At 74.7% G+C, this 43,999-nt stretch carries 31 protein-coding genes; 13 read left to right on the top strand and 18 right to left on the bottom strand.

The window, feature by feature from the left end:
• Window positions 1-191: 191 nt before the first annotated feature.
• Entirely contained in the window at window positions 192-1,436 is a 1,245-nt protein-coding gene (locus ACFXGA_RS11075; RefSeq protein WP_378086572.1) for a hypothetical protein, read from the bottom strand.
• 62 nt (window positions 1,437-1,498) lie between these two features.
• Between ACFXGA_RS11075 and ACFXGA_RS11070 the strand changes: the two genes are divergently transcribed.
• Window positions 1,499-4,540: a BTAD domain-containing putative transcriptional regulator gene (locus ACFXGA_RS11070; RefSeq protein ID WP_378086570.1), complete on the top strand. Its 3,042-nt coding sequence runs from the start codon at window positions 1,499-1,501 to the stop codon at window positions 4,538-4,540.
• 166 nt (window positions 4,541-4,706) lie between these two features.
• Here the strand turns inward: ACFXGA_RS11070 and ACFXGA_RS11065 are convergent, their stop codons facing one another.
• Both ACFXGA_RS11065 and ACFXGA_RS11060 read right to left on the bottom strand, forming a co-directional pair.
• Window positions 4,707-5,468, bottom strand: a complete 762-nt coding sequence (locus tag ACFXGA_RS11065) for a Calx-beta domain-containing protein (RefSeq protein WP_378086568.1) — start codon at window positions 5,466-5,468, stop codon at window positions 4,707-4,709.
• 85 nt (window positions 5,469-5,553) lie between these two features.
• On the bottom strand, window positions 5,554-6,114 hold the full coding sequence (locus ACFXGA_RS11060) for an EF-hand domain-containing protein (protein ID WP_378086566.1): 561 nt from the start codon (window positions 6,112-6,114) through the stop codon (window positions 5,554-5,556).
• A 520-nt stretch (window positions 6,115-6,634) separates the two neighbouring features.
• On the opposite strand from ACFXGA_RS11060, the gene ACFXGA_RS11055 reads away from it, so the two are divergent.
• Window positions 6,635-9,820 carry a S8 family serine peptidase gene (locus tag ACFXGA_RS11055; protein WP_378086564.1) on the top strand — a complete coding sequence of 1,062 codons (3,186 nt, stop codon included), beginning with the start codon at window positions 6,635-6,637 and terminating at the stop codon, window positions 9,818-9,820.
• 102 nt (window positions 9,821-9,922) lie between these two features.
• Here the strand turns inward: ACFXGA_RS11055 and ACFXGA_RS11050 are convergent, their stop codons facing one another.
• On the bottom strand, window positions 9,923-12,619 hold the full coding sequence (locus ACFXGA_RS11050) for a hypothetical protein (protein ID WP_378086562.1): 2,697 nt from the start codon (window positions 12,617-12,619) through the stop codon (window positions 9,923-9,925).
• A gap of 369 nt (window positions 12,620-12,988) precedes the next feature.
• Between ACFXGA_RS11050 and ACFXGA_RS11045 the strand changes: the two genes are divergently transcribed.
• Window positions 12,989-13,909 (top strand): sulfite exporter TauE/SafE family protein, encoded by a 921-nt coding sequence (locus ACFXGA_RS11045; protein WP_378086560.1) that lies wholly within the window; start codon window positions 12,989-12,991, stop codon window positions 13,907-13,909.
• Between the two features lie 363 nt (window positions 13,910-14,272).
• On the opposite strand, the gene ACFXGA_RS11040 is transcribed toward ACFXGA_RS11045, so the two are convergent.
• Window positions 14,273-15,727, bottom strand: coding sequence for a glutamate decarboxylase (locus ACFXGA_RS11040; protein WP_378086557.1), 1,455 nt, complete (start codon window positions 15,725-15,727; stop codon window positions 14,273-14,275).
• Window positions 15,728-15,749: 22 nt separating this feature from the next.
• Window positions 15,750-16,619, bottom strand: coding sequence for a class II glutamine amidotransferase (locus ACFXGA_RS11035; RefSeq protein ID WP_378086555.1), 870 nt, complete (start codon window positions 16,617-16,619; stop codon window positions 15,750-15,752).
• A gap of 402 nt (window positions 16,620-17,021) precedes the next feature.
• Here ACFXGA_RS11035 and ACFXGA_RS11030 point away from each other — a divergent pair, with 402 nt between their 5' ends.
• Window positions 17,022-17,420, top strand: a complete 399-nt coding sequence (locus tag ACFXGA_RS11030; protein WP_378086553.1) for an STAS domain-containing protein — start codon at window positions 17,022-17,024, stop codon at window positions 17,418-17,420.
• A 151-nt stretch (window positions 17,421-17,571) separates the two neighbouring features.
• Window positions 17,572-18,291, top strand: coding sequence for a GAF and ANTAR domain-containing protein (locus ACFXGA_RS11025; RefSeq protein WP_378086551.1), 720 nt, complete (start codon window positions 17,572-17,574; stop codon window positions 18,289-18,291).
• A gap of 12 nt (window positions 18,292-18,303) precedes the next feature.
• Here the strand turns inward: ACFXGA_RS11025 and ACFXGA_RS11020 are convergent, their stop codons facing one another.
• Together ACFXGA_RS11020 and ACFXGA_RS11015 are read right to left on the bottom strand one after the other, a co-directional pair.
• Window positions 18,304-19,059, bottom strand: coding sequence for an ANTAR domain-containing protein (locus ACFXGA_RS11020; protein WP_378086549.1), 756 nt, complete (start codon window positions 19,057-19,059; stop codon window positions 18,304-18,306).
• A 185-nt stretch (window positions 19,060-19,244) separates the two neighbouring features.
• The gene (locus tag ACFXGA_RS11015; RefSeq protein ID WP_378086547.1) at window positions 19,245-20,009 is read right to left on the bottom strand and encodes a class I SAM-dependent methyltransferase; all 765 of its coding nucleotides are present in this window, start codon (window positions 20,007-20,009) and stop codon (window positions 19,245-19,247) included.
• A gap of 109 nt (window positions 20,010-20,118) precedes the next feature.
• Between ACFXGA_RS11015 and ACFXGA_RS11010 the strand changes: the two genes are divergently transcribed.
• The gene (locus ACFXGA_RS11010; RefSeq protein ID WP_378086545.1) at window positions 20,119-22,479 is read left to right on the top strand and encodes an MMPL family transporter; all 2,361 of its coding nucleotides are present in this window, start codon (window positions 20,119-20,121) and stop codon (window positions 22,477-22,479) included.
• 378 nt (window positions 22,480-22,857) lie between these two features.
• Window positions 22,858-25,089, top strand: coding sequence for a cellulose binding domain-containing protein (locus tag ACFXGA_RS11005; protein ID WP_378086543.1), 2,232 nt, complete (start codon window positions 22,858-22,860; stop codon window positions 25,087-25,089).
• A gap of 61 nt (window positions 25,090-25,150) precedes the next feature.
• On the opposite strand, the gene ACFXGA_RS11000 is transcribed toward ACFXGA_RS11005, so the two are convergent.
• From ACFXGA_RS11000 to ACFXGA_RS10985, 4 genes are all read right to left on the bottom strand, one after another.
• The gene (locus ACFXGA_RS11000) at window positions 25,151-25,429 is read right to left on the bottom strand and encodes a hypothetical protein (protein ID WP_378086540.1); all 279 of its coding nucleotides are present in this window, start codon (window positions 25,427-25,429) and stop codon (window positions 25,151-25,153) included.
• 74 nt (window positions 25,430-25,503) lie between these two features.
• Window positions 25,504-25,725, bottom strand: a complete 222-nt coding sequence (locus tag ACFXGA_RS10995; RefSeq protein WP_378086538.1) for a heavy-metal-associated domain-containing protein — start codon at window positions 25,723-25,725, stop codon at window positions 25,504-25,506.
• Between the two features lie 163 nt (window positions 25,726-25,888).
• Window positions 25,889-27,865 carry a hypothetical protein gene (locus ACFXGA_RS10990; RefSeq protein ID WP_378086535.1) on the bottom strand — a complete coding sequence of 659 codons (1,977 nt, stop codon included), beginning with the start codon at window positions 27,863-27,865 and terminating at the stop codon, window positions 25,889-25,891.
• Between the two features lie 66 nt (window positions 27,866-27,931).
• On the bottom strand, window positions 27,932-29,155 hold the full coding sequence (locus tag ACFXGA_RS10985) for a hypothetical protein (protein WP_378086533.1): 1,224 nt from the start codon (window positions 29,153-29,155) through the stop codon (window positions 27,932-27,934).
• A 231-nt stretch (window positions 29,156-29,386) separates the two neighbouring features.
• Here ACFXGA_RS10985 and ACFXGA_RS10980 point away from each other — a divergent pair, with 231 nt between their 5' ends.
• Complete coding sequence (locus tag ACFXGA_RS10980) at window positions 29,387-29,857, top strand: (2Fe-2S)-binding protein (RefSeq protein ID WP_378086531.1); 471 nt, start codon at window positions 29,387-29,389, stop codon at window positions 29,855-29,857.
• On the top strand, window positions 29,854-31,869 hold the full coding sequence (locus ACFXGA_RS10975) for a molybdopterin cofactor-binding domain-containing protein (protein WP_378086528.1): 2,016 nt from the start codon (window positions 29,854-29,856) through the stop codon (window positions 31,867-31,869). The genes ACFXGA_RS10980 and ACFXGA_RS10975 overlap by 4 nt, the downstream gene beginning before the upstream one ends.
• A 23-nt stretch (window positions 31,870-31,892) precedes the next feature.
• Here ACFXGA_RS10975 and ACFXGA_RS10970 read toward each other — a convergent pair whose 3' ends face one another.
• The 3 genes from ACFXGA_RS10970 to ACFXGA_RS10960 form a co-directional block, all read right to left on the bottom strand.
• Entirely contained in the window at window positions 31,893-33,506 is a 1,614-nt protein-coding gene (locus tag ACFXGA_RS10970) for a RecQ family ATP-dependent DNA helicase (RefSeq protein ID WP_378086526.1), read from the bottom strand.
• Window positions 33,503-33,925 carry a DUF2243 domain-containing protein gene (locus ACFXGA_RS10965; protein WP_378086524.1) on the bottom strand — a complete coding sequence of 141 codons (423 nt, stop codon included), beginning with the start codon at window positions 33,923-33,925 and terminating at the stop codon, window positions 33,503-33,505. The genes ACFXGA_RS10970 and ACFXGA_RS10965 overlap by 4 nt, the downstream gene beginning before the upstream one ends.
• Before the next feature lie 104 nt (window positions 33,926-34,029).
• Window positions 34,030-34,884 (bottom strand): LysR family transcriptional regulator, encoded by an 855-nt coding sequence (locus tag ACFXGA_RS10960; RefSeq protein WP_378086522.1) that lies wholly within the window; start codon window positions 34,882-34,884, stop codon window positions 34,030-34,032.
• A 71-nt stretch (window positions 34,885-34,955) separates the two neighbouring features.
• Between ACFXGA_RS10960 and ACFXGA_RS10955 the strand changes: the two genes are divergently transcribed.
• From ACFXGA_RS10955 to ACFXGA_RS10945, 3 genes are all read left to right on the top strand, one after another.
• On the top strand, window positions 34,956-35,840 hold the full coding sequence (locus tag ACFXGA_RS10955; protein WP_378086520.1) for a DMT family transporter: 885 nt from the start codon (window positions 34,956-34,958) through the stop codon (window positions 35,838-35,840).
• Between the two features lie 148 nt (window positions 35,841-35,988).
• Window positions 35,989-37,653: a discoidin domain-containing protein gene (locus tag ACFXGA_RS10950; RefSeq protein ID WP_378086518.1), complete on the top strand. Its 1,665-nt coding sequence runs from the start codon at window positions 35,989-35,991 to the stop codon at window positions 37,651-37,653.
• A 37-nt stretch (window positions 37,654-37,690) separates the two neighbouring features.
• A complete protein-coding gene (locus tag ACFXGA_RS10945; RefSeq protein ID WP_378086516.1) occupies window positions 37,691-38,452 on the top strand; it encodes an SDR family NAD(P)-dependent oxidoreductase in 762 nt (253 codons plus the stop codon).
• Here the strand turns inward: ACFXGA_RS10945 and ACFXGA_RS10940 are convergent.
• The 3 genes from ACFXGA_RS10940 to ACFXGA_RS10930 all read right to left on the bottom strand — a co-directional run bounded on the left by ACFXGA_RS10940 (window position 38,439) and on the right by ACFXGA_RS10930 (window position 41,794).
• Window positions 38,439-38,819: a hypothetical protein gene (locus tag ACFXGA_RS10940; RefSeq protein ID WP_378086514.1), complete on the bottom strand. Its 381-nt coding sequence runs from the start codon at window positions 38,817-38,819 to the stop codon at window positions 38,439-38,441. The two genes, ACFXGA_RS10945 and ACFXGA_RS10940, sit on opposite strands and share 14 nt — an antisense overlap.
• Before the next feature lie 59 nt (window positions 38,820-38,878).
• Complete coding sequence (locus ACFXGA_RS10935; RefSeq protein ID WP_378086512.1) at window positions 38,879-40,327, bottom strand: flavin-containing monooxygenase; 1,449 nt, start codon at window positions 40,325-40,327, stop codon at window positions 38,879-38,881.
• Window positions 40,328-40,906: 579 nt separating this feature from the next.
• On the bottom strand, window positions 40,907-41,794 hold the full coding sequence (locus ACFXGA_RS10930; RefSeq protein ID WP_378086511.1) for a transglutaminase-like domain-containing protein: 888 nt from the start codon (window positions 41,792-41,794) through the stop codon (window positions 40,907-40,909).
• 457 nt (window positions 41,795-42,251) lie between these two features.
• On the opposite strand from ACFXGA_RS10930, the gene ACFXGA_RS10925 reads away from it, so the two are divergent.
• A complete protein-coding gene (locus ACFXGA_RS10925; RefSeq protein ID WP_378086509.1) occupies window positions 42,252-43,916 on the top strand; it encodes a heme peroxidase family protein in 1,665 nt (554 codons plus the stop codon).
• Window positions 43,917-43,999: the final 83 nt, after the last annotated feature.

Below are 43,999 nucleotides of genomic sequence, written 5' to 3'. Positions count from 1 at the left end.
GGTCGCGGATCGTCGTCGGCTGCGGCCCCTCCTCGTCGGAAGCCGCGCACCGGACCGTCCCCGCCCCTGCGCCGAAACCCGCCCGGCCGGCCGCGCGTCGGCGTTGGCCGCGTAGTCCAGCCCGCCCACCGCCCGCGGCACCCTCGCCCTGGTCGGCCGGCCCCGTGCGGAGCCCGGCCCGTGGTCGTCGGTCAGGGGATGACTTCCAGGTGCGCGTTGACCCGGTAGTTGCCGCCGCCGTGCCCCTTGTACCAGGCGGACATGGCCGGCGAGCGGTAGTCCGTCCACCCCAGGTGGACCGGGTTCTCGTAGAAGAACGCGGCGTTGGAGGGCAGCTTGACGTTCACGTGCTGCGGCGCGAAGACGTCGTCCTTGATGAGCTTGAGCAGCCAGCCGATGAAGACGGTCACCAGCCACGCGACGGCCTTGCCGAGCGCGGCGGCGATGGCGGGGCCCAGGTAGGGCGAGAGCACCCCGCCGACCAGCACCGCGATCGCGGCCTGGACGTACTCCTTGACCTGCGCCCACGCCTTGGTGAGCGCGTCGGAGAACCCGCCGAACGGGTCCCGCTCGGCGAGGAACACGCTGTGCCCGTAGACCCGCGGCCACACGCCGGGCTGGGTCATGTCCAGCGTGGAGAACCGCCGGCCGCCGTTGTCGTAGACGACGATGTCGCCGGTGTCCATGTCGTCGTGCACCTTGAACGGCCCGATCTTGGTGGTCACCCCGTCCGACCCGACGGTGACGCCGCCCATCGAGATCTCGTCGTCGGCCGACCCGTCCCACGTCTCGTGGACGCACTTCACCGACGAGATGTCCAGGGCGAGCGCCTTGACCCGCTTGATGCCCGCCGGGTCCACGCCCAGGCGGCGCGCCTCCTCGGCGACCTTGCCCTCGGCCTCCCGCCCCTCGGCCGCCAACCGGTCGGCCTGCTCGGTCAGCCGGGCGGTCAGGGCCGCCCGGTCCACCGGCACGGTCTCGGCCCGGAACACGCCCGCGAACCCCAGTCGGGCGTGCGTCGTCCAGTCGTTGCGCCCGTACTGGCCGAACTCGGCCACCCTGGTCACGACGTCGGCGGTCACCAGCGCCTGCGCCGACCGGGTCGCCTCGCGCAGCGCCTCCGGCGGCAGGGTCAGCAGCCCGGCCCGCAGCGTGGCCTCGACCGTGCCCTCCGGGTACGCCCTGGTCGGGTCGGCCGCCACGACGGCGGTGGAGTACTCCAGGGCGTCCGCCGCGGCGGCGGTGACGGCCAGCACCTCCGGGTCGGTGCGGGTCGGGTCCACCGCGGTGACCGGCGCGAAGTCCTGGTCCTCCTCGACCGTCGCGGCCGCGGCCTGGCCCGGCACGAGCGTCGCGGCCACGGCGGCGGTCACCAGGACGGCGGGCAGCGCGTAGCGCCATGTCCGGTTCGGACGACTACGCAGGTGTGCACTCATCACAGCTCTCCCCTCGGTTGCCGGGCGATCCCTGTCCGCCCGTCGCCGACAGGTCTACGGAGGTGTCGTTGTCCTGCGGTTGTGGCGCGGTTGTGACGCCGGCCCGGTCCGACCTCCGGGTACTGGGCCCGGTCTGCGCGCACGGTTCCGGGGGCGCCGCGGCACTGGCCGGCGGCCGGCAGCGGGTGGTGCTGGGGGTGCTCGCCCTGCACGCCGGCGAAGTGCTGTCCGCGTCACGGCTGGTGGACGTGCTGTGGGGCGAGGACCCGCCGCGCACCGCGTTGCGCACCCTGCACAGCCACGTCGCGCGCATCCGCCAGGCGCTGGCCGCGTGCGGCGTGCCCGAGGCGCTGGCCACGCGCAACCCCGGCTATGCCCTGGAGGTGCCGCGCGAGCACGTGGACGCGCACCGGTTCGAGCGGCTGGCGTCGACCGGCCGGGCGGCGCTGGCGGGCGGCGCGGTGGACCGGGCGGTGGCGGCGCTGCGCGAGGCGGTCGGCCTGTGGCGGGGTGACGCGTTCGCGGGCACCGACCTGAACGCGTGGGGCGAGCACGAGGTCGAGCGCCTGCACGCGTTGCGGCTGTCCGCCGTGGCGGACCTGTGGGAGGCCGAGATCCGCGCGGGCGGCCACGAGGCCGCCGTGCTGGAGCTGCCACGCCTGCTCGCCCGCCACCCCACGACCGAACGCCTGGTCCGGCTGCACATGCTCGCGCTGCACCGCTGCGGGCGGCACACCGACGCGCTGGACGCGTTCGCCCGCCTGCGCCGCACCTTGGCCGACGAGTTCGGCGTCGACCCCGGGCCGGAGCTGGTCGCCCTGCACACCGCCATCCTGCGCCGCGAACCCGTGCTGGACGCGCCCCCGCCCCCACCCGTGGCCGCCGTGCCGCCGCGCCAGCTGCCCGCGCGGGTCGGCCACTTCACCGGCCGCGACGCGGAGCTGGCCGAGCTGGACCGGGTGCTCGCGCCGCCCGACGCGCGCGACGGCTTCCCGGTCGCGGTCGTCTCCGGGACCGCGGGCATGGGCAAGACGTCGCTGGCCGTCGAGTGGGCGCACCGCGTCGCCGACCGGTTCCCCGACGGGCAGCTCCACCTGGACCTGCGCGGGCACGACCCGAAGCTGCGCCTGCCCGAGCGCGACGTGTTCACGCACCTGCTGCGGGCGCTGGACGTGCCCGACGACCGGATCCCCGGCGAGCCCGACGAGCAGGCCGCGCTGTACCGGTCGCTGCTGCACGGCAAGCGGTACCTGGTGCTGCTGGACGACGTGGCCGGTGTGGACGACGTGCTGCGGTTCGTGCCGCCCGGACCCGGCAGCCTGCTGCTGCTCACCAGCAGGCAGGACCTGGCCGCGCTGGCCACCCGGCACGCCGCCCGGTTCGTCGGCGTGCCGGCGTTGCGCGAGGACCACGCGGTCGGCCTGCTCGGCAGCGTGATCGGGCACGACCGGGTGGCCCGCGAGCCCGCCGCCGCGGCCGAGCTGGCCCGGTTGTGCGGCGGGATGCCGCTGGCCCTGCGCATCGCCGCCGCCCGGTTGGTCGGCCGGCCCGCCGGCGCGGTGGCCGCGTTCGCCGCCGAGCTGACCGACTCGGCACGGCTGGACGGGCTGGCGGTCGTGGGCGACTCCCGCACCGTGCGGACCGTGCTGGGCAGCGCCTACCGGCCGTTGCCCGCGGCGGTGGCGCGGGTGTTCCGCGGGCTCGGCCTGCACCCCGGGCCGACGTTCGGCGGCGACCTCGCGGCGGCCGTGTGCGGCCTGCCCGGCGCGGCCGGTCGGCGGGCCGTGGCCGAGCTGGCCGCCTCGCACCTGGTCCTGCCCGCGGCCCACGGCCGCCACCGGTTCCACGACCTGGTCCGGGAGTACGCCCGCGACCGGGTGCGCGCCGACGAACCCGGCCACGACGGCGCGGAGCGGCTGGTGGACTGGTACCTCGCGGCGGCGTTCCGGGCGAGCCGGCTGATCGACCCCGACCGCAGCCAGGTCACCCCGACGCTGCGGCACGTCCCGGCCGAGCCCGCGTTCGCGTCGGACAGGCGGGCGGCGCTGGCGTTCCTGGAGGCCGAGCGGCCCAACCTGGTCCCGGTCGTGGCGCACGCCCGCGACCGCGGCGACCTCGCCGCGGCCTGGCAGCTCACCGCGCTGCTGACCGCGTTCTACGACGCCACCGGCCACTGGCACGACCGCGTCGAGCTGTGCCGGCACGGCGCGGCGGCCGCGGGCGAACTCGGCGACCGGGCGGCCGAGGCGGAGATGCTGCGGGCGCTCGGCGTCGCCCACTTCATGACCCGCAGGCTCCCCGAGGCGCTGGCCGCCGGCGCCCGCGCGCTGGCGGTCGCCCAAGACCTCGGCGACCTGGAAGCGCAGGGGCACATCTACAACAACATCGCCAACGTGCACGCCGAGCTGCGCCGGTTCGACCGGGCCGTGGCCGCGCACCACCTGGCCGTGGAGCACACCACGGCGGCCGGGCACGACCTGGGGCGGGCGCTGGCCCAGCGCAACCTCGGCCACACCTACGTGCGGATGGGCCGGCCCGAGCTGGCGTTCACGCCGCTGCACGAGGCGTTGGGCCGGCTGCGCGAGCTGGGCCACGCCCGGCTGGAGGCCGGCACGCTCGACACCCTCGGCGAGGCGTACCTGGGGATCGGGGACCGGCAGCGGGCGTTGGCGCACTTCGAACGCGCGCTGGCGATCAGCCGCGACATCGGCGACCGCTGGCTGGAGTGGGAGACGCTGCTCGACACCGGCCTCGCGCACCTCGACGGCGGGCGCCACGCCACCGCGCCGGCCCTGTTCGAGCAGGCCCTGGCCATCAGCCGCGAGGTGGGCGACCGGCACGGCGAGTCCTCGGCGCTGCGCCACCTCGGCCGCGCGCGGCTGCTCGCGGGCGACCTCGACGCCGCCCGTGAGCACCTGCGCGCCGCGCTGGCCGTGCGGGAACGCGTGCCGGACCACCACGAGGAGGCCGACGTCCACCGCGACCTCGCCGACCTGGCGGACCGGTCGGGCGACCCGGCCGCCGCCGCGCACCACCGGCGGATCGCGGCACGGCTGGACGAACAGGCCACCGCCGTCCCGGACGCCCCGGCGCTCACCGCGTGACGACCGGGAGGCGGTGACCACCGGCGGCCCGGCGCGCAGCGGGCGACGACCCGCCGGCCGGCGCGCAGCACCCTGGAAGGTCCAGGCCCGGCGGCGGGTTCGTGCGTTCCGCCGCCGGGCCGCCGGTCGTCGGGGCCGGCGCCACCGATCAGGCCGTGACCACCGCTCAGGCCGGGGGCCGCACCGTCACCGCCGCCCGGCCGACCCCGATCGTCCCCGCCGACGGGTTCGACAGCTGCACCAGGAAGTACCGGTCCGGCTCGCGGTCCGCGCCCGGCAGCAGCGGCACCCGGATCACGCCGCCCGGCGCGCCCGCGGGAATCGTCAGCGTCCCCCGGACCGGCGCGTAGTGCACCCCGGCGACCGCCGTGCCGCCGAACACCTCGAAGTCGACCGTCACCGGCGCCTCGGGCGCGGCCGTGATGTCCACCGGGATGTCCACGGCCTCCGGCTCCCAGCAGATCTTGCCGCCGTCGAGCGACATCCCCATGGAGTCGTCGTCCAGCACGGTGCCGTAGGCGATCCCGGCCCCGGCGATGGCGACGCCCTGCGGGTCGTGCAGCTCGACCACGACCACCTCGTCGCCTTCCGCGTCCGGGTCGGACACCAGCGGCACCGCCACGGCGAGCGGCCCCTGCCCCACCTGGAGCACGCCTTGCACGGCCGTGTAGTCGCCCGGCGGAGCGGCCCAGCCCTTCCCCTCGGCGACGACCTTGGTCCGGTACGCCACCGTGCCCGGATCGCCGCACCCCGGCGCCACGTCCACGGTGAACACCAGCGCGTTGGCCGCGTTCAGGCTGCCCTCGTACTGCCCCGTGTCGTGGATGGCCACCTCCGGCGTGCACGCGGCCCGCGCGGTCGCGGTGGTCACCGCCACCGGCATCAGCGCCGTCGCGGCGGCGACCACCCCTGGTAGAACCCTGCGCATCTTCCCGTTCCCCCTCGTGCCGTCCTCCTGGGAACAGGGATACGCGAGCCCTGTTGCGGCACTGTTGTGGTCCGGCTGCGCGGGGTCACGCCGTGGGGCGGCCCATCCACCAGTTGCCCGGCGCGTCCGGGTCGGTGCTGGACCAGAACTCCACGCAGGCGTTGACGAACTCCTCGGGGGTGAGGTGGCCGTCGCCGTCCGTGTCCAGGTGCTCGAACGCCTCGGCGGCCTCCTCCTCGGTCAGGTCGGGGAAGTGGCCGCGCTGGAACGCCAGGAACTCGGCGGGGCTCACGCGGCCGTCCACGTCGGTGTCGGCGATGGCGAGGAACGCCTCGGCGAGCGCGCCGACGCTGTCGCGGGCGGCCTCGGGGTCGTCGGCGAGCGCGCCGGTGGAGGCCAGGAACTGCTCGCGCGAGATGGACGTGCCGCCGCCGGGGATGCGGGGCAGGTGCAGCTCGTGCCAGATCCGCAGGTAGGCGTCGCGGATGCGCCGCTCCTCGGGCGAGTCGGGCGCGTGCCCGAGCGCCTTGGCGGCCCGCGCGCCCATCAGCACGTGGTCCTGCTCGGTGAGCAGTCCGTCGCCGTCGACGTCCAGGTGGTCGAACCCGTGGTTGATCTTCGCCTTGAGCAGGTCGTTGGCCGGCACGAAACCTCCGCGCGTCGTCGGGTCAGCAGGTCGGGCAGCACACAGGATGGGGGCGTTCGGCGGAGCGGGACAACGCCCGAACAGGTGGGTGAACTGCTCGATCGGGTGGCACGTCACGGCTGCGGCGGCGTGACGGCGACCACGCCGCTCCACGACGCCGGAAAGCGCCTTCCATGTGCCGCCGCACCACGGCAGGAACCGCCACCCGGATCCCGCCACCGCCCCCATCCCGCCGCCCGCCCGAACTCCGCCGCCCGCCCGAACTCCGCCGCCCGCCCGAACTCCGCCGCCCGCCCGAACTCCGCCGCCCGCCCGAACTCCGCTGCCCGCCCGGATTCCACCGCCCGCCCGAACTCCGCCACGCGGCGCGTTCCCGCAGGTCGGTGTTCACAACACGTTGTTCAGCCCGCCCGGCCCGAACCTGAACACCCGCTGCGCCGCTTGACTCGCCACCGAACGACGAACCCGGGCCGCGTCCACCGCCGGCGGCCCGGGTTCTCCCCCACCACCAGGAGGTCCAGTGGCGCGAAGAGCAGTGGCGCTGGCGCTGACCGCCGTGCTGGCGACCGCGCCGGCACCCGCCCACGCCGCACCGGGCGGAACACCAGACCCGACGACGACACCGGCCACGACGACACCGCGCACGACAGCAGCGGGCACGACAGCAGCAGCGACGACGACAACGCACGAGCGGAAAACCGTCACGCTCGTGACCGGGGACCGCGTCGTCCTCGACCGCGACCGCGTCGCCTCGATCACCCCGGGCCCGCACCGCGAGCACATCTCGTTCCAGGTCACCAGGCACGCCGGACGGGTCCGGGTCGTCCCCGCGGACGTGACCGCCGCGCTGGCCGAGGGCCGCGTGGACCGGCGGCTGTTCGACGTCACCGGGCTGGTCGAGGCCGGGTACGACGACGCGCGGCGCGACACCGTGCCGGTGATCGTCTCCGGACGCCGCCCGCCGTCGGGCGCGCGGGTGGCCGACGCGCTGCCCGCCGTGGACGCGGTGGCCGCCGAGGTGCCGAAGGCGACCGGGTGGCCGGACCTGCCCGGGGGCGACGGCAAGGTCTGGCTGGACGGGGTGGCGCGCCCGCTGCTGGACCGCAGCACGGCCCAGGTCGGCGCACCGACGGCGTGGGCGGCGGGGCTGACCGGCGCGGGCGTGACGGTCGCCGTGGTCGACACGGGCGTGGACGGCGACCACCCCGACCTGGCCGGGCGGGAGGTCGCGGGCCGCGACTTCACCCACGAGCAGGACGGGATCGACCACTACGGCCACGGCACGCACGTCGCCGCCACGATCGCGAGCCACCGCGCGCCCTACCGGGGAGTCGCGCCGGACGCCCGGCTGCTCGACGCGAAGGTGTGCGACAGCCTCGGCTCCTGCCCGGAGTCCGCGATCATCGAGGGGATGCGCTGGGCCGCGGAGCAGGGCGCGAAGGTGGTGAACATCAGCCTCGGCCTCCCGGCCGGCGACGAGGTGGACCCGGTGGAGGCGGCCGTGGACGCGCTGTCCGCGAGCCACGGCACGCTGTTCGTCGTCTCCGCGGGCAACACCGGCGAAGAGCCGGCCGGCACCGTCCTCTCCCCCGGCACGGCCGACGCCGCGCTGACCGTCGGCGCGGTGGACCGCGACGACTCGCTCGCGGTGTTCTCCGCCCGCGGCCCGCGGGTCGCCGACGGCGCGATCAAGCCCGACCTCACCGCCCCGGGCGTGGACATCGTCGCGGCCAGGGCCGCCGGCGGCGCGCCCCTCGGCATGCCGGTCGGTGAGCAGCACATGGCGCTGTCCGGCACGTCGATGGCCTCGCCGCACGTCGCGGGCGCGGCGGCCCTGCTGGCGCAGCGGCACCCCGACTGGAGCGGCACGCGGCTCAAGGCGGCGCTGACCGCCTCGGCCCGGCCGAACCCGGCGCTGGGCGTCCACGAGCAGGGCTCGGGCCGCCTGGACATCGCCGCCGCGCTGTCCGCCACCCTCACCAGCGAGCCGACGTCCGTGGTCCTCGGCCGGCACGAGTGGCCGCACGACGACGACGTGCCCGCCACGAAACCCCTGCGCTACCGCAACGACGGCGCGGAGCCGGTCACGCTCGACGTGCGGGTCACGGGGCCGGTGTTCTCGGTCTCCCCGGCGAGGGTCACCGTCCCGGCGGGCGGCGTCGCCGAGGTCGCGGTCACCGGCGACCCCCGGCAGACGACCGCGGACGGACCGCAGTCGGCCACCGTCGTGGCCACCGCGGCCGGCACGGAGGTGCTGCGGACGCCGGTCGGGCTGAACCGCGAGGTCGAGAGTCACCCGGTCACCCTCGACCACCCCGGCGCGAACGGGGACCGGCGGTTCACCACCCTGGTGAACCTGGCCACCGGCGCGCACACCTATGTGCGGGGCGGGTCCGTGCGGCTGCCCAAGGGCGACTACCTGGCGCAGGCCCTGCTGGGGCCGGAGGGCGGGCCGCACACCATCGTCACGCGGCCCGACCTGCGGGTCGAGGGCCCGACGCACGTCGTCTTCGACGCCCGCTCGGCCGGGCCGCTGGAGGTCGCCGCGCCCGACCCGGCGGCGGTGCCCGGCCCGCACCGGCTGGTGGTCGAGCGCCGGCTCGGCGACGACGCCGTGAGCGTGGACGTGTACCACCCCGGGCGCTTCCCGGCGGGGACGCGGGTCGGCCACGCGGGGCCGGCGCTGCCCGACGGGCTGGACGTGTTCGTGACCGCCGAGTACGCGAGCCCGTCCGGGCCCTACTGGCTCGGCTGGACCGAGCAGGGCCGGGTGCCCGACGGGTTCGTCCGGAAGCCGCGCCCGGCCGACCTCGCGGTGGTGCGGACCACGATCGGACCCGCGCTGAAGCAGCAGGGCGGACCCCGGTTGCTGTTCGGCGACGTCGTCGCGCCGTCGGGCGCGCTGAGCCCCGGGTTCCTGACCGAGGTCACCTCGTCGCCCACGACCAGGTTCACGACACCGGACACCACCTGGGAGACGGCCTACATCGACGACGGAGGTCTGATGAGCGGCAACGAGGAGCGGTACGGCGCGGGCCGGACCTACGACCGGTCCTTCGGCGCTCCCGTGATCGGCCCGGTCATGTACACCCGCGGCTACCCGAACCTGACCCGCGCCGGGAACGAGGTGGCGCTGTCGCTGTCGCTGTTCGGCGACCGGGAGGGCAACGAGGGGTACTCGCTGACCACGTCCGCGCGGACCGCGCTGTACCGCGACGGGCAGCTGGTGGGCGAGAACGACAACAACGGGCACGGGGTGTTCGCGGTGCCGCCGGGGCCGGGGGTGTTCCGGGTGCGCACCGAGGTGACGCGGGCCCCGGAGGTCTCGGACTTCAGCACGCGCATCGAGGTGGACTGGACGTTCCGCTCGACCACGACCACCCGGGAACGGCGGCTGCCGATGTCGGTCGTGCGGTTCACCCCGGAGCTGGACGCCACGGGCAGCGCGCCCGCGAACCGGCCCCTGCTCGTGCCGCTCGTGGTGGACCGGCAGCGCGGGGTGGACAACCCGCCGTTGCGCCACTTCCGGGTGGAGGTCTCCTACGACGACGGGGCGAGCTGGGCCGACCTCCCGGTGCTGGGTCGCACGGCGCTGGTGGGCAACCGGGCGTTGCCGGGCGCCTTCGCGTCGCTGCGCGTGCACGCCGGCGACGACCGGGGCGGCTCGCTGAGCCAGACCGTGATCCGGGCGTACCGGATCGGCTGACGGCCCGCGGACGGCGTCGGGTGTCCACCCCGCCCGACGCCGTCACGGGTTGAGCAGCCCGCGGAAGCCACGGGCACGGCGGACAGCCCGGAAGACACACGGTCAGGGGCACAGCGGCTGTCGCGGCACGTCGGGGAAGTGCGCCGCCCAGTCGACGTCGGCCGGGTCGGCGCACACGTCGCCGATCACCCGGTCGACGTCCGGCGAGAGCCGCCACAAGGCGCCGTCGCGCGAGGTCAGCAGCAGCAGTTCGGCACTGGCCGGGTCGTAGCGCGTCCCGGAGAACTCCACCCCCGGCACGCGCAGCGACAACGGCTCGCGGCCGCCGGTCAGGTCCCACAACCACAGCGCGTCGTCGTGCGCCGCGCTGACGGCCCGGCCGTCGCCGGAGAACTCCACCAGCGCGTCCCGCGACACGCCGTCCGCCTCCAGCAGCGCCCGGGACCCGTCCGCCACGTCGACCACCGTCAGGTGGTCCCGGTCGACGTCGGTGACGGCGAGCAGGCCGCCCGGCCCCGGCACGAGCAGCACCCGGCCGGGCCGGTCCAGGACCGGGGTGGTGCGCCCGTCCAACGACCGCACCTCCACCACGCGCCGGTCGCCGTCGCGGCGCGCCACCACCACGCCGGCGCCGTCCGCCAGCGGCACGGCCTCCTCGACGCCCTCGCCGGGCAGGCGGGTGCGGGTGGGGTCGCCGGGCCGCCAGTGGACCGCGACGCCGTCCTCCACCGCGGTGAGGAGGGTGCCCGCCGCGTCGATGCCGCGCGGGAACGGCCACTGCGCCATGCTCGCGGTCCGCCGCGGGGCGTGCACGTCGCCCAGGTCCCAGACCTCGAACGCGTCGCGGCCGACGACCGCGAGCGCGGTGCGCTCGTCCGCGCTGAACGCGGCGAGGAAGCCCTCGCGTCCCAGCCCGATCTGCGCCGCCGGCCGGCCGTCGTCCCAGAGGCGGTAGACCGTCTGCTCGGAATCGGCGTCGAACACCTGGGTCACGGTGCGGGCTCCGGGCACCTTCGCGTATCGCTCGCCCGGCGTGGTGGCGGTGCGCGCCGCACGGGCCAGCAGCAGCGCGTCACGTGCCTGGGCGGTCGGGGCGACGCGGTAGGCGGCCAACGCGAGCGCCGCCGCGTCACGCGGTCGGGCCAGCAGGTCCAGGGCGGCGTCGGCGGCCCGCAGCGACAGCGCCTGGTTGCGCTCGCGGGTGGCGGCGCGCTGGGCCGTGACCGCGTAGGCGGCGGTGGCGGCCAGCAGCACGGCGAACGCGGCGAGGCAGGCGACGAGCCGCCGCAGCCGGCGCACGCCCCGTCTGCGCAACGCCTCGCGTTCGCGTTCGGCGGCCAGTCCCGCCTCGACGAACTCCCGTTCGGCCTCGTTGAGGCGCGGCGCCAGGCGGCGGGCCTGGTCGAGGTGGACGCCCCGCAGCAGGGCGTCGGGGTCGCGGTCGTGGGCGTGCCAGGCGTCGGCCGCCAGGGTAAGCCTGCGGTGGGCGCGCAGCGCGTCGCGGTCCTCGGCGAGCCAGTCCACCAGCCTCGGCCACGCGCGCAGCAGCGCCTCGTGGGTCAGCTCGACGGTGTCTCGGTCGACGGTGACCAGCCTGGCCGCGGCGAGCCGGTCGAGCAGCGCGTCGCCGGCGTCGAGTTCGGCGCGGGCGACGCGGCGGCGGGTGTCCTCGGTGCCGTCGCCGGGGGCGACCAGGCGCAGGAACACGTGCCGCGCCGCCGCCCGGTCCGGCTCGGCGAGCGCGTCGTAGACCTGTTCGGCGGTGCGGGCCAGGGCGTGCTCGACGCCGCCCGCGTCCTCGTACCCCGCCAGCGTGAGCACCGCGCCACGCCGTCGCCGCCACGTCTCGACCAGCACGTGCGACACCAGCGGCAACACGCCCGGCTGGGCGGCGACGTCCGCGATCAGCCGCGCGACCAGGGCGTGCTCCAGCGAGGCGCCGCGCCGGGACGCGGGTTCGACGACCGCGCGGCGGAGCTGTTCGGCGCTCATCGGCCCGACGAGCGCCTGCGAGCGGTGCAGCGCGTCCAGCAGCTCGGGGTGGCGGGCGCAGTGCCCGTAGAAGTCGGCCCGCACGCCGATGACGACGCGGGCCGCGCCGGCGGCGCGGGTGAGCGCGCGGACGAGCCACCGGCGGTCGGTCTCCTCGCAGAGCGTGAAGACCTCCTCGAACTGGTCGACCACGAGCAGCAGGTCGTCGCCCGCCTGGCGCAGCAGCACCCGCAGGTGCTCGGGGTCGGCGGCCAGCTCGGCCCGCACGTCGACCGCGGACCGCCCGCCGGCCAGCGCCGCGGCCAGCTCGGTGATCGGGTCCGGGCCGGGCGTGACGACGATGTGCTCACCCCACCGGGCGGCCAACCCCGCCCGCAGCAACGACGACTTGCCCGCGCCGGACGGGCCGAACACCCCGACGAACGGCCGTTCCCGCACCAGCGCCAGCAGCCGGCCCACCTCGGCCTCGCGGCCGAAGAACCGGTCGGCGTCGGCCACCTGGTACGCGGCCAGCCCGACGTAGGGCGCGTCGCCGGCGTGCGGCTCCTCGGTCGACAGCTCGCGCCAGCGGGCGGTCCACTCCTCCACGTCCCCGCCGCACGCGCGGACGAACGCCCTGGTCACGGCCAGGCTCGGCAGCCTGCGCCCGGCCGCCGCCTCGGACAGCGCGGCGGGCGAGTAGTTCGCCAGGCGGCCCAGCTCCCGGTAGGACGGCGACCCGGCCTCGCGCCGCAGCCGCCGCAGGTCGCCGGCGAACCTCAGCACCGGCGTGTCCTCCACGACCAGCGGCCGTTCCGTGCGCGGCACCCCGTCCCCCTTCCGACACCCCGATTCTCCCGGTGGCGATCACCGGCCGACGGCCGCCGTCCGGACCAGGCCGGTGCGGCACGTGGCCGCCACCCGCCGGACGCCGGCGTCGTCATGTCGGTCCCCGAGCCTTTTTCCGTGAATTGAGTCGGTCTCCGACAGAAATTGTTCGGTCCGCAAACGACATGTCACCTCGAACGGCGCATTCGACGTGGCCGCGGGACCGCAGGAGGTGTTCAAGAGTCCGGCCGGTTCCGCGGATTCCTTTCCTTCGTCCCGATATTTGGACGCTGTTGGAGAAGACGTGTCCGACCCGGATGATTCGGGAATCCCCCACCCCGGAGATCGGACAGCGAGATGCGACAACTGGTGTTGCTTGCCCTTGTGGGCCTGGGCGCCCAACTGGTGGATGGCAGCCTGGGCATGGCCTACGGCGTCACCTCGACGACACTCCTGCTGGCGATCGGCACCAGCCCGGCTGCCGCGTCCGCGACCGTGCACCTCGCCGAGATCGGCACCACCCTGGTCTCCGGCCTGGCCCACTGGCGCTTCGGCAACGTCGACTGGAAGGTCGTCGCCAAGATCGGCGTGCCGGGCGCGGTCGGCGCCTTCGCGGGCGCCACGTTCCTGTCGAGCCTGTCGACCGAGGTCGCCGCGCCGATCATGTCGCTGGTCCTGCTGGCGCTCGGCGTCTACATCCTGGTCCGCTTCACCACGTTCGGCCTGCCCAAGCAGAACCTCGGCAAGCCGCTGCGCAAGCGGTTCCTCGGCCCGCTCGGCCTGGTCGCGGGCTTCGTGGACTCGACCGGCGGCGGTGGCTGGGGTCCGGTCGGCACCCCGGCGATCCTCGCCAGCGGCCGCCTGGAGCCCCGCAAGACCATCGGCTCGATCGACACCAGCGAGTTCCTGGTCGCCGTCGCCGCGAGCCTCGGCTTCCTGTTCGGCCTCGGTTCCCAGGGCGTGGACTTCGCCTGGGTGCTCGCCCTGCTGCTGGGCGGCGTGATCGCCGCGCCGATCGCCGCCTGGCTCGTCCGCCACATCCCGCCGCGCGTCCTCGGCTCGGCCGTGGGTGGTCTGATCATCCTCACCAACACCCGGACCCTGCTCAAGAGCGACTGGATCGACGCCCCCGACAGCGTCCGCACGCCGATCTACATCGCCATCTACGCCCTGTGGGCGGCGGCGCTCGCCTACTCCATCCGCCAGTACCTCGCCAACCGCGAAGCGGAACGCGAACTGGCCGCGGCCGCCGACAAGAAGCAGGACGAGAGCGAACCCGCCGGCACGTGACGGGACGGCCCGCCGCCCATTCGCGGAAATGTCCGGACAAAAGGTCCGGACATTCCGCCCACGAAATGCCGGAACCGCCGCGACCCCGGAAGGGGCGTTCCCCGGGAACGCCCCGCCGAGTCGTCCCGGCCCCTATCGCGCGCCACACCCGCCCGACTCCCCCGCTGCGGCTCCGATCGCGCGACACCCACCCGGTCCGAGCCGCCGCACCCCGGCACGAACCACGCCACGCCGCCACGATCCGGCACGAGCCACCGGGTCACCTCGAATCCCGGCACGCGTCGCGGTGGTGGTTCCCGTCGCGGCCCCGATCGCGCTCCACGCCCCGGCCCCTGCCACGCCGGTCGCACCCCCGAGTCGTCCTCACCCCCGGCCCCGGTCGGGAGCGGCGGCGCGGTGGCGGGCCCGGCGGTGGTGGGTCCGGGCCGTGTCGGCCCCGTGGGAGAAGGACGCCGACTCCTCGCCGCGCTGCGGCCCGTCCTGGCGGCGCAGCCGCGGCAGCGCCCGGCCCAGGGCGTCCACCAGGAGGTCGGCGAGGTCGTGGCTGAAGCCGTTGCGCACGACCACCCGGAGCACCGCCAGGTCCTCCCGGTCGGCGGGGAAGGTGTAGGCGGGCACGAGCCAGCCCTGTTCGCGCAGGGCGGCGGAGACGTCGAACACCGAGTAGCCGCGTTCACCCGCGGCGAGGGTGAACGCGAACACCGGCAACTGCCTGCCGTCCGTGACCAGCCGGAACGGCCCCAGCGCGGCGACGCGGTCGGCGAGGCCGGACGCGACGTCGCGGCAGTAGAGCTGGATGCGGCGGTACCCCTCCCGGCCGAGCCGCAGGAAGTTGTAGTACTGGGCCACGACCTGCGCCCCGGGCCGGGAGAAGTTCAGCGCGAACGTCGGCATCTCGCCGCCCAGGTAGTTGACCTTGAACACCAGGTCCTCGGGCAGGGCCTCGACGTCGCGCCACACCACCCAGCCCACACCGGGGTAGACCAGGCCGTACTTGTGCCCGGAGGTGTTGATCGAGGCCACCCGCGGCAGCCGGAAGTCCCACTCCAGGTCCGGGTCGCAGAACGGGGCGACCATCGCGCCGGAGGCGCCATCGACGTGCACGGGGACGTCCCACCCGCGTTCCTCCAGCAGCCGGTCGAGCGCGGCGCAGATGTCGGCGACGGGTTCGTAGCTGCCGTCGAACGTGGACCCGAGCACGGCCACGACCCCGATCGTGTTCTCGTCGCAGTGCTCGACGGCCCGCTCGGCGGTCAGGTGGAACCGGTCGCCCTCCATCGGCACGAGCCGGGCCTCGACGTCCCAGTAGTTGGCGAACTTCTCCCAGCAGACCTGCACGTTGACGCCCATCACGAGGTTGGGCCGGTCCGCCGGCAGGCCCGCGGCGCGGCGGCGGTGCTGCCAGCGCCGCTTGAGGGCCAGCCCGGCGAGCATGCACGCCTCGCTGGAGCCGGTGGTGGAGCACCCGGTGGCCCGGTCGGGGTCGGCGGCGTGCCACAGGTCGGCCAGCATCCGCACGCACCGCTGCTCCAGCTCGGCGGTGCGCGGGTACTCGTCCTTGTCGATCATGTTCTTGTCGGCGCACTCCGCCATCAGGTCCCGGGCCTTCGGCTCCATCCACGTGGTGACGAAGGTGGCCAGGTTGAGCCGGGCGTTGCCGTCGAGCATCAGCTCGTCGTGCACGACCTGGTAGGCGGTCTCGGCGTCCAACTGCCCGTCGGGCATCCGGTCGCGCGGTATCGACACCGGTTCGCGGGTGAACACCGGGTTGACGGCGACGTCGCGCCGCGGCCGGTCCGCCGGGTTCGCCAGGGACATGGCAGGGCCTTTCGGTAGCGGTTCAGCCGCCGGACTGCGAGGCGGCGGCGTGCGCGCCGAGGTCGTCCAGGGTGAGCCGGTGGCGGGGCGGGTGGTCGAGCACGACGCGCCGGGTGGACCGCTGCCGCGCGTCCACGTGCAGCAGCTCGCCGGGGCGCAGCTCGTGCCAGCCGGGGTCCTCGTCCATGCGCTCGCTGGCCACGACCACCGCCGGGTGCTCGGCCAGCGCGCCGGACCGGGCCCGGATGCGGCCGGCGGTGCTCGCGTGCTCCAGGTGCCTGCCGCCGTGCGGGCCGCCCGCGCCGCGGCGCAGCACGAACAGGTCGTGCGTGTCCGGGTAGCGCAGCGCGTACAGCTCGGACGGCGTGGTGAGCACGAGGTTGACCGCGTAGACCGGCAGGTGCTCGGCGGCCCACCGGACGGCGGTCGTGATCGCGCCGGCGAGGTCGCCGCCGTTGGCGTCGGTGTGCTTGGTGATCAGCGCGAACAGCCGCTCCGAGTCGGTGTCCCCCGCCACCAGGTCGCGGTGCTCGCCCAGCTCGGCCTCCAGTGCCGGGAGGTCGCCGAGGACGCCGTTGTGGGCGAACAGCCGGCCGCGCTGCTCGAACGGGTGCGTGTTGCGCGGGTCGAGGCCGCCGGTGGAGGCGTAGCGGATGTGCGCGAGGAACGTGGTCGACTCGCGCTCCTTGGCCTCCCGGGCGAACTCGCCGTCCCGGTAGGCCGCCAGCGGCCGCTTGTCCACCCTCGGCGCGCCGTCGGCGTCGAACACGCCCAGGCCCGTGCCGTCCGGCTCGCGCCTGCTCTGCGCCGCCAGGCTGTCCGGGGCCTCCAGCAGCCAGAACGTCGCCCGCACCCGCCGGGGTGCGGCGGAAAGCCCGAACAACCGGCACACCGTGCGCTCCCTCGGCCACGTCCACGTCCCGCCGATCCTCCCCCCGTCGCCCCGCGCCCGCAGGGCCGCCACGCGATCCGGTGACGCGGCCGCCGGGGACCCTCGGGGTGGCCGAACACACACTCACCCTTCCGGGTGGCGGTCCGTCGCCCCCTGATTCCCGTGGAGAACCCCTGGAAGACGAGCGGTGACCACGCAGTGACACGGATCGATGCGCCCCCCAAGGGAAACCCACGCGTTTCGGTGAAAGCGGGTCGGGCACTCGCGTGGGGTTGTTGTGGTTCCCCGCTCGACGCCGTACCGTCGGTGTGGTCTGCCCGCCACATACGCAGTGCGGATCGACGAATCGGGTTGAGCAGAAGCTCGGTTGTTGGTTTCGTGCCAGACCGAGGAGTGTGCCCCATGGGCGACACCTGCACCGAAAGCACGACACTGACCGTCACGACCACCTCCGACCACGACGGCACGGCCGTGGTCCGGGTGACCGGCGAGATCGACCTGGCCTGCGAGGAGTCGGTGCGCGCGGCCATCGTCGCGCAGCTCGGCCGGCGGCCGGCCGCGCTCGTGCTCGATTTCACCGAAGTCGAGTTCTTCGGCTCCACCGGCCTCCAACTCGTGGTCGACGCGTACGGGAGCGCGACGCGACTCGGCCTCGGGTTCGCCGTGGCGACCGACCGCCGCGCCGTCCTGCGCCCCCTGGAGATCACGCTCGTGCGCGAGACCGTGGACGTCCACCCGACCGTGCGGGACGCGCTCAGCGCGGTGCGAACGGCCGGCGGCATGTCCGCCGCGCACCGGTGACCGCACCCAAAACACCGATATCCGACGCTCCGGACCGCCTCGCCGAAATGCGAACCGCGCTGATTCCCGGTTAGCTACGTGACGGGGCAGTACCCGTGACCGGTTCGAGCGGATTCGCGGGCGGTCGAGCGCTGCCCGCGGTGCGTTCACGGTGACGACGGGGACGGTGTTGGACGGGCGGCGTCGAGAATCGCTGGCGCGGATGATCGCGGAGTGCGCGGTGGAACCGGCACGCGCGGACTGGGCGCGTGCCGTGTGCGGGGTGTGCGTCGACGCCGTCACCGGCGTGGACGGCGCGGCGTTGACGTTGCGCAGCGGCGCGCGCACCCAGGAGGTGCTCGGCGCGAGCGGGCCGTGGGCGGCCGTGTTGGAGGAGCTCCAGTACACGCTCGGCGAAGGACCGGGGGTCGAGGCGTTCGCCACCGGCGACCCGGTGCTCGTCGCGGACGTGCGGACGAGCCAGGCGCGGTGGCCGGGGTTCGCGGGGTCGGGGACGACGGCGGGCGTGGGCGCGGTGTTCGCGTTCCCGCTGCGGGCCGGCGGCATCGGGGTGGGCACCCTGGACCTCTACCGGCGGCGGCCGGGCGGCCTGTCCGCCGACGCGCTCGCCGACGCCGCGGTGCTGGCGGACCTGACCACGATCGCCCTGCTCCAGCACACCGAGCGCTCGGGCGAGAACGGCCTGCGCGGCGTCATCTCGTACGAGGACGTCAACATGGCGACCGGGATGCTGGCGGCGCAGCTGCGGATCGACCTGGAGGACGCGTCCGCGAGGCTGCGGGCGCACGCGTTCGCCACCGACCGCTCCGTGCTCGACGTCGCCGGTGACGTGCTGGCGCGCCGCATCCCGCTGGACCGGCTCACGGGGTGACCGCGACGCCCGTCACGCCCCGCCGCCCAGGACCTCCTCGATGAAGCGCTCGGCGTAGTCGCGGAGCTTGACGTTTTCCCGCTGCGACCGGTCGACCAGCATCGAGAACGCCTCGTCGGCCGACACCCGGTGCACGGCCATGACGATGCCCTTGGCCTGGTCGATCACCGCCCGCGAGGTCAGCGCCAGCCCGAGCTGCGCCGCCTGGTCGCGGGCGTGCAGGTGGCGGCGGGCGTTGCGCATCGCCGCGCCCGCCGCGGTGCTGAACAGCTCGACCAGGGCCGCGTCCAGCGGGCGGAAGTCACCCGGTTCGGCGCGGTAGAGGTTGAGCGAGCCCGGTTGCTCGTCGTCCACGTGCAGCGGGGCCGACAGGTACGACGTCACGCCGCGGTGTGCGACCGCCGCGCCGAAGGCCGGCCACCGGTCCGGCACCTCGGCGGCCGCCGCGCGCACGAGCCGCCGCGTCCGGGCGGCCTGGAGGCACGGCCCCTCGCCGGTGCGGTACTGGGCGAGGTCCATCTCCACCGCGTCCCGACCGGACGCCGCGCCGGTCGTCGGCCCCTCCTCCGACAGCAGCGTCACGCTCACCGAGCCCACGTCCGGGATCGCGCGGACCACCTGCTCGCACACCCGGTCGAGCAGGACCGCCAGGTCCTCTTCCCGGTCCAGGTCCTCGCACAGTTCCGACAACGCGCCCGTCACGCCGCCCAGCCGACGAACCAGCACCTCGGTGACGTGATCTTCCACCGGACCGCGCCGCCCGCCCATCGCCACCCTCCTCCTCGGTCGGTACCGCCGCGCCGCCGCACGCGACCCCAGTACCGTGCCCATTTCGCCACGCCGTCACACTTCCGCGGCCCGATCGGAGGCGGTCCCGGGGTGTCGTGGGTGCTCGTGACGGGTTCGCCCGCCGGAACCGTCCAGGCCGCCATGGCGCCGCGCCGACCTGCGGTTCACCGGCGTCGGGCGCGCAGCACGCCGGTCGCCATCGGGAGGGTGAACCCACCCGACGCGGTCTCCGGGCGGTGTGCCAGGTACGCCCGGATGCGGTCGAGCACCGCCTCCCGTTCCGGTTCCGGCAGGACCAGCACCCCCGCGCGCGTCGCCAGGGTGGCGACGAGGGACTCGGCGGTGCGGCGCTGCCCGTGCGGGAACTCCGCCCGTTCCGGCTCGCCGAACGGGGAGCCCGGACCGGTCGGCAGCAGGCCCGCCGTCGCGGCGCGCCACTCGCCGACGGTGTCACGTGGACCGATGGCGGCGCTCCCGGCGACGCGTGCGAGCCCGGCGACCCAGTCCACCCGGTCGTCCACGACGTTCCACAGGCCGCTCAGCACACCTCCGGGCACGAGCACCCGGGCTATCTCGGGGCCCGCGAGCGCCATGTCGAACCAGTGCAGGGCGTTCCCCGCCGGCACGGCGTCGACGGACGCGTCGGGCAGGGGGATCGCCTCGGCGCCGCCGGACAGGGCGCGGGCGGTCGGCAGGGCACGGCGCAGTTCCGCCAACATCGCCGGGTCGGGCTCGACCGCGACGACGTCGACGCCCAGCGCGACCAGCGTGCCGGTGAGCTTGCCGGTGCCGGCCCCCAGGTCGAGCACGCGTGCGCCGGGAGCGCGCTCCAACGCCCAACGCACCGCGGCCTCGGCGTAGTCCGGGCGGTGCTCGGCATAGGCCGCCGCCGCCGTGCCGAACGACGAAGCAAGACCCGGCCGTTCCACGTCGCAGTCCTCCGGGAGGCGTCCGGCCGCGCCGTCCTCATCGGACCGGGGAGCCGGGTTGGACGGTGAATCCCCGTGGCTATGCTACCGCGATGATCACGGGGGGCCGATGACTTCCGCGTTACCCGGGGGTCGGGCGGCGCGGGCGGTCGCGGCGGTGGCCCGGGTGTGCGTCCGCCACCGGTTCACCGTCATCGGGGCGTGGGTGGTGCTGGCGCTGGCCCTCGTGGCCGCCGCACGGGTGTTCGGCACGCCGACCGACAACGACGTGAGCCTGCCGGGCACCGACGCGCAGCTCGTGCGGGACCTGACCGCGTCGCCGGAGGCCCCGCCCACCTCGGGGACCGTGATCCTGGTGGCCCCGGACGGGCGGCTGGACGACCAGGCCCGCGCCGGCGTGCTGGCGGCGACGGCGGAGTCCCTGCGCCGGGCCGGGCACGTGACGACGGTGGACCCGCCCGCGACGCGGGACGGCTCGCTGTCCGCGGACGGGCGCACCGGCTGGTTCGCGGTGGGGCTCGACGTGCGCCGGGCCGAGCTGACCGAGCCCGTGGCGCGGGCCGTCGTCGAGGCCGCCCGGCCCGCCGCCGACGCCGGGCTGCGGGTGCTGCCCGGTGGCGCGTTCGCCCAGGTGGTCGACGGGGCGGGCAGCACCGGCGACGAGTCGTTCGGCCTGGTCCTGGCCGCACTCGTGCTCTTCCTCGCCCTCGGGGGCCTGGTCGGCGCGGTGCTGCCGCTGCTGGCGTCCGGCCTGGCGGTGCTCGCGACGCTGGAGACCGTGGGCCTCGCCGGGAACCTGACCCCGATGCCGGCGCAGGCGGCCACCCTGGCGCTCATGGTCGGGCTCGGCGTCGGCATCGACTACTCGCTGTTCCTGCTGAGCCGGTTCCGCACGCTGGCGCGGTCCGGGCTGGGGGTGCCGGACGCGGTCGAACGCGCGGCCGCCGACTCCGGCACGGCGGTTCTCTTCGCGGGTGTGACGGTCGCGGTCTCCCTCGCGGGGCTGGGGCTGACCGGGGTGCCGCTGCTGCGGACGCTCGCCTGTACGTGCGGGGTCGCGGTGCTGTTCGCCGTGCTCGCGGCGCTCACCCTGTTGCCCGCGCTGACCTCCCTGGCCGGGCGGCGACTCGCCCGCGGCGGCGCGCTGCACGCCCGACTGACCCGCCGCGCCCGTTCCGCCGGCCGCTCGGCCGTCCACCACCCCGCCGATCCCAGCCGCCACCCCGCCGGTCACCCGGCCGATCCCGTCGGCCGGCCCGCCGGCCACCCGGCCATCGAGCGCCCCACCGATCACCCGGCAGACCTCCTCGACCGCCCTGCCGAGGACCGGCGGGCGCGCACCGCCGAGCACGCCGATCGCTCGGCTTATCCCGTCAGCCCCGGTCGGTGGGCGCGCTTCGCCGATCGGGTGACCGGCCGACCCGGACCGGCGGGCGCGGTCGCGGTCGCGGTGCTGGCCCTGCTCGCGGCCCCGGCGGTAGACCTGAGCCTCGGCCAGTTGGACGCCGGGTCCTCGCCGCCGGCCACCGCGGTCCGCCAGGCGGACGACGCCATCGCCGCGGCGTTCGGGCCGGGCGCGGGCACGCCGCTCGTCGTGCTCGGCCGGCCTGCCACACCGGTCACCGATCCGCGGGACCCCCGCCTGCCCGCGCTCGTGGCGGCGGTCCGGGCCCAGCCGGGGGTGGCCGTCGCCGGGCCGCCCACGCCGTCCCCGGACGGGCGCTTCGTCACGGTCCGGGTGATCCCCTCGACGTCGGGCGGCGACCCGGCGACGGCGGACCTCGTCCACCGCCTGCGCGACCGGTCCGTGCCCGGCATGACCGTGCACGTCGGTGGCTCCGCCGCCGCCCGGGTGGACCTCGCCGACCGCGTCACCGACAAGCTCCCCCTCGTCATCGGGGCCGTGCTGCTGCTGTCGGTCGCGGTCCTGCTGGTGGCCTTCCGCGCGCCGCTGCTCGCCGTCAAGGCGGCCGTCATGGACCTGATCTCCATCGGCGCGGCCTACGGCGTCCTGACGGCGGTGTTCACGTGGGGCTGGGGCGTGACGTGGATCGGGCTGTCCGGTCCGGTGCCGATCCCCAGCTTCGTGCCGCTCATGCTGTTCGCCCTGCTGTTCGGCCTGTCGATGGACTACGAGGTGTTCCTGCTCGGCGACGTCCGCCGGCGTCGGCACGAGACGGGTGACAACCTGCGCGCGGTCCGGGACGGCCTGGTCGGCACCGGCGGCGTGATCACCGCGGCGGCGGCGATCATGGTCGGGGTCTTCCTCGCGTTCGTGCCCCACCACGACCCGACGATCAAGATGTTCGGCGTCGGCATGGCGGTCGCGATCGCCGTGGACGCGACCGTCGTCCGCTGCCTGCTCGTCCCGGCCACGATGGCGCTGCTCGGCGAGCTGACGTGGTGGACACCGCGCCGTCGCCGGACCGGGTCGGCGCACCCGGGTTCCGGTACCGCTCCCAGGCGCTGAGCACGCCGCGGTCGACCCGTTCGGGCGTCAACCCGCCGACCCCGGGGCTCGATGCCACCGCCGACCCTTCGCGCCGGCGAAACTTTTTCGATCCGGCTTGTTGACACCGGGACACGGGCGTTCGTACGGTCTACTCCACTGCCGTTGGCCCCGGAAGAGCCGTGGGTGCCAACAACATCGGCAGTGGCACGAACACGCGATCAACCTCTGTCCACGACGTGGCCCACAACCTGGATAGCGCTTTCCATGGTGGCGAGCGACCAGCTTGAATCGTTTCACCGATGACAGCGACGTCATCATCCGCCACCATGACCGGATCGGACACGTCAGGCCGTTTCTGGGAGCGCTCCCAGAGGTGCCAGAGCGAATGGAGCAACGGTGCTCAGGAACTCGCGGGTGCGAGTGGTCGTCGCCGGCGCGGCGATCAGCGCGCTGACCGCCGGCCTCGCGGTGGCGGGAGTGGCCTCGGCCGCCCCCGGCTGCGAGGTCGACTTCACGGTGCAGAACAAGTGGCAGGGCGGGTTCTCCGCCAACGTGACGATCACCAACCTGGGTGATCCGGTGGACGGGTGGCGGTTGGCCTGGTCGTTCCCCGGTTCGGAGCGGTTCGACCAGGGGTGGAACGCGGTGTTCGCCGCGTCGGGGGCGTCCGTGACGGCGTCCAATGTGGACTGGAACCGGTCCATCCCGACGGGCGGCACGGCGTCGTTCGGGTTCAACGGGACGATGAGCGGCAGCGAGGTGGGCACGCCGTCGTCGTTCGCGCTGAACGGCACGATCTGCACGGGCGATGTCGGCCCGACCTCCACCTCGACCAGCACGACCACCACCACGACAACGACGACCACGACCACGACCACGGTTCCCGGTTCGGGTGATCCGACGGGTCGTCGGCAGGTGGAGCGCTTGGACCGCGGTGTGGTGAGCGTGCGGTCCGGGAGCGGGAACCTGGTGAGTTGGCGGTTGTTGGCGGGTGATCCGCGCTCCGTGGGGTTCAACGTGTACCGGGGTGGGACGAAGGTGAACTCGTCGCCGGTGACGTCGTCGACCAACTTCCTGGACGCCGGCGGGGCGGCGGACGCGTCGTACACGGTGCGGGCGGTGGTGGACGGGGTGGAGCAGCCGGCCTCGCCGGCCTCGCTGTCGTTCGCCTCCGGGTACCGGGACGTGCCGATCCAGTCGCCGGGCAGCGGCTATGTCGCCAACGACGCGAGCGTGGGCGACCTCGACGGCGACGGTGACTACGAGTTCGTGCTCAAGTGGGACCCGGACAACGCCAAGGACAACTCGCAGTCGGGCGTGACCGGCAACGTGTTCATCGACGCCTACCGGTTGGACGGGACCCGGTTGTGGCGGATCGACCTGGGCCGCAACATCCGGGCGGGCGCGCACTACACGCAGTTCCAGGTGTACGACTTCGACGGCGACGGTCGGGCCGAGGTGGCGATGAAGACCGCGGACGGGACGCGGGACGGTCGCGGCACGGTGATCGGCAACGCCTCCGCGGACTACCGCAACTCCTCGGGGTACGTCCTGTCCGGACCGGAGTTCCTGACGATGTTCGACGGCCTGACCGGCGCGGCGGTGTCCACCGTCGACTACGACCCGCCGCGCGGGAACGTGGGCTCGTGGGGTGACACCTACGGCAACCGGGTGGACCGGTTCCTGGCCGGCACGGCGTACCTGGACGGGGCCCGTCCTTCGTTGATCATGGCGCGGGGGTACTACACGCGTGCGGTGATCGCGGCGTGGGACTTCCGCGATCGCCGGTTGGTGAAGCGGTGGACGTTCGACTCCAACGCCTCGGGCAACTCGGGGTACGCGGGTCAGGGCAACCACTCGTTGAGCATCGCGGACGTGGACCAGGACGGTCGGGACGAGATCGTGTACGGCGCGGCCACCATCGACGACAACGGCCGCGGCCTGTGGACCACGGGGCTGGGCCACGGCGACGCCGGGCACGTGGGCGACCTGGACCCGTCACGTCCGGGCCTGGAGTACTTCAAGGTGTCGGAGGACTCCTCGAAGCCGGGTTCGTGGTTCGCCGACGCCCGCACCGGTCAGCGGTTGTGGACCACGGCGTCGGGCAGCGACAACGGTCGCGGCGTGTCCGACGACATCTACGCGGGCAGCCCCGGCGCGGAGTCGTGGTCCAACGCCGACAGCCAGCTGCGCGACACCCGCGGCACCGCCATCGGGCGCAAGCCGTCCTCGGCGAACTTCGTGATCTGGTGGGACGGCGACCCGACCCGTGAACTGCTGGACCAGACCCGCATCGACAAGTACGGCACCGGCGGCGACACCCGCCTGCTCACCGGTTCCGGCGTCGCCTCCAACAACGGCACCAAGGCCACCCCCGCCCTCAGCGCCGACCTCTTCGGCGACTGGCGCGAGGAAGTCGTCTGGCGCACCACCGACAACCGCGCGCTCCGCATCTACACCACCCCGCACCAGACCGACCGGCGCATCCCCACCCTCATGCACGACACCATGTACCGCGTCGCCGTCGCCTGGCAGAACACCGCCTACAACCAACCACCACACCCGAGCTTCCACATCGGCAACGGCATGACCACCCCGCCCTGGCCCGACGTCCACTACGCCGACTGACCGCACCACCCGCGTGCGCCCGACCGACTCGGGCGCACGCGGGTGCGTGGCGGGGTGCCGCTCAGGCGTCGCCGCGCAACGAGCGGCGGATCTCCTCCAACCTGTCGAGGCCGGCTTGCCGCCGCGCCTCGAACCGGTCCTCGACCGCCTTGGCCTCCGGGGTGGCGGTGGCGAGTTCCTCCGCGCCGGCGCTCGTGCCGATGCGGCTCTCGATGCGGTCGCGCACGTGCTCGAAGGTCGGCACGCCGTCCTCGGTGTAGTCACCGGGCGGTACGACCGGCGCGGCCGACTCGACCTCGACGATCTCGGCGTCGAGCACAGGTTCCTGGTCCGGGTTCATCGCCCTGCTCCGTTCGTGGTGCCGACCACGAGCCTACCTCCGCCGCGGCGCGCGGTGGGCCGCCGCCGACCGGGTCAGCCCGCGCGGACGACGGAGTAACCGACCCCTTCGACCGCCGCCGTGATCGCCGCTTCGTCGGCGTCGCCGGTGACGCTCAACCGGCCGCCGTCGAGGTCCACCGCGACGTCGGCCACCCCCGACACCCCCCGGACGGCGCTGGTGACCTTGGACGCGCAGCCACCGCACGTCATGCCCTGGACGACGAAGTCCAGCCCTCCGGCCGGCGCGGTTCCCACGGGCGTCTCACAGCTGTTGCACATTCGCGCACATCCTCTCGGTGAATACCCTGAGGGGGTATGCGACGGACGCTAGCACACGTGCGGTGGAGGGGTGTGCCGGTGTCCGGGGCCGCCCGTGTGGCGGCCCCGGTGGACGGCGCGTTCGCCGAGGTGGTCGGGGTCAGGACACCTTCGGGTGAATCTGGGTCTCCCGGCCCGTGACGGCGTCGATCGCGAACACCCGCTCGACCCTCGGGTTGGCCTGGAGCGTCGGGAAGTCCGCCAGCTCGACGGGGTCGCCCTCGGCGTGGTTGGGCCCGACGAGGACGTACACGTCGCCACTCGCGCTGCGCGCCGGGCTGGCCGTGACGGTGTCCGAGACCTCGGGGGTGGGCCGGTCGGCTTCGGTGCCGGTGCCGGTGGTCGTGTCGGTGCCGGCAATTGTGTCGGCTCGGTCGCGGCCGTCCAGGTTGGTCATGAACTCGGCGAGGTCCATGAGGGAGTGCCGTTGGCCGTCGACGTCGATGGTGTCGCCGGCCCAGAAGAACGACCCTTCGCCCTTGGTGGCGAGGATGTCCCGGATGTTCTCCAACCAGCGCTCCCCCTCCTCCGCAGGGAGGTCGCGCAGGTCGAGGTGGGGCCGGTCGTCCACCGTAGTGACCGGGAACCCGTGCCGCTCGCGCCCGGTCTCCCCGGCCTCCCCGGTCTCGCCGTTCCCACCACCGCCCGCGCCGCCTTCGTGCTCGCGGCCTTCGTGCTCAAGGTCCCGGTGGTGCTCACGGCCTTCGCGCTCACGGCCTTCGTGCTCACGGTCGCCCCGGCCGCCCTTGTCGCCGTCCGACCGGTCGCCGGGGAGCACCGTCTCCGGCGTCAGCCCACCGGCGGGCGTCGTCGAACCACCGCCCGCGGAACCGCTCGGGACCGGCGGCGGGTCCGGGATCTCCGGGAACTCAGGCACCGGCGCGGGAGCCGGCGTCGAACCACCGGCACCGCCACTCGAACCGCCACTCGAACCGGCACCTGCACTGGCACCGAGGTCCGGCACCGGCGGCTGCTTGAAGAGGTCCTTCGGCACCTCCGGGATCGGCGGCGTCGCCGGCGGCGTCACCGCACCGCCCGCGGAACCGCTCGGCACCGGCGGCGGGTCCGGGATCTCGGGGAAGTCGGGGATCGGCGCGGGAGACGGAGCCGACGCGCCGCCCGCCGAACCACCCGCCGAACCGCCACCCGTCGAACCGCCCGCCGAGCCGCTGCCCGCCGAACTGCCGCCCGTCGAACCGCTCTGCGTGAGGGTCGGGTCGAGGGTCCCGAGGGACGTCCCGGCCGAGCCTGCGGAACCGCTCGGGACCGGCGGCGGGTCGGGGATCTCCGGGAACTCCGGGACCGGCGCTGGTGTGGGTGGCGGCGTGGCGGTCTGGGCGGCGACGGTCTGGTCCGCGGTTGGGGTGGCTGCGGTGTGGGCGGCGGCGGTCCGGTCGGCCGTGGTGTGGGCGGCCGAGGTTTCGGCGGCTCCGGATTCGAGGGCAGCGTCGGTGGAGGTGGGTCCTGCCGAAGGGCCGGAGGTCGGGGGTGTTTGGCCCGAGGGCCCGCCGGCCTGGTTGACCGAGGTGTCCGGGGTGGGCACGTCGGTCGTCGGCGCTCCCCCGGTCTGACCGGTGGCACCGGGGTTCGGGGTCGGCTGCGGGCCGCTCTGGGACGTCGGTGCGCCACCGCCGCCACCGCCACCACCACCGCCGCCGCTACTGCCGTCACCGCTGCCGCCGTCGCCGCCGGACGCGCCCGGGAGGGTGCCGGAGGTCTCGGTCGGGTTGAGGCCGGTGAACTGCTCGCCGTTCGCCCGGTCGGCCTCCAGGTGGGTCTGCGCGGTCGCCTTCACGCCCTCGCCGACGAGCCCCAGCGTGGAGGCGGCCTTGGTGACGACCTCGACCGACCTGCGGGCGGAGGCGTTGAACGCCTCGGCGGCGAACGTGCCGGCGCTGCCGAACGCGGTGCCGGCCAGCGTCAGCCCGGACAGCTTCGACGACACCTCCTGGTAGCCGGCGCGCAGTTCGTCGGCCTGCTGCTGGAGGGTGTCCATCGCGGCCGGGTCCATCGTGAAGCCGGAGCCGGCACCCGGCGGGGGTGTGCCGAGCGTGGTGGGTGTCGGGTTGGTGACCATGGGGGTTGCCTCCGCGGAACGCAGGGGGAAGGGGGTGTCGGCCGGGCGGTCGGGGCCGCCGTGCGCCTACTCGGTCTCCTCGACCCTGTGGGCCGCCATCCGCTGAACGGTTCGGTCGGCCGCCTCCACCGGTTCGGCGGAGCGGTAGTAGGTGACGGGCTCGGCGGGCCGCGTCATCGGCTGGACCGGGTGGTCGGCGGTCGCGTGCGGCAGCGGCTCCGCCGGCACGCGCGTGGCCTGCAGGAACGGCTCCGCCTGGACGGTGCGCGTCGCCTGGAGCAGCGGCTCGGCCTCGACGTGGTGCGCCTGCACCACCGACTCGCGCACGGCGTGGCGCGGCTGGAGCGGCTCACCCGCCGTCATCGGGCGCAGGGGTTGCGCCTCGTCGGCGACCACTGCCCGGCCGACCTCCATCGGACGCAGCGCCACGGCTTCGTCCGCCTGCCGCACCGCCATCGGCCGGTGGGCCACCGCTTCGTCGGCCGCCACCAGACGCCCGCTCTCCATCGGCCGGAGGGCCACCGCCTCGTCCGCCTGCCGCACCGCCATCGGACGCAGCGCCACCGCCTCATCCGCCTGCCGCACCGCCGTCGGACGCAGCGCCACGGCTTCATCCGCCCGCATCCCCGGCTGCCGCACCGGCTCGTCGGCGACCAAAGCCCGCCGTGCCTCCATCGGCCGCAGGGCCTCGGTCGGCCGCTGCACGGCCATCGCCCGCGTCGCGGTCGCCTCCCCGCCACCGGCGACGGCCTCGAACCGCTCCCAGCGCTGACCGATCTCGTCGGACAGGTCGTCGAGCTGCTTCACCCGGTCGACCTGGCGGGTCAGCGCCGCGTTCAGGTCGTCCATCTTCGCCGCGACGCTCGCGCCGAGCTGGGACGCGCTGTCCACCACCGAGCCCAGGAAGATCGCGATCGACGCGCCGAACGTGGCCGGGGCGAAGACGTACGCGGTGATCGCGCCCGGCACCAGCGAGTCGGAGAACTGACCGACGGTGTAGAGCACGGCCTCGCGCAGCGCGCGCACCATCGCGCCGGTGTGCTCGACCACCACGCCCTTCGTCGCCACCGCGTCGGCCAGCGAACCCAGTTCGTCGCCGAGCGCGTCCATGCTGACCTGGTACGCCTCCTGCGCCTTGCCGGTCCACCCCTGCGGCCGGGCGAGCGTCTCCCGCTGGACCCGCGCCAGCTCGCGCAGGCCCTCGGCGGCGGAACGGATCGCGTCCACGGCCGCCTGCACGTTCTGCGGGTCACCCTGGAGCCGGTCGATCGGCTCGCGCAGGAACGCCACGTAGTCGACGGCCCAGCCGGGGCCGCCCCCCCCCCCCCCCGACCCGCTGGACCGCCCGGTGCACCGCGTCGCCCTGTGGCCGAGCCTGACCGTGCGGGAGTCCTGCGGCGCGCCGGGACCGCAACCGCCTGTCGGCCGTACCGGCGTCGACGGCGCACGACTGAACGATTGATTGCACACCGATCGACACCCCACCACGATGGGACGCGGCCGAACGCGAAGGGGGCCGCGATGGGGCGGTATCGGTTGCACGTCAACGGCGAGCGGCGCGAGGTGGACGTGCCCGGCGAGACGCCGCTGCTGTGGGCGTTGCGGGAGCAGCTCGGCCTGCTCGGCCCCAAGTACGGCTGCGGCGTGGGCGCGTGCGGCGCGTGCACGTCCCTGGTGGACGGCGCGGCGGCGCGGCCGTGCGTCACGCCCGTGGCCGAGGCGCAGGGCAAGCGGATCACCACCGTCGAGGGCCTGTCCGAGGACGGCGACCACCCCGTGCAGCGGGCGTGGCTGGAGCTGGACGTCGCGCAGTGCGGCTACTGCCAGCCCGGCCAGATCATGTCGACGGTCGCGCTGCTGGCCGCCAACCCCGACCCGGACGACGACGAGATCGACGCCGCGCTGCGCGACAACGTGTGCCGCTGCGGCACGTACACGCGGATCCGGGCGGCCGTCCGGTTGGCCGCGCGGTGGAAGCGGGGCGAGCGGTGACGATCAGTCGGCGGACGTTCCTCGGCGGCGTGCTCGTCGTGTCCGTGCCGCTGTCCCGGCCGGGCGCGGCGGAGGCGGCGGACGGGTTCGCGCCCTCCGCGTTCGTGCGGCTGGACGACCGCGGCCGGATCACCGCGACCGCGCCCAAACCGGACTCCGGGCAGGGCGTGCGCACCGTGGTGGCGCTGCTGGTCGCCGAGGAGCTGATGGTCGAGGTGGACGACGTGCGGCTGGAGCAGGCGCACGGCGACCCGGCCCGGTTCGGGCCGCAGGGCGTGGGCAACTCGTTCTCCGCGCGGCAGCTGCACGAGCCGCTGCGCCGGGCCGCCGCCACCGCCCGCTGCCTGCTCGTCGCGGCCGCCGCGCGCCGGTGGGGCGTGCCGGTCGAGGAGTGCGCGGCGCGGGACGGCGCGGTCCGCCACGGCCACCGGGTGCTGCGGTACGCGAGCCTGGTGCGGGACGCGGCGGCGCTGGACCCGGCGACCGTGCCGGTGACGCTGACCCCGCCGGAGCGGTGGCGGCTGCTGGGCCGCACGCGCGCGGGCCGGGTGGACGCCCGGGCGATCGTCACCGGCCGGGCCCGGTACGGCATCGACACCCGCCCGCCGGGCGCGCTGGTCGCCGTCGTGCTCCGGCCGCCGTGGATCGGCGCGCTGGTCGACGGGGTGGACGACGCCGCGGCGCGCGCGGTGCCCGGTGTGGTCGCGGTGACACCGCTCGACCCGGCCACGGCCGGTCAGGGCGGGGTGGCGGTGATCGCCCGGTCCACGCCGGAGGCGTTGCGCGGCCGGGAGGCGTTGCGGGTGACGTGGCGCGGCGGCACGCCCACCGCGGACAGCCGGCAGTGGCTCGCGGAGCTGGAGGCCGCGCTGCCCGCCGTGCCCGGGGCGCCCGGACCGGTGGCGTTCGAGGCCACGTACCGGCTGCCGCTGCTGGCGCACGCGCCCATGGAGCCGATGAACTCCACCGCGCACGTGACCGGCACGGGCGTCACCGTGTGGACGCCCACCCAGGACCCCGGCACGCTGCGCGCGACGCTGGCCCGGCAGTTCGGGCTGGACCAGGCGGCGGTGCGGGTCGAGGCGACGCTGGCCGGCGGCGCGTTCGGCCGCCGCATCGAACCCGACCCGGTGCTGGAGGCGGTCGCCTGCTCACGGGCGGTGGGCGCGCCGGTGAGCGTGCTGTGGACCCGGGACGACGACATGCGGCACGACTCGTACCGGCCGATGTCGGTGCACCGGCTGTCCGCCGTGGTGGACGCGGCGGGTGTGCCGACGTGGCGGGCGCACGGCGTCGCGACGTGGCCGCTGTCCGTCGCGCCGTTCTTCGCCAACCCCGCCGTCGTCAAGGCGGCCGGCGACCACTTCCCGTACGGGGTGGCGGGCCGGGTGGACGTCGCCCTGAAGGGCTCGCCGCTGCGCACCGGGTTCTGGCGCGCCGTGTACTCGGGCCACTTCCAGTTCGCCGAGGAGGTCTTCCTGGGCGAGCTGGGCCGCCGGGCCGGGCTCGACCAGGTGGAGCTGCGACGCCGGCTGCTGCCCGCCGACTCGCGCCTGCGGCGGGTGCTGGACGCGGCGGCGGCGCGGGCCGGGCGGGCACGGCCGGGCGTGACCCGCGGGGTGGCGTGCCACGAGGAGTACGGGTCGGTGATCGCCGTGGTCGCCGACGCCGCCGACGGCCGGGTCCGCCGGGTGACGGCGGCCGTGGACGTGGGGCCGGTGCTGCACCCGTCCGGGGTGCGGGCGCAGGTCGAGGGCGGGGTCGTGGACGCGCTGTCCACCGTGTTCGGGGCGCAGATCACCGTGCGGGACGGCCGGGTCGCCCAGTCGTCGTTCCGGGACTACGCGTGGGCGCGCATCGACCGTGTGCCGGACATCGACGTGGTGCCGGTGGCGTCGGACGCCCCGATCGGCGGCCTGGGCGAGCTGGCCTACCCGCCCGCGGCGGCGGCTCTCGCGCTCGCCTCCGGGCTGCCGCTCACCGGCATGCCGGTCGGCGTCGACGTGGGCTGACCCCGGCGGGACGGCGGACCGGGTCACGGGTCCGGGTGCCGGCCCAGCACGTCGGCCGCGTGCACGGCCTCCAGCGACAGCGTCTTGTAGCCGACGTCCTCGAACAGCACGGTGATCCGGTCGGCCTCGCTCTGCACCACCGTCCCGGAGCCGAACTCGGCGTGGTCCACCCGCGACTGCGCCGGGTACTCGGGGTTGGCCGAGATGCCGGTGCCCGCCTCGCCCCGCGCGCACGTGTCGCAGTTGCCGCACGCCCGCTCCAGCACCTCGCCGAAGTAGCCGAGCAGGTGCTGCCGCCGGCACGCCCTGGTCTCCGCGTACGCCCGCAGCACCTCGATCCGCGACCGGTCCAGGCGTTGCAGCCGCTCCGCCTCCGCGACCGCCAGGTCGGCCGCCCGCTCCGGCTCGACCACCGCCCGGAACCGGGCCTTGGCGGCCTCCACCGCGCCGACCCGCTCCAGCAGGTTCACCCCCGTGGTGACCGTGCGCCGGGACCGCCCGCTCTCCCGCGCCAGCTCGGTCACCCGCAGCCCGGGGTGGTCGCGCACGAACGCGGCCAGCTCCACGAGCCCGTCGCGGTCGGTGTGCCGGGACTGGAGGAACCGTTGCAGCCCCAGGTCCTGCGGCCGGTAGAACAGCACCGCCAGCGCCGGCTCGCCGTCCCGGCCCGCCCGGCCGATCTCCTGGTAGTAGGCGTCCAGCGAGCCCGGCGCGGAGGCGTGCGCGACGAACCGCACGTCCGGCTTGTCGATGCCCATGCCGAACGCGGACGTCGCCACCACCACGTCGACCTCGCCGCGCATGAACGCGTCCTGCACCCGTTCCCGGTCGGCGGCCTTCATCCCCGCGTGGAAGGGCTGCGCGTCCACCCCGGCGGCGACGAGGTCGTCGGCGTACCGGCGGGCGTCCTTGCGCGTGGCCACGTACACCAGGCCCGGTTTCGGCGCGTCCCGCACCCACTCCAGCACCGCGCGCCGCTTCTCGTCGTCCCCGACGAACGCGCGCACCTCCAGCGACAGGTTGGGCCGGTCGAACCCCACGGCCACCACGACCGGGGCACGCATGCCCAGGTGGGTGATCACGTCCTCGCGCACGGTCGTGCCCGCCGTGGCGGTCAGCGCGAGCACGGGCGGCCGGCCCACCCGCTCCACCGCCGCCGCCAGCCGCAGGTAGTCGGGCCGGAAGTCGTGACCCCACGCGGACACGCAGTGCGCCTCGTCCACCACGACCAGCGCCGGCTCGCCCAGCCGCTCCAGCACCTCCGGTTTGGCCAGCTGCTCGGGCGCGACGAACAGGTACCGCACCTCACCGCGCGCGACGGCCTCCCACGCGGCCTCGTTGTCCGCGTCGGACTGTCCCGAGTTGACCAGCTCGGCGCGCGGCGCGCCGTTCTCCCGCAGCGCCGCGACCTGGTCGCGCTGCAACGCGATCAACGGGGACACGACGACGACCAGGCCGTCCAGCAGCACGCCGGGCACCTGGTAGACCGCCGACTTGCCCGCGCCGGTGGGCAGCACGACGAACACGTCACGGCCCGCCAGCACCTGCTCCATGGCGTCGATCTGCTCGTCGCGCAGCTCGGCCCACCCGAACACGTCCCGGGCGGCCCGCCGCAACCGCTCCCGCACGCCGCTCACCGGCGCGCCCGTTCCCGCAGCAGCAGCCCGCCCACCGCGACCAGCGCCGCGCCCGGGGCGAGGAACCCGAGGTCGTAGGCGAGCTCGTGGGGGCCGCTGCGCACGTGGTGGATGCCGAGCACCTGGTGGTCGACGATCCCCTCCACCAGGTTGAACACGCCCCAGCCGGCCGGCACGCCACCCCACAGCACCCGGCCCGGCAGCGTGCCCGCCCGGTTGAGGGCGGCCACGCCGACCACCACCAGCAGCAGGCACAGCAGGTGGAACAGCCCGTCGCCGAGCATGTTCAGGTGCAGGTCGTCCGGGTGCCACCCGGACAGCATGTGGTGCCGGCCCAGGAGCTGGTGGGCGACGATGCCGTCCACGAACCCGCCGATCCCCAGGCCGAGCACCAGCGCCGCTCGCGCGCCTCTCGTCATGGGCCGGGAGTTGCCCGCCGGGCCGGGATCAAACTCGGCCGCCGCTCACACCCGCCCGCCGCTCACACCCGCGGCGGCCCCGCCGGGCGATGAGGTCGCCGCGCTCAGGTGCGCCGCACGGAGTCGACCAGCGCGGTGACCGCCGGGTGCCACTCCCGCCCCGGCGGCCCGCTCAGCACCAGCCGGCGCACCACCCTCGGCCGCAGCGCGACCAGGACCAGGCCCGGCACGAGCATCGACGCCACCAGCCCCGGCACGACCGACACGCCGACCCCGGCCCGCACCATCGCGAGCAGCGTGCCCAGCTCCCGCACCCGGTGCAGCGGGTCGAACGGCAGGCCCGCGTGCACCTGCCGCACGTGCCGCTCGCACCCGCCGCACGACAGCAGGAACGGGTCGTCAGCCAGGTCCGCCACGTGCACCTCGCCGACCCCGGCCAACGGGTGGTCGGCCCGCAGCAGGGCGTGGAACGCGTCCTCCCCCACCGGCACGCCGTCCCCGCCGGGCGGGTCGACCACGACGGCGGCCTCGACCGTGCCGTTGGCCAGCCACTCGGCCACCTCGTCGTCCTCGCCCTCGAACACCCGGACCCGCACGTGCGGGAACTCCGCGCCCCACCGCGCCATGAGGTCCGGCAGCAGCCCCTGGCACACGGTCGGCGGCGCGGCCAGCTTCACCGTGCCGCGCGCCGCCCCGCCCCGCCGGGCGGCCAGGTCCGTGATCGCCGCCGACGCGGCCACCGCGGCACGGGCGTGCGCCACGACCTCGACGCCGAACGCGGTCGGCCGGGGCGGCGCGCCGCGCCGGACCAGCACGGGGTGCCCGAGCGTGCGCTCCAGCGCGGCGACGGCGTGCGACACGGCGGACTGGGTCACGCCCAGCGCCTCGGCGGCCGCGCCGAAGCCGCCCTCGTCCACCACCGCGAGGAACGCGCGGAGCTGCGCGAAGTTCAACGTCATGAGCCGCTCTCATGGGTCGGTGTCGGGCACTTGTTGGACTCATCCTCGCAGGCGCGGCGATCCTCCCCCGGGTGCAGACGTCCGGGAAGTTCTTGCTGCTGTCCGCGATCTGGGGCAGCAGCTTCGCGTTGATCAAGGTGGCGGTGGACGCGGGCGTGCCGCCGGTGTGGGTGGCGTTGTCCCGCTGCCTGTTCGGCGCGCTCGCGCTGTGGGCGATGTGCCTGGCGGGCGGCTCCGCCGTGCCGCGGGACCGGCGCACGTGGGGTCACGCGGCGGTGGTGGCGGCGCTGCTCAACGCCGTGCCGTTCACGCTGCTCGCGCACGGCGAGACGCTGGTCGGCTCGGTGCCGGCCGGGGTGCTGAACGCCACCACGCCGCTGGCCACGCTGGTGTTCGTGCTGCTCGTCGTGCCGGGCGAGCGGATCACCCGGACCCGCCTGGCCGGGCTCGGGACGGGCTTCGCCGGGGTGCTCGTCGTGCTCGGCGCGTGGCGCGGGCTGTCGGGCGACCTGCTCGAAGGCAGCCTCGCCTGCCTCGCCGCGACCGCCTGCTACGGCGCGGGGTTCGCCTACACCCGCCGGTTCTTCGCCGGCGGCGGACACGGCGCGAGCGCGTTGTCGGCCGTGCAGATCACCTGCGCGACCCTGCAACTGGCGCTGGTCGCGCCGTTCGCGGGCGGGCCGCCGGCGTGGCCGGGCACGGGGGCCGTCGTGGCGCTGGCGGTGCTGGGCGCGGTCGGCACGGGCCTGGCGTACGTGCTGAACCTCGACGTCATCCGCGCGGCCGGTCCGGCGGTGGCGTCGACCGTCACCTACGTCGCGCCACTGTGGTCGACGACGCTCGGCGCGGTGCTGCTCGACGAGCCGGTGGGGTGGCACACGGCGGTCGGCGGCGCGGTCGTGATCGGGGGCGTGCTGCTGGCCCGCGCACGGCCGAAGGCCGGGGTCGCCGCGTGAACGGGGTTCCGGTCGGCCGCCGAACTGGTCGCCCACCTGGCGCGGCCCTCGTCCCGGTCCGACCCGAGAATCCCGGTTTGTCGAATTATTGCGTGACGCTGCTCACTTCTTGCATGCTGATGCCGTCCCTCCAACGAAGGAGCGTGCGGTGTCCCTGTCACGCAGGACGTTCATCGGGTCGGCCCTGGCCGCCTCCGCCCTCGCCACCACCACGTCGAGCCCGGCCGCCGCCGCGAGCCCGCCGGGCGACGTGGTCGGCAAGATCACCGTCGGCTACCAGGGCTGGTTCGCCGCCCGGGGCGACAACTCGCCGATCAACGGCTGGTGGCACTGGAGCCACGACTGGGGCCGGCCGCCCTCGCCGGCCAACCACGCGTTGATGGCCTGGCCGGACATGACCGACTACCCGAACCAGTACGCGACCGCGTTCGGCGCGCTCGGCGACGGCCGGCCGGCGACCGTCTTCTCCAACCACGACTACTCCACCGTGGACGTCCACTTCCGGTGGATGCGGGAGTACGGCTGCGACACCGCGGCCCTCCAGCGGTTCAACCCGACCGGCGGCGAGGGCCCGATCCGCGACGCCGTCACCGCCCGCGTCCGGCGCGCGGCCGAGGCGCACGGCGTGAAGTTCTACATCATGTACGACGTCACCAACTGGACGAACATGCAGTCGGAGATCAAGGCCGACTGGATCGACAAGATGCGGGCGTACACCTCCTCCCCCATGTACGCCCGCCAGAACGGCAAACCGGTGGTGTGCGTCTGGGGCTTCGGCTTCAACGACCCCGGCCGGCCGTTCACCCCGCAGCAGTGCCAGGACGTCGTCGACTGGTTCAAGGGCCAGGGCGTGTACCTGATCGGCGGCGTGCCGACGCACTGGCGGCGCGAGGTCGAGGACTCGCGGCCGGGCTTCGCGCAGGTCTACCGCAGCTTCCACATGCTGTCGCCGTGGATGGTCGGCCGGATCGGCACGGTGGCCGACGCCGACCACTTCCACACCAACGTGAACTCGCCGGACCAGGCCGAGTGCACGCGGCTCGGCATCGACTACCAGCCGTGCGTGCTGCCCGGCGACCTGTCCCGGCGGCACCGCGCGCACGGCGACTTCATGTGGCGGCAGTTCTACAACATGGTCCGGCTGGGCGTGCAGGGCATCTACATCTCGATGTTCGACGAGTACAACGAGGCCAACCAGATCGCCAAGACGCCGGAGACGCAGGCGGGCATCCCGGTCGGCTCCGGGTTCCTCGCGCTGGACGAGGACGGCACGCGGTGCTCGTCGGACTACTACCTGCGGCTCACCGGCGACGGCGGCCGGATGCTCAAGGGGCTGATCCCGCTGACCGCGGTCCGCCCGACCAGGCCGGTGCTCACCGACACGCCCCCGGCGGAACGCGACCTCGCCGCCGGCAGGCCCACCGCGCAGAGCAGCCAGACCCAGCACTACGGCAGCCACTTCGCCGTGGACGCCGACCCGCACAGCTACTGGGAGAGCGCGAACCAGGCGTTCCCGCAGTGGATCCAGGTCGACCTGGGCGCGGTCGCCGCGCCGCGCCGGATGGTGCTGAGCCTGCCGCCGAACCCGGCGTGGGGCAGGCGCACGCAGACGATCGCGGTGGAGGCGTCGTCGGACGGCTCGGCGTTCACCACCGCGTTGGGCGCGACCGGGTACGTGTTCGACCCGGCCGCCGGCAACGCCGTCACCGTCGCGCTGCCGTCCGGGCTGCGCGCCCGGTACGTGCGGCTGCGGTTCACCGGCAACACGGGCTGGCCCGCCGCGCAACTCGCCGGGTGGCAGGTGATCGGCTGAACGGCGATTGGGAACGCTCCCAGGTAGGCTCCGCCGCATGGTGAGCGTTCTGGTCACGGGGTCGTCGGACGGTATCGGTCGGGAGACGGCGGCGACGCTGGTCTCGCTCGGGCACCGGGTCGTGCTGCACGCGCGCGACGCCGCCCGGGCCGAGGACGCGTTGGCCGCCGTGCCCGGCGCGGCCGACGTGGTCGTCGGCGACCTCGCGTCGCTGGCGCAGACGCGGGAGCTGGCCGACGCCGCCGGGCGGTTCGACGTGGTGATCCACAACGCGGGGCTCGGCGGCGGCCTGGCCGAGCGCACCGTCACCGAGGACGGCCTGGAGCTGCTGTTCCAGGTCAACGTGCTGGCGCCGTACCTGCTCACGGCCCTGATGCCCCGGCCCCGGCGGCTGGTCTACCTGACGTCGGGGCTGGAGGCGCAGGGCGTGGCGGACCTCGACGACCTCCAGCACGAGCGCGGGCCGTGGCACGGCATGCAGGCGTACTCGGACTCGAAGCTGCTGGACGTGGTGCTGGCGTTCGCGGTGGCGCGCCGGTGGACCTACGTGCTGAGCAACGCGGTCGACCCCGGCTGGATCAAGACCAAGCTGGGCGGCCCCGGCGCGACCGACGAGCTGCCGAAGGGCGCGGACACCCAGGTGTGGCTGGCGACGAGCGACGAGCCCGCCGCCACCGTCACCGGCCGCTACTTCAAGTGGCGCGAGGAGCTGCGCGCCAACCCCGCCGCGTACGACGTCGAGGTCCAGGACCGCCTGCTCGACGCGTGCGCGGAGCTGACCGGCGTCAAGCTGCCGTGACCACCTCGTAGGCGAACGGCACCGCCGGCAGCAGGGCGGCGGCCAGTCGGTAGGGCGGCCGTCGCACCGCCGTGACGCGCGTGACGACGAGGTTGAGCCCCACCACGACCGGCAGGAAGAACAGCCACGTCACGCCCACGACGAGCACGATCGGGAACCAGCCGTCGTCGAGCAGGGTCGGGTCGGGCGTGGCCCAGCCCGATTCCTGCACGACCGCCGTGCCGAGCAGCCACAGCGCGACCATCGGGTAGTGGCCGGCCACGCCGAGGGCCAGGTTCATCGGCACGCCGATCGCCCACCCCGCCCACGCGGGCCCGCGTCGCCGTGCCGCGACCCGCCCGGCCGGGTGGCCGTCCGTCGAGTCCACCGGGTGATCGTCCCTCGCGTCCACGGGGACAAGGACGCGCCGTGCCGGGGAGGGGTTGCCTACGATCGGGCCGTGCCGACGAGGTCGCGGTCCAGGTTGCCGCGCAGCGTGGTGACCGAGTCGAGCAGGTAGTTCTGCCGCACCCGCCACGGGCCGCGGTCGCCCTGGCGCGGGAACGCGTGGATGGCGCGCTGGACGTAGCCGGAGGCGAGGTCGAGCAGCGGGCGCGGGACCGGCGGGCGCTTCGGCGTGGGGACGACGGAGGCGTAACCGCGGTCGTCCATGTGGTTGAGGACCCGGCACACCAGGCGTGAGGTCAGGTCGGCGCGCAGCGTCCAGGACGCGTTCGTGTAGCCGAGGCAGACCGCGAAGTTCGGCAGGCCGGTGATCATCGCGCCGCGCCAGACGAACTGCTCGGACAGCTCGACGCGGCGGCCGTCGACGCTCGGCGCGATGCCGCCCAGGGCGAGCAGCCGCAGACCGGTGGCGGTGACGACGACGTCGGCCGCGAGTTCCCGCCCCGACCTCAGCCGCACGCCGTCGGGGGTGATCGTGTCGACGTGGTCCGTGACGACCGACGCCCGGCCGTCCTTGAGCGCGTGGAAGAGGTCGGCGTCGGGGCTCGCGCACAGCCGCTGGTCCCACGGGTCGTAGGTCGGGGTGAAGTGCTCGCGGACCGTCCGGCCGTCGAGGACCTGGGCGGACAGGCCGGTGAGGAGCTTGCGCGCGGCCTTCGGCAGGCGGCGGCAGAACTGGTAGAAGGCGAGGTTGACCAGGATGTTCTTGGCGCGGACCAGGCGGTGGGCGGCGGTCGCGGGCAGGACGGCGCGGGCGGCGTCGGCGAGGCGGTCGCGCCCGGGGACCACGCCGATCCACGTGGGCGAGCGCTGGAGCATCGTGACGTGGGCCGCGGTGCGCGCCATGGCGGGCACGAGCGTGACCGCCGTCGCGCCGCTGCCGATGACGAGGACCCGTTTGCCGGCGTAGTCGAGGTCGTCGGGCCAGAACTGGGGTCGGACGACGACGCCGCGGAACGCGTCGAGGTTCGGGAGGGCCGGGTCGTGCGGGTGGTCGTAGTCGTAGTAGCCGGCGCAGGTGTAGAGGAAGTCGCAGGTGATCGTTCTCGTCGTGCCGTCGGTGGCGACGGTGAGCGTCCAGCGGGCCGTCCCGGTGTCGAAGTCGGCCGCGACGACCTTGGTGCGGTAGCGCACGAGCCGGTCGATGCCGAACTCGGCGGCCGTGGACCGGATGTACCGGAGGATCGACGGCCCGTCCGCGATCGCCGCCGCCTCGCGCCAGGGGCGGAACGGGTAGCCGAGGGTGAACATGTCGGAGTCGGACCGGACGCCGGGGTACCGGAACACCTCCCACGTGCCGCCCAGGGTGTCGCGGGCTTCGAGGATCGCGACGGACTTGCCGGGGCACTCGGTGCGGAGGCGGTAGGCCGCGCCGACACCGGAGAGCCCGGCGCCCACGATCACGACGTCGAGGTGCTCGGGAGAGGTCATGACGTTCAGTGTGGTGGACGGGCCGACGATCGCCCCACCCCCTCCGACCTGCGGTTTCGCCCGACACCCCGAACCCGATCGAGTGAACCTGTCTTGCCCGACTCACCAAAACACCGTTATCTTCACCGTCAAACGTCGGTTGAAGAAATGAGGCCCCGCTCAACCACCGGCCTGCCCAACCACCCGCCTCCCCACCCACCCCCGCCGCACCTCGCCCCCTCGACGCCCACCGCCACGTAGACGCGCACCGCCACGTAGACGCGAGGCGGTGACCGGGGAGACGCGAGGCAGTGGCCGCGGAAACGTGCGGCACCGACCCGCTCGCATCGAGCGTCCGCGGCCCGTAGCGTCGCGTCGACCGCCGGGCGGTCCAGCGCCTGCGGCCTGTGCGCGGCCGGCGTCGGGAGTCGGGGATGCGCCGGGTCGGCGGTCGAGGATCAACCCGTGCCGGCTCGCCCCCCGGTGGCGGCCGGCCCGTCGCGGATCGGGCGCTCGCGGGCGGCGGGGTCACGGTGGCGGCCGGCGAGCCGGGCATGCAGGAGCGTCCACCGGGGACTGTCCGTCGTGGACAGAGATGGCTCAGCGCAGTGTGACCTCCACCGGCGCCAGGGTGGTCTGGTCGATGGACGTGATCACCGGTGGCACGCGGTAGGGGTCGGTGGCGAAGATCGCGCTCACGTCGGCGCTGTCGGGGTCTTGGAGCAGCGCGGCCAGCTCGTCGGCGGCTGCGGCGTCCTGTTCGGACACTGCCGGGTCGGACACCGCCGGGTCGTCGGTCAGGCAGCCCCACAGGTCCCAGAGGATCATCTCGTGCTTGTTCAGCGCCGCGAGGTCCTGCACGAGGTTGTGCCGGATCTGTGGCAGGCCGCGCAGGCGCGGGTCGGTCCGGTCCGGGGAGATCATGAAGCGGTCGGGGTCGAGCGCACCCGACCGGCACGCCCGCCACGCGTCCGCGCCCACCAGGAAACGGTCTCGCGGCAGGTCGGTCGGATCCACCCCGCCGAGCTCGGAGTCGGGGGCGGCGAACTGGGGGTCGACCAGCCGCCACCGGTCGCCGTCCCACACCTCGGCCACGACGTGGTCGACGTGCCGGCCCGGCACGAGGTACGCGGCGAACCCGACCCGCGACCGTGCCGGGATCCCGCACTGCCGCGCCATCGACACGAACAGCAGCGTGAAGTCCCGGCAGCAGCCCAGGATCCGCTCCGTCGTCGCCCGTTCCGCGCCCAACGGCGCGGGATTCAGCTCGTGCAGGCGCGCGAGCATGTCGGCCGTGTAGCGCAGGTCCACCTCGGCCCGCCGCGCCGGGGGGAAGCCGTGGTCGGTGACGTCGCCGTTGCCCCAGAAGTGGAACACCAGCGTGGACGCGGTGCGGTGCAGCTCACTCAGGTCCGGCTCGATGCCGTTCAACCACCCGGTCAGTGGACCCGGATCGGTGAACCGGCTGTGCGTCGCGTAATCGATCATCCGTGAATCCCCCTCGGCGTGTGTGCCGACCTGTCTACGCCCTGCCCCAAGGGCACGGTCAACGCCGCCGAGGACGTGCGACCGGAGGGGGATTTGCAACGCCACCGAGAACGCCTGAACGACTGCACGCGCCCGAACGCCACCGAGAACGCCTGAACGACTGCACGCGCCTGAACGCGGCCGAGAACGCCGGACGGCCGCCAAGAGAGGATGCCGGGTGCCGCCGGGCGCGCCTGAACGCGGCCGACAACGGCTGACGGGCAAGGAAATTCACAGGGTCTCTCAGGAAGCTCCCGACCAGCGACTTGCCGGCCCGCGTGGACTGGCGCGATCGGCTCAGCGGAATGGTCCGGGTATCTGATGGACATCGCCTGGTACATGTGTAGTTGGGGCGGCCACAGGGGGTGCGTTCGTCCCGCCCGGTCGATCCGGGCAACCACATGACCTGGGGGGGTCAATGAAGCAGCACGGCACGAACAGCTTCTTCGTCGTCGGCGAGGGGGTGTTGGAGTTCGACCGCGACGGCGTGGCGACGGCCCGCCAACCGCTCACCGTGGAGGAGTTACGCCGGTTCCGGTTCTCCCGGCTCGGCCCGGAGGGTCCGCGGTTGGACGAGGAGACCAGGATCGCGCTGGCCACCGCCATGACCGCGGACGTCCCGCAGCAGGACTCCGCCGCGCCGCCGGTGCCGGCGGGGTTCACCTACCTCGGCCAGTTCGTGGACCACGACCTGACCATGGACCGCACCGAGGCGCAGCTCGGCGAGGAGGTCAACCTCGACGACCTGCTGCAGGGCCGGTCGCCGGCGCTGGACCTCGACTCGGTCTACGGGCGCGGTCCGGGCGACCGCAACGACCGGATCTTCTACGCCGCGGACGGGGTGAAGCTGAAGGTCGGCACGACGTCGCCGACGCCGTTCCCGGACGAGCGGGTGAACGTCGCGTTGGAGGGGTTCGACCTGCCGCGGTTCGGCGCGGCGGGCACGACGGGGGCGGACCGGCGTCGGCCGTTGATCCCAGACGCGCGCAACGACGAGAACCTGATCGTCGCGCAGCACCACCTGGGGTTCATCCGGTTCCACAACCGGGTCGTGGACGAGTTGGCGTTGCGCGGGTTGACCGGGCGGCGGTTGTTCACCGCGGCGCGGGAGGAGGTGGTGCGCCACTACCAGTGGGTGCTGCGCACCGATTTCCTACCGCGGATCGTGGACCCGGCCGTCGTGGACGACGTGTTCGCCAACGGCCGGCGGTTCTTCGAGGCGCCGGGTCGCGGCACGGCGCCGCACGGGCTGCACCCGACGATGCCGCTGGAGTTCTCGGTCGCGGCGTACCGGTTGGGGCACAGCATGATCCGGGGCGCGTACCAGTGGAACCGGGTGTTCAACTCGGCCGGTCCGGGCGGGGTCGCCACGCTGTTCCTGCTGTTCGTGTTCACCGGCACGTCCGGCAACTTCGACCCGGGCTCGGCGCTGCCGGACCTGGACAATCCGAACTCGGGCACGGTGGACGCGCTGCCGACGAACTGGATCGCGGACTTCCGCCGGCTGTACGACTTCACCGAGGCCGACCGGCCCGACCTGGTGCCGCCGGCCGCGGACGGCGGCAACGTGGCCAAGCGGGTGGACAGCCTGCTGGTGAACCCGTTGACGCAGCTCCCGGCGGGGTCGTTCGGCGGGCGCGGCGGCACGGTGCCGGAGATCCAGCGCAACCTGGCGTTCCGCAACCTGACCCGGGCGGACATGGTGCGGTTGGCCAGTGGTCAGCAGATGGCGGAGTTCCTGGGCGTGCCGCCGTTGACGGACGAGCAGGTCCTGGTCGGCAACGGCGGGGCGGTGCTGGACTCGTTGACCGACGCGCAGAAGGCCGCGGTGACCGCCGCGACGCCGCTGTGGCTGTACGTGCTGCGGGAGGCGGAGTTCGCCGGCGGCCGGCTGGGGCCGGTGGGCGGCCGGATCGTGGCGGAGGTGTTCCACCGCGCCATGGAGGGCAGCCGCACGTCGATCGTGCGGGAGCCGTCGTGGCGGCCGCGGTTCGGGCCGGACGCGCGGACGTTCCGGATGACGGACCTGCTGCTGTTCGCGTTCGAGGGCAAGGCCGACCTGCTCAACCCGCTGGGCGACTGAGCCCGCGCGGGCCCGGGTCCGGGGTCGCCGGCCCCGGGCCCGGCGGGGGGCGGCCCGGGGCCCCCGGCCCCCCCGGGGCGCGC

The organism is Actinosynnema sp. NPDC059335, assembly GCF_042752395.1.
In the GTDB taxonomy this organism is placed as follows: Bacteria; Actinomycetota; Actinomycetes; order Mycobacteriales; family Pseudonocardiaceae; genus Actinosynnema.
The sequence above is the reverse complement of the archived record's forward strand: the minus strand, read 5'-3'. Positions and strand labels throughout refer to the sequence as shown.

What these genes read in the sequence shown, in the direction of transcription:
- ACFXGA_RS11075 (WP_378086572.1), bottom strand. Translation starts at nt 1,436, where the DNA reads ATGAGTGCACACCTGCGTAGTCGTCCGAACCGGACATGGCGCTACGCG.
- ACFXGA_RS11065 (WP_378086568.1), bottom strand. Translation starts at nt 5,468, where the DNA reads ATGCGCAGGGTTCTACCAGGGGTGGTCGCCGCCGCGACGGCGCTGATG.
- ACFXGA_RS11040 (WP_378086557.1), bottom strand. Translation starts at nt 15,727, where the DNA reads ATGTCCCTGGCGAACCCGGCGGACCGGCCGCGGCGCGACGTCGCCGTC.
- ACFXGA_RS11030 (WP_378086553.1), top strand. Translation starts at nt 17,022, where the DNA reads ATGGGCGACACCTGCACCGAAAGCACGACACTGACCGTCACGACCACC.
- ACFXGA_RS11020 (WP_378086549.1), bottom strand. Translation starts at nt 19,059, where the DNA reads ATGGGCGGGCGGCGCGGTCCGGTGGAAGATCACGTCACCGAGGTGCTG.
- ACFXGA_RS11010 (WP_378086545.1), top strand. Translation starts at nt 20,119, where the DNA reads ATGACTTCCGCGTTACCCGGGGGTCGGGCGGCGCGGGCGGTCGCGGCG.
- ACFXGA_RS11000 (WP_378086540.1), bottom strand. Translation starts at nt 25,429, where the DNA reads ATGAACCCGGACCAGGAACCTGTGCTCGACGCCGAGATCGTCGAGGTC.
- ACFXGA_RS10990 (WP_378086535.1), bottom strand. Translation starts at nt 27,865, where the DNA reads ATGGTCACCAACCCGACACCCACCACGCTCGGCACACCCCCGCCGGGT.
- ACFXGA_RS10980 (WP_378086531.1), top strand. Translation starts at nt 29,387, where the DNA reads ATGGGGCGGTATCGGTTGCACGTCAACGGCGAGCGGCGCGAGGTGGAC.
- ACFXGA_RS10965 (WP_378086524.1), bottom strand. Translation starts at nt 33,925, where the DNA reads ATGACGAGAGGCGCGCGAGCGGCGCTGGTGCTCGGCCTGGGGATCGGC.
- ACFXGA_RS10960 (WP_378086522.1), bottom strand. Translation starts at nt 34,884, where the DNA reads ATGACGTTGAACTTCGCGCAGCTCCGCGCGTTCCTCGCGGTGGTGGAC.
- ACFXGA_RS10945 (WP_378086516.1), top strand. Translation starts at nt 37,691, where the DNA reads ATGGTGAGCGTTCTGGTCACGGGGTCGTCGGACGGTATCGGTCGGGAG.
- ACFXGA_RS10935 (WP_378086512.1), bottom strand. Translation starts at nt 40,327, where the DNA reads ATGACCTCTCCCGAGCACCTCGACGTCGTGATCGTGGGCGCCGGGCTC.
- ACFXGA_RS10930 (WP_378086511.1), bottom strand. Translation starts at nt 41,794, where the DNA reads ATGATCGATTACGCGACGCACAGCCGGTTCACCGATCCGGGTCCACTG.
- ACFXGA_RS10925 (WP_378086509.1), top strand. Translation starts at nt 42,252, where the DNA reads ATGAAGCAGCACGGCACGAACAGCTTCTTCGTCGTCGGCGAGGGGGTG.